Raw genomic sequence first — 53,023 nt, 5'->3', positions numbered from 1 at the left:
TCGATGTCGAACCGCTGGGAGAACCAGAGGCTCGATGTCGAACCGCTGGGAGAACCAGAGTGCCTCGATCGATCAACAGGTCGACGGCGTTTTTGCTGTTGCCAACGGCATCCGCGGTCGCGGGCAGGGCGATTCCCACCTTCATCGAGCACTTCCTTCGTTCGTCAGGACAGGGGCATCTGAGGTGGTCAAAGTCCGGCTCGGGCGACGTGCCGCCCGGCCGGCGAACAGGGCGACGATCAGACTCGCCGCGCGCGAGCGCGACACCGATCCAGACCGGCGCCACAAAGCCGTAACCAGCGTCAATCGCGAGACCACCGAGCCAGGGGCCGATCGCGATGCCGATATTGAAGGCTGACGTGTTGGCACTCGCGCCAAGCGGCGAGTCACCGGCGAGAGTCATGGCCCGGGAAGTCATGGCGGGATTGGCTCCAAAAGCGACAAAACCGAAGGCAAGAAACAGGATGACTGTCGCGACCTGACTGTGCAGGGCCAGCGCGAATCCGGCGAGCACCACCACCGACACGACCAAGGAGAGGTACAAGCTGGCATGAGGTCGACGGTCCGCGAACTTGCCGCCGACCGCTATTCCGGCGATGCACCCGAATCCGTAGAGGAACTGCAGGAACGGCACAGCGGCCGGCGAAAAGCCAGCCACATCGGTGAGCAGCGGCGAAATATAGCTGAAAATGCCGAGGAAAGCCGCCAACGCGAGCGCGTTGGCGGCCAGCGTCGCCCACAGCCGGCCGCTGCGGAAAACTCGCAGGCCGCCGCGTACGTCAAAGCCCGCACCGGTGCGCTGCGCGGGCACCAGTGTCGCCACCCCGATCAAGCTCAGAAGGCCAAAGATCGACACCATCCAGAAGCTGGCCCGCCACCCGAGGTGTTGCGCGACCAAGGTGGCGGCCGGCAGACCGATCACACTGGACACGGTGAGCCCGCCGACCAGGACGGCCAGCGCCCGGGCCCGGCGGTGTCCTCCGGCCAGGCCGACCACAACCGATGCCGCAACACCAAAAAAAAACGTGCCCATGGCCATCGCGCGGCGATCACTCGGGACACCATCAGCACCGCGTACGTCGGCGCCACCGCTCCGATGCTCTGCCCCACGACGAAGAGCGCGAGCAGGATGATCAGTATCCTTTTCGGTTCCAGGCGGGCAAAGAAGACGGTCAGCAGCGGGCCGCCAATGGCCATTCCCAACGCGAAGCCGGAAACCAGCAGCGCGGCGGTCGGGATCGAGACGCTGAGATCGGCGGACAGCAGTGGCAGCAGGCCGGAGAGCATCATCTCGGTCGTTCCCATGCTGAAGATCGCCATCCCCAAGACGTACACGGCAAAAGGCACGCCGGTTCCCTTCCTAGTATTTGAACCTTAGTTACAAAATAGGCGCAAAAAAAATCAGAGCACGGCCACCGCGGTGTCGACAATCTCGCGCAGCCGTTTCCGGTCGTCAAAAACGCTGTCGACGACGGTCATGCCGTACATCGCGCTCAACACCAACCGCGCCAAACAACACCGCCGACACGTCCTTGCGGATCTCCCCGCAGGCCTGACCGAACTCGATCGCGGCGACCAGCGCCTTTTCGGTCTGCGAGAAGCGTTTTCTGAGCAGCCGGTTCAGCTCCGCGTCATTGCCACCCAGCTGCACAGCCGTACTCACCGCCAGACATCCGGCCCGGCCAGCCAGGCCACCCTCGCCAAGAGTGATCATCAGCAGCGCGTGAATCCGGTCTTTCACCGGTGTCGGCTGGTCCAACACCGCCAACTGCGCGACCGCCCCTTTCGCGCGTTGTAACGCTCCAGGACACGGTCGAAAAGCTCGCGCTTGCCGACAAAGGCGTTGTAGAGACTCCCCCGACCAAGACCAGTCGCGTCACAGAGGTCTTGCGGGGTGGTGGCCGCATATCCCTTGTCCCAGAAGACAAGAGTAGCCGCGTCGAGCACTTCCTCGACGTCGAAACTACGCGGCCTCGCCATAAGTTCGACCCTACGCGGTTCTGTAACTGGAAGTCAAGAACGCTGACTCAGACCGAGAGGATCTCGCGCGTACGACGGACGTCCTCGTCGATAGCGGCGACAAGTGCTTTCCTGGACTCGAAACGCTCGGTGCCGCGCAGCCGGGCGACGAACTCGAAGCCGACGTGCTCGCCGTAGAGGTCCTCTTCGAAATCCAGTACGAAAGCCTCGACCGACAGCGCGTGCCCATCGAAGGTCGGGTTGGTGCCGATGCTGATGGCGGCCGGCGTCGTGACCGTCTTGGAGCCGCGGCCACGGACCAGCCGGCCGGCGTAGATACCGTCGTCCGGCACCGCGGAATGCGGCACCGGCTCCAGGTTGGCGGTCGGGTAACCCAGCTCGCGCCCGCGCCGGTCGCCTCGTACGACGACTCCCTCGACCCGGTGATCGCGGCCGAGTGCGGCCGCGGCCGCCGCCACGTCGCCGGCCGCGATGCAGGCCCGGATGTACGTCGACGAGAAGGTCGTGCCGTCCGAAGCGACCAGCGGCACGCCGCCGCGGTGAACCCGAACCGGTCGCCGTAATGCGCCAGCGAGGCTACGTCACCAGCGGCTTTGTGTCCGTACCTGAAGTTGGCGCCGACCACCACCTGGGCGGCGTGCAGGCCGTCGACGAGGATGTCGTGGACGAACTCGGACGGCTCCAGCCGGGACAGCTCGGGAGTGAACGGCAGCACACACATGCCATCCACCCCCAGCTCGGCGACCAGCTCGGCCTTGCGGGCCGGCGGGGTCAGTACGGCCGGGTGGCTGCCGGGGCGTACCAGCTCGGCCGGATGCGGGTCGAAGGTCAGCAGCACCGACGCCAGCCCAGCATCGCCGGCCCGCCGCACGGCGTCGTTGATGATCTGCTGATGGCCGCGGTGCACCCCGTCGAACACCCCGATGGTCACCACCGAGCGACCCCATCCGCGAGGCGTCGCCTCGATCCCGCGCCAGCGCTGCACCGGTCCGCCTCCGTACGCCCAAGGAATCCGCTCATCATGAGCGTAAACGAAGGCAGTTATGCCTGCTGGGTCGGCATGGCGACAATGCTGGGCAGGTTCAGCCGGCGAGCGCGACTAGTCGCGTACGCCACCACGTCGGCGATGTCCTGCGAGGTCAGCGCTTCGATCGCGTCGAACATGCCGTCGACCTGGCCCTGCAGCTCACCGGACGAGATGTGCTGGGTCAGCTCGCTGGCGGTCAGGCCCGGCTCGATGTTCGTGACCCGGACGTTCTTCGGGCCGAGGTCGGCGCGTACCTGCTGGGAGAAGGTGCTGACGGCGGCTTTGGTGGCGCCGTAGACCGAATACGCCGGGAAAGCCATCCAGGCGCCGATGGACGAAATGTTGACCACGTCGGCCGTACGACCGGCCTCGGCGGCGGCCAGCAGGTCCGGGGTGAAGGTCCGGAAAGCGGCCAGCAGACCGATCACGTTGAGGTCGATCATCCGCCGCCATTCGTCGATCCGGCCGTCCTGGATCGGCGCCGGCAGCATCACGCCGGCGTTGTTGACCAGCAGATCCACCGGCCCGTACGCCTCGTGGACGGTCGCGAGCGCACGGTCCAGCGTGTCCTGGTCGGTCACGTCGGCGCCCACCGCGATCGCCGTACCACCGTCGGCGGTGATCTTCGCCACCAGCTCGGTGAGCCGGTCCTCGCGGCGGGCCAGCAGTGCCACCTTGGCGCCCTCGGCCGCCAACCGCTGCGCGGTGGCCGCGCCGATGCCGCTGGAAGCGCCTGTCACCACGGCAACGCGGCGGCCGGTCAGGGAAGTGTCGATGCTCATCTTCGGAGTCCTTTCGGAGGTTCGATCTCGTACGAACGACACTGCCCCGGTTCGCCGCCGGTACCCAGATCGCGCTGTACCTGGGTTTGGCAGAACCAGGCAGGACGTGCCCGCGGCCCGCACAATCGAGGGCATGGACAAACGCACTGAGCTCGGCGAGTTCCTCCGCAGTCGCCGGGCGGCGCTGTCTCCGGAAGACATCGGACTGGCGTCCTTCGGCGGCCGGCCGCCGCCGGGTCGCCGGGCTGCGCCGCGAAGAGCTCGCGCAGGTGGCCGGCGTCAGCGCCGACTACTACACGCGGCTGGAGCAGGGGCGCGGTCGAAACGTGTCGGAGTCCGTCCTGGACGCGCTGGCCGAAGCGCTGCGACTTTCCGAGGCGGAACGCGCGCATTTACGTGACCTGGCCCGACCGGCCCGCGCCCGGCGGCACTCCCGGCCGCAGCGCGTACGACCGCAGGTGCAGCTGATGCTGGACTCCCTGCAGGGCGTGCCAGCCTTCGTCCTGGGTCGGCGGATGGACATCCTCGCCTGGAACGCGATGGCCTGCGCACTGATCACCGACTTCAGCCAGCTCCCGCCAGCCAGGCGGAACATGCTGCGGATCGCTTTCGGCCCGGACTCCACCGCCCGCGACCTCTACCCCGACTGGTCAGCGGTGGGCCGGGACACCGTCGGCTACCTCCGCCAGGACGCGGCCCGCTATCCCGACGACCCCGAGGTGCTCGAGCTGATCGGGGAACTTTCCCTGCACAGCGCCGATTTCCGCCGGTGGTGGGCCGCGCACCCGGTGCACAGCAAGACCCACGGCCAGAAGTTGTTCGACCACCCGCTCGTCGGCGAGATGGCGCTGTCGTACGAGTGCTTCTCCCCCAACGACGACCCGGACCAGGTCCTCATCACCTACACCGCCGAACCGGCCTCCGCGTCCGCGGTGGCTCTGGCCCACCTCGCCACTCTCGTGGCTTCCCCGGCCTCCGCCGCCGCGGTCAACTGGGTGGGGTGAAGCGGCCGTCGATGGCGGTCCAGCCGCCGTCGACCTGCAGGACGGAGCCGGTGACGAAGCTGGCCGCGTCGGAGGCGAGGAAGACCACCGCGCCGGCGAGAGCTCGGATGGGGCGGCCCAGCGGCCGAGGGCGCTTTTCGATGCGTACGCGTCGTACCAGGCCGCGTTTTCCTTGATTTGGGCGGTCAACGGCGTTTCCACCACGCCGGGGGCGATGGGCGTTGTTGGCGCGTACGCCCGAAGGCCCGAACTCGGCGGCCGCGGTTTTCAACAACTGCACCAAACCAGCCTTGGTCGCGGCGTAAACGCCTTGGCCCGGTTCCACCACAGTGCCCCGGATAGACGAAAACCCGATAATGGAGCCACGGCCGCGGGCGACCATGCCGGCGCCAAAAGCCCGGACCAGGTCGAAGGTGGCCCGCAGGTTCAGGTCCACCACCCGCTGGTATTCCTCGATCGAGTAGTCCAGCAGCCGCTTGCGGACGTTGGTGGCGGCGGTGAAAACCAGCACGTCGACGGGCGAGAGCGACACAGCGGCCGCGGCGACGGCGGCCGAATCCAGGACGTTCAGTTCGAAAACGTCGGCGGACACTGGACCGGCGGTTTCCCGGGCGGCGGCCAGGTCGCGGTCGGCGACGGTGACCTTCGCACCGAAGGCGGCCAACGCGCGGGCCGACTCGCGGCCGATGCCGCTGCCACCGCCAATCACGACGGCGTGTTTTCCGTCCAACCTAAAGAGATCGGTGTAATCCACTGTGGACTCCTACACTGCCGGGCGGATGACCGCCATCCGGGTGACGGTCAGTTCCTCGATCGCGAACCGCGGCCCTTCCCGGCCGATGCCGGAGTCCTTGACTCCGCCGTAGGGCATCGTGTCGGACCGAAAGCCTGGGACCTCGTTGACAATCACGCCGCCCACCTCAAGCGTCTCGATCGCCTCGAAGGCGGTGGCCAGCGAGCGGGTGAAAACCGCTGCGTGCAATCCATAGCGGGACGAGTTCACGGCCTTCCAAGCGGCTGGCAACGACGCGAACGTACGCACCGAAACGACCGGTCCGAAGATTTCCTCGTCCCAGGCCGAAACTCCGTCAGCGGTCCCGACAAGTACGGTCGGTTCAACGGATCGGCCGGCCTGGCCGCCACCGATCACCGAGGCCCCAGCGGCCGCGGCCTCGGAAACCCAGGAAAGGACCCGAGAAGTTGACTTCGGGTCGATCAACGCCGACACGCGGGTACGCGCGTCTCGCGGATCGCCGACCACCACCTCGGAAAGCCGCGAGGTCAACAGCGCGACAAAGTCAGCCGCGACCGAAGCATCCACCAGCACGCGTTGGACCGAAATGCACGCCTGGCCGGACGCGTAATAGCCGCCGCGCAACACCGCGCCAACGGCGGCATCCAGGTCGGCGTCGGCGGCGACCACCAAAGCGGCGTTAGATCCCAACTCCAGCACCACTTTTCGGGGCGCGGCGGCCCGCGCGATCTGGTGCCCGACGGCCGCCGAGCCGGTGAAAGACACCGCGCCCACCCGCGGATCGGTCACCAACGCCGAGCCGACAGCGGCGTCACCGGTCACCAGCTGGACAGCCGCGGCCGGCGCTCCGGCGGCGAGCAACGCTTCCCGAAAAAGGTGCACCAGCCACAAAGTCGCGAGCGGAGTCTGCGGCGCGGGTTTGCACACGACCGGGCAACCAGCGGCGATGGCCGGTGCGATTTTGTGGGCCGCCCACAGCAGCGGATAGTTGAAGCCGGCGATTCCCACCACCACCACCCGATGGGCTTGCGAGTCCAGAATCCGATCAGCCCGTCACCGGACGGCAACAAGTCCAGCGGCACGGTCTCGCCGTGCAACCTGGCCACCTCCTCGGCGGCCGCCTCCAAGGTGACTATCGTACGAGCGACCTCGGTCCGACAGTCGACCAGCGGCTTGCCCGATTCCAGTACCAGCAACGATTCGAAGTCCGTACGCGAACCAGCCAGAGCGTCTCTGACGCCCAGCAGAATCTCCCGGCGAGTACGCGAGGGCAGCGCCGCGACCTGCGCTCGTACCGCCACCGCCGCATCCACAGCAGCCGAGGCCAGCGCCGTGTCCCCCACCGGCGCGACCCCGATTTCACTACCATCGTACGGAAAGATCACCGGCTCAGTGGCCGCGACCGGCACCCAGCCAGCGCCGATCGGCAGGCCTGTCGGGTACGCGCTCACCGGGCCTCCAGGAACTTTCGCGCGGCCACGGCGTAAACCTGCGTTGCGGTCACGATGTCAGCGATATCCACAAACTCGTCCGCCTGGTGCGGGATCCACTTGCCACCCGGTCCATACACGACAGTCGGGATTCCCGCTCGTACGGTCAAAATCGTCCCATCCGTGGTGCCAGGGACACCGCCGAACACCGGCTCGGAACCGGTGACCAGCGAATGCGCGGCGGCCAGCGCCACCACCACCGGATCGTCCAGAGCGGTGTCCACTGGCGGGCGGTTGACGGGCACCGAGACTTGCGGCTGAAGGTCCAGTTCGGCGGCGATCCGCTCGGCATGATCGGTCAGCCGCGCGATCAGCACTTCGTGGTCAACACCGGGAATCGTACGAATATCCGCGCCAATCGTGGCGTGCGCGGGGATAACGTTGATCTGGTCCAGATCGCCGGCGGTCAGCACGGTCGGCGTCACATACGTTGGCCCGAGGTGCGGGTGCGACCCGTGCCGGTTGGTCAGGTCGGCCTGCAAAATGATCCAGCACCCGAAGGAAATCGGCGATCGCCGGGATCGGGTTGCGGCCGTGCTGTGGCATCGCGCCGTGGGCCATCGCGCCGGCGAAGGTGACGGTGAACCGGACGGCGCCCTTGGACACCGGGCAGATCTCGCCGCCCTCCGGCTCGCAGACAATCGCACCGTCCACATCGGACACCGCGCCGCTGTCCACCAGGTGGTGCACGCCGATCATCATTCCTTCTTCGTCGGCGAGCGCGCAAACCTTGATACACCCCGGAAATCCGCCGGCCAGCTGCAATGCCCGTACGGCGTAGACCATCGCGGCCAGGCCGGATTTCATGTCCGCGGCACCACGGCCATAAAGTCGCCCGTCCCGGATGATTCCTTCGTACGGGTCGACCGTCCACTCGTCCAGCGAGCCCTCGGTGACCACGTCGGTGTGACCTTCGAAAAGCAGCGTTGCCCCTGGCCCGTCGCCGACCACGGTGGCCACCACGTTGGGCCGGCCGGGCGCCGGGCTCGGTGATCACCGGGTCCCAACCGAACTCGCGCATCTTCGCGGCCACCAGCGCGGCGGCCGGCGCCTCACTGGCCCCGCCGGCCGGGTCGTTGACAGTCCGTAGCCGGACGAGCTCCCGGGTGAAGGCGACGACGCCGTCCGCGTCCACCGAGATCCGGGCGTCGAGCCGCTGGGGCGATGGCGGCGTCATGCAGAATCGCTCCTCTGGTTCACTGGTCAGACCAGTACACTGAGTCTTAGCGTGACATCAGCCACCTATCAGGGTCAAGGGATGCGATGCCAGCCCAGTTCCAGACGGTCCAGCCGGTACGGGCGTACCAGCGGGTCGTCGAGCAGGTCGAGGAAGCCGTGCTGACCGGCGCCCTCAAACCGGGCGAGCGGCTGCCCAGCGAGCGCGAGCTGATGGCGCAGTTCGGGGTGTCCCGCTCGACCGTGCGGGAGGCGCTGCGGGTGCTGGAAAGCGGCGGCATGGTGCGCTCCCCGCCAGGCGATCCGCACGGTCCGCTGGTGTTGCCCTACTCCCCCGCCGGCCTGGAGAAGTCGATGAGCCGGCTGGCGCACCTCGACCAGCTGAGCCTCGCCGAGCTGCTGCAGTTCCGGATGATGGTCGAGGGCGGCGCGTACTTGCTGGCGGCCCGACTACGTACGGACGCTCAGCTCGCCGAGATGCGCGGCGCTCTGGACGCGATGGAGCGCGCGGTCGACCGCGGCCCCACCGCGTTCAGCGAGGCTGACCTGGCGTTTCACGACACGGTCGCGCGGATGAGCGGCAACATGCTCATCATCATCTGCAGCCAGGTCGTACACGGCGTGGTGCTGGACATGATCGCCGGCAAGCTGCAAAAGGCGCCGGACCCGCGGGCGGTGATGGCCGAGACGCTGGACCATCACCAGCAGGCGCTCGCGGCGGTACGGGCCGGAAACGGCCAACTGGCGGCCGACCTGGCCCGCGCGAAGCTCTATGAGTACTACGCCGACCATTTGTCCAGCGAAGAGCGGACCGCACTGAAATGGCTGGTGGACGGCAGGTGAATCGGTACACGAACCATCGTTCAGGCCTGCCGGCGCGGCCAGATTTCGACGCCGATTTTTGTGGAACTCCGCTCCTGCGGCGGAACTGGCCACCCGGCTAGCGTCGACCATAAGATGAGCGACACAACCCAAATGGTGAGACACGCATCCCAGGGCCACAAGCCGTCGGGCCGCAGTCCCATCCCGGTAAGCGGCATCCACCCCCGCCGCGAGAGGAGCAGCCATGTCCAGTTCTCTTGACGTTGCCCCCACCACCGCGCACCCGATCGACGAGCTGAACGCGTGGATCGACCTCGGCCACGCCTCCCAGGCGCCGGCGATGGTCGCGCCAGACGGCACCCTCACCGGGGCAGCCGCTCATCTGCTCACCCCCGACCCGGCGCTGGCGCGGGCGCTCTACCGCGACATGGTGCTGGGCCGCCGGCTCGACCAGGAAGCGACCGCACTGCAGCGCCAAGGGGAGCTCTGCATGTGGATCCCCAGCCTCGGCCAGGAAGGCGCGCAGGCTGGCGCGATCCGGGCCGTACGCGACAGTGACATGGTCTTCCCGACCTACCGCGAACACACCGCGGCGATCGCCCGACAGGTGCCGGTGGGCGAGTTCCTGCACATGTTCCGCGGCGTTGGCCACGGCGGCTGGGACTCGCACAAACACCAGTTCCAGATCTACACGGTCGTGCTCGCCGCCCAACTGCTGCACGCCGTCGGCTACGGCATGGGCATCCAGCGAGATGGCGCCGATGAGGTCGTGCTGGCCTGCATCGGCGACGGCGCGACCAGCCAGGGCGACGCCAACGAGGCCTTCGGCTGGGCCGCCGCGCAGTCCGTGCCGGTGGTGTTTTTTTCGTGCAGAACAACCAATACGCGATCTCCGTGCCGGTACGGTCGCAGTCCACGCAGCCGCTGGCTCGGCGCGCCGACGGCTTCGGGTTCCCCGGACTTCGGGTCGACGGCAACGATCCGCTCTCGCGGTGCACGCTGCCGTACGCACCGCGGCCGCCTGCGCTCGTACGGGCGCCGGCCCGGTGTTGATCGAGGCCGTCACCTACCGCCTCGGCCCGCACACCACCGCGGACGACCCGCGCCGCTACCGCGACTCCACCGAGGAGTCTTACTGGGCCGCTCGCGACCCGCTGAGCCGGACCCGTACTTTCCTGCTGGGCCAGGAATGGGCGGACGACGCCTGGCTCTCCACAGTGGACAATGAGGCGGACGGCTTCGCGGCCGACATCCGGAAGGCCTGCCTCACCCTGCCCGACCCGGCCGCCGAGAGCATCTTCGCGCACGTGTATGTCGAAGAGACCGCGGAACTGGCCCGGCAGCGGCAGGAACTGACCACCTATCAGGCCTCTTTCGCGGACTGATACTGGTTAGTTCTGGTGCCCCACGGCGTCGCGGCCCTTCTTCTTGTTGTCCTCGGCGATCTGGGTGGCCAAGGTGAGCGGGATCCAGCGTATTTCCTTCGCTTGGTCCAAAAGGTCGAGCCGTCCGGTCCCGGCATTCCAGGCCCGGCGAGCGAAGGTGGCGCAGTTGTTCATCGCCATGCTGTAGCCCAGCGACTCGTACGCCTGGACGACGCCGGTCACCGCAAGGAACTGCTTGTGGTCGATGGTCGTCGTCTCGGCATGATCCTCGTCGCCTTCGTGCGGGTCCGGCGACGCCACCTTGCCGTCGTTGTAGAAGGCGTCCAAAACCGTGTCGAGGCCGCTCATGGATTCCGGCCAGAACCCGATCGAGATGGGCGCGCCCGGCGGCTTCGCATCCGTCGAGTGCTGGGACAGCTGGCGAAGCGTGATCCAGGCATGCCCCACCAGGTCCGGCACCTCAAGGCCGGCCAAGGCCACCGCGCGGTTCATCGTCTTGATCGTCATCTCGTACTGGTCAGCCGGCTGCGCATCCTGTTTCCAGCCGGACAGGGTGTCGCTCGCGGCCCGCTGGACGGCAGGCTTGCCAGCCGGCTCCGTACGACCGAGGCCGAGCGCGGCGACGACGACTGCCGCGTTTCCGGCGGTCCGCTGCAGGTCCAGCAGCCGCGGTCGCGGCGACTGGTCACGGATGGGCGCGGTGCCGCCGGGTGTTCGGCCGGCTCCAGCCTGAAGGTGATCCCGCATTCCTTCATACAACCCGATGCCGGGATATTCCGCTTGCCCGTTGGGGTGACCGTTCGGCTCGGCGGGCCCGCCCTATCAGGTGAAAACGGCGATGGGCCGGGCCCGCCCCTCGCGGTTTTTTTCACCAGGGCAAGGAAAGATCCATCCGGCCCAAAAACCGCGACCGGACTGGTCGCGCTTTCGGAGGGCACCAGCGTGCCGCCGTGTACGAGCCTTCCGGCCTCTTCCTCGTCCACGTCCCGGCGGACGAAGGTCGCCGCCGCCGCTGCCGAGAGCGGAATGGACACCGGATCTTCGCCGCTGGCCTGCAAATCCGCCAGCGGCACGGCCTGATCGACAGTGAACGAGCCGACAGCCGTAGACGAAGGGCGGTGAGGTGGCCGCCGACGCCCAGTGCCACACCCAGATCACGAGCGAGGGCACGAATGTACGTCCCCGACGTACATCGGACCGACACGGCCAGGTCGAGCCATCTGTCGATCTGGCGGAATTCGTTGACCTCGAAGGAAAAAATCGTCACCGGCCGGGCCGCCAGCTCGACCTGCTCGCCGGCCCGCACTCGCGCGTACGACCGCTGGCCGTTGATTTTGATGGCACTGACCGCTGACGGCACCTGCTCAATGTCACCGGTCAACGCGTCGATCGCGGTTTTGACCGCCGCCAGCGAAATTCCGCCCGCGTCGGCGGTCTGCACCGTCTCACCCTCGGCGTCATCGGTGATCGTGCTCTCGCCGAGCCGGACGGTCGCGTCGTACGCCTTCTGGGGGTCGCCGTCACGTAGCCGAGCAACCGGGTGGCCCGCTCGACCCCGATCACCAGCACCCCGGTCGCCATCGGATCCAACGTGCCCGCGTGCCCCACCCCGCGCGTACCAGCCAGCCGGCGCATCCGCGAGACCACGTCATGCGAGGTCATGCCACCAGGCTTGTCGACCACCACGAGCCCACCGGGCCGGATCGGTTTTTTGCTGCTTCGCCACAACTCGCAGTCAACCACAGCCGCTGCCGGCGAGTGTCGACGGCGGAAGTCCAGGGCGCTCCTGCGGCGCGCTCGTCGTCGACGGGCGAAGGTCAACGGCGAAGATCAAGAGCGAAGGTCAAGGTCAAGGGCGGCGGGACCTTTGTACCGCACTCGACCCTCGACCCGTGACAGCTGGGACGGGTGTGACTCCTGCGGCGAGCCCGTCCCATTTTCGGGACGATAGTTGTTGATCTTGGTTAGTTGGCCTACTCAAAACGGACATCGGTCTGAAATGTCTGGTTTGGGTAGGCAAACTAACCAAGATCAACAACGAATCTTGCGGATTCGTAGCCGGATCCGCACTCAGGAGCCGGTTTCGTCGGGGAGTTCGCTTTCCAGCCGGTCAGCGGTCGAGAGGAAATCCCCCATATCGCGACGACCACGCACGCGATCCCGAAGATTACGAATTCCAAACCGATGCCGCGTCCGTGCCCCACTCCGAGCAGCTGGCCAATCGAACCCGACAAACCGCCGCCGGATTTCATCAGCGGCTCAAAGACGAAGTCGGCCAACGGCCCGGCGGCGAGGAATCCGACCGGTGCGGTGGCGGTGGCGACCGTACGCCGTAGTGCGAAAATCCGGCCTTGTACGGCCGGGGCCACCTTCACTTGCCAGATAGCCTGGCTGCAACCGTTCAACACCGGTACGGCGAAAGAAAAACAGAAGAGAGCCACCGCGACCAGGACTGGTTCGGGTCGCAGGCCCGCGAGCACGGACGAAAGGCCGAGAGTCGCGCCGGCGCCAATGACGCCGTAGACCTTGATTTTCGGCCCGCCCCACACGCTCATCACGACCCCGCCGGCGATCAGGCCGGCGGCGCGCGGACATGATCGCGGCGGCCAACACCGCGCCCTTGGCGAAGGATGCCACCAGCGGCACCGCGAGCACCAGCGGAAAGACCACGAAAAGGTTGTTGACCAGGAAGAACATCAGCAGCCGGACCAGCCCGGGACGGGCCACCAAATAGCGCCAGCCTTCCCGGATGTCGGCACCAATCGAGGTGGACTTGCGACCCGCACTGGCCGGGCGCGGGATGCGTACGAGCAACAATGCGGCGATCGCGATCAGGAAGGACGAGAGGTCGCTCACCAACACGCCGGTCAGCATGAAAATCCCGACCAACAGGGTGGCCAACGAGGGTGCGATGGTTTTGGCTATCGCACTGGACAACTCGACCATTCCGGCGGCGCGGGCGAGGTGTGCTTTGGGGACGGTCAGCCGCGGGACAGTAGCGAAAGCGGGCCAGTGCAGGGCATTGGCGACCGCTACCAGGCCGATGGTCGGATAGATGAACCACAGCTGGAAATGTCCGGTGGCCACCAGCACGGCCAACGTCCCGACGGCCGCCGCGGCCAGTGCGTTCGCGCCGATCAACGTACGCCGACGATCCCAGCGGTCCACGTACGCACCGGCAATGGGCGCCAGCAGGACGATGGGCAGCTGCGCGAAAACCATGATCAGGGTAAAGGCGGTCGCCGACCCGGTGCGTTGGTACGCCCAAACGCCCAGCGCGTAAGCGGTCAGTTCGGATCCGATCAATGACACGAACTGACCGGCCCAGATGGTCACGAAAACGCTGAAGCGTTTCGTCTCGACCGGTGCCGGCGCTGGGCTCTGGCCGGCTGTGGTCTCAGTGGTCATCTGGTGCTTCCGATCCTCTCGGCGCCGGCGGCAGCCAGCCGCAGCGGGCGAAATACTGCAGGACAGTGCGGAAATAGCCGGCATCCAGCGCCGGCCGGGCAAGCCCGGCTGGCACACCCGCGGTGACGTTCTCGGTACCGAATACCGGCATTCGCCGGTCGCCGGTAGCTGCCGAGAGGTTGTCGGCAAGCGGTTCCAGCGCATTGCTGTCGCCGGCTTCCAACCGCCGCGCCAAAGCATCCCGCCACTGGTCGAAAGGGACGCTCTGGACCCGATAGCCAGCCGCCCGTACGTGCTCGAAAAGCTCGTTCCACGGCAGTGGCCGCGGGTCGAGCGGATGGAACACCCGGCCGTTCGCCGGAGTGTGCAACGAAAGCGCGACGATCACTCGGGCAACATCGTCCACGGTTGCTACGGACTGCGGATAGTGCCGCAGCGGCGCGAGGCCGAGCCGTACGCAGCCGGTCACCATCGCGGTCATGTAGTCGTCCACATTGGACACTCCAGTGCGACTGTCCCCCAGCACCACCCCGGGCCGATAGACCGACACCGGCAGTCCGCGAGCAGCGGCCAGGTGTACCAATTTTTCGGCTACCCACTTGCTTTCGCTGTAGGCGGTGTCGTGCCCCACCGGCGGCGGCAGTTCGCCGTCCTCCGGCAGCCGATCGGCACCACCGACAATCCCGCCAGCCAGCACCGCGAGCGTCGACACGTGATGCACCGGGATGCCGGATTTCGCGGCCAACCGGAGGATTTCCTTGGTGCCGCCGACATTCGCCGGCTTCAGCGCCGGGTACGGCCGGACGAAGTTCACCCACGCACCGCAGTGGTAGACAGCATCGATCCGGTGGGCCAACGCCTCGAACTCCGTTGTGGACAGTCCGAGCCGTGGCGCGGCCAGGTCGCCGGGCACCGCGACGATCCGGTCCGCGTCCCCAGGCAGCCCGGATTCGGCCATTCGAGCCAGGATCCGGTCCCGGCCGGCCTCGGGATCGGCCGCGCGTACGAGACAGTGCACCACCGCATCGGTCTGTGCGAGCAACTCCGCGCAAAGGAATGCGCCAAGAAATCCGGTAGCGCCGGTCAGCAACACCGCCTGCAGCGGGCCGGTACGACCGGTGGCCGTCGGCTGGATATCCGGATCCAGGATCGCTTCCGCCTCCAGGTCGACCGTGGCTCGCTCCACCACCACGCCGTCAGCACGACGAGCCAGCAGGCCGCCCAGCTCGGCGACCGTCGGATGCGCGAAGACTTCCCGTACGTTCACCGAAAAATCATGGTCCGCGCTGAGCCGCTTGACGAATTGCGCGGCCAGCAGGGAATGTCCGCCGAGCGCGGCGAAGTCATCGAACCGGTCGATCCGCGGCAGGCCCAGCAACTCCTGCCAGAGCCCGGCCACCGCGCTCTCGTACGCGCCGACCGCCGGCTCGAAGCCGTCGTCGTCCGGCTCCGAAGAAATCTCCTCCTCCGCAGGAGCCGACAGCTCCACCTTGCCGGGAGAGATCCAATGCCGCCGGCGCTGAAACGGATAGGTCGGCAACGGCAGCCGATGCGGCCGGGCGTCACCGTGCACGGCGTCCCAATCCGGCTCAACACCGGCCTGCCAGAGCCGGCCGAGCGCACCGAGCAGGAATTTCAGGTCCGGCTGCGGTTCTCTCGGGTGCGGCAGTGACGCAATCGCGAGCGGCGGCGGCGCGAGGCGCTGCGCACCAACCAACGAAGTGAGGGTGTGTCCCGGCCCCACCTCCAGCAGCACCGCGCCCGGTGTCGCGGTCGCTTCCCTTACACAGTCGGCAAACCGGACCGGTTGGCGCAGATGCCGGGCCCAGTACCCCGGATCGGTGGCCTCGGCGGCGGTCAGCCAGCGGCCAGTCACCCCGGACAACACCGGTCGATCTGGCGGACTGAGCTGATACTTTCCCACCGCCGCTTGGAAGTCCGGTAAGTACGGTTCGACCATCCAGGAATGGCTGGCCACCTCAATGTGTACGAGCCGGCATTCCACGTCATCGGTGGCCAGTCGAGCGGCCAACGCCTCGATATCGGTACGCGGCCCGGAAACCAGCGTCAGCTCTGGCGCGTTCAGCGCGGCGATCGACAGTCGATCACCCAGCAGCGGCCGGATATCGGACTCCCCCAGCGCGACCGACAGCATCCGGCCGGCCGGCATCTGAGCGAACAACTCGCCGCGCCGGACGGTCAGGTCGAGTGCGTCGGGAAGCTGGAAAACGCCGGCAAGACAGGCTGCCGCGTACTCGCCGAGGCTGTGCCCGAGCAGCGCGGACGGCTCCACGCCCCACGACATCCAGAGCCGCGCCAGCGCGTACTCGATGGCGAAAATCCCGGCCAGGACGACCGTTGGATGGTCCCGGTCAACGGCCGCAAACACCGACGGGAAAAGGAATCCACGCAAGTCCAGGCGCAGAAGTGGGCGCAGGATCTCGGCACACCGATCGACCTCAGCCGCGAAAACCGGCTCGTGCTGGTAAATCTCCAGCGCCATGTCCGGATGTTGGCTGCCACCACCGGGAAAACTGAAGACGACCCGGCCGCGGTCCGCCGGCACCGTCCGGCCGCGGCCGGCGACCAGCAGAGTTTGCGCCGCCTCACTGGGATGCCCGGCGACCACGTAGGTCCGCCGGTCGAACCGCCGACGGCCTTCCTGCAGCGTGTACGCCACATCAGCCAGCTCGACGTCGTCGGTCAGCCGCGCGGAAAGCAACCCAGCGGCAGCGGACAGGGCCGGCTGCGTACGAGCGGAAAGCGGCAGCAACTGCCACCGCCGAGCAGCGGCCGGCGAGCGTACGAGCGTCGGCGCCTCCTCCAGCACGACGTGCGCATTCGTCCCGCCCACGCCAAAAGAACTCACCCCGGCCCGCCGTGGTGAGTTTCCGGCCGCCCAGGCAGTCGCCGTGGTCGGCACATAGAAAGGCGAATCCTCCAGCTTGCACTGCGGATTCGGCGCTTGGAAGTTGCGCAGCGGCGGCAGCGTTTTGTGTTGCAAAGCAAGGGTTGCCCGTAACAGCCCGGCCGCGCCGGCAGCCGCGTCCAGGTGACCGATGTTCGCCTTGACCGAGCCCAACGCACAAAAACCGGTCTTGGCGGTGGACACCCGGAATGCTTCGGTCAGCGCGGCCACCTCGATCGGGTCGCCCATTGGGGTAGCGGTGCCGTGCGCCTCCAGATATCCGATCGTGTCGGCATCGACCCCGGCGACGGCCTGCGCGGTGGCGATCACCTGCGCCTGAGCCTTCACGCTCGGAGCGGTGAAACTGACCTTGTCGGAGCCGTCGTTGTTCACCGCGGTGCCCCGAATGACCGCGCGAATATCGTCTCGATCAGCGACCGCGTCGGACAGCCGACGCAACATGACGACGGCGGACCCGAAGCCTGGCACGGTCCCGCCAGCCCTCGCGTCGAACGGCCGGCAGTGCCCGTCGGGGGCCAACAGCCCGCCGTCGACCTTCGGATATCCGCTTTTCAGCGGCACATTCACCGCGACCCCACCGACCAAAGCCGCGTCGCAGTCGAAATTCAGCAAGGCCTGGCAGGCGAGATGGGTGGCGACCAACGAGGTCGAGCAGGCGGTCTGGACCGTCACCGCTGGCCCGCTCAAATTGAAAAGATACGCGGCCCGGCCGGCCAGGAAATCCTTGTCGTTGTAGTTGCGGGCAAAGTAGACCGCGCTGGAATTCATGAACCGCTCATTGGTGTAAAGGTTCAGCGGCAGGTATTTGTTCATGAAAGAGCCGGCATAGACGCCGATGGCCCCAGCGAACCGGTCCGGGTCGTGGCCGGCGTCCTCAAGCGCTTCCCAGGCACACTCGAGAAAGAGCCGGTGCTGCGGATCGAGCAACGCGGCTTCGCTCGGGCTGAAGCCGAAAAACTCGGCGTCGAACAGGTCCGCGCCGGCGATGCCACCGCTGACCGGCACGAAATCTGGGTCCGCCACCGACCGCGGGTCGACACCGGCGGCCAGCAACTCGGCCGGCTCGTACCGGGTCAGCGACTCGACACCGTCCCGCTGGTTCGCCCAGAACTCGCCGACCGTGGCCGCGCCCGGAAACCGGCCGGCCATTCCGACAATCGCGATCGGCTCCAGTGCGTCGTCCGCGGTCATCGACTGCCCCCAGCGCGGCGAGCGGCCGCGCGAACCGCGCCCACCCGGCTGGTACCAGCCAACCGCTGCGCCGCCCGGTCCGCGACCATCGGCGTCGACTCGGGATTCGCGGCGGCGAGGGTTCTTATCGTCGGATAGCGGAAAAGGTCGACCAGCGACACCGCGCGAGCCCGTGCCGCTCCACCAAATGCGCCCGTACCCGCACCGCGAGCAGCGAATTTCCGCCAATATCGAAGAAGTTGTCGGTGACGCCGACCTTCTGGACGCCGACAACCTCCTGCCACACGCCAGCGATCAGCCGTTCAAGGTCGCCTTCCGGGTCAGCACTTGCGAACGCTGGCAACGAAACGCTCGGCACGGCCAGGGCACGACGATCGAGTTTTCCATTCGGCGTACGAGGCAACCGCTCGACCGGCACATACCTGGACGGCACCATCCCGCCAGGCAGCAGCGCGGCCACATGAGAACGCAACACGGCGTCCTCGACCGGCCCGCCCTCGTACCAGGCGACCAGTTGCTCGCCGCGGACACCGACCGCGCAGTCGGCGATTTCCGCGCGCAGCCGCAGCACGGCCTCGACCTCGGCAAGTTCGATCCGATAGCCCTGCAGCTTCACCTGATCGTCCAGCCGGCCGAGAAACTCCAGCTCGGCGCCGCGCCAGCGGACCAGGTCGCCGGTCCGGTAGAGACGCGCGCCCGGGACGCCGGAGTACGGGTCGGGGACGAACCGGCCAGCGGACAGCGCCGGCCGGTCGCGGTAGCCGGCGGCCACGTAGTCGCCGCCCAGCAGCAGTTCGCCAGGCACCCCGGTCGGTACGAGCCGAAGCGCCGAATCGACGACATACGCGTACGCACCCGCCAGCGGCCGCCCGATCCGGTGGCCGTCGCCGGTGGTCGCCCAAATCGTCGCCTCGGTCGGGCCGTACATGTTGTGGACGGTCCCGTCGACCGCGGCGCCCAGCTCAGCGGCGAGGTCAGCCGGCAGCGCCTCGCCGCCGACCAGCAGCCGACGCAACGGCCGCAGCGCGGCGGCGGTTTCCGGGTCGGCGGCGAGCATCCGGGCCAGCGTCGGCGCGTGCACTGCAGGTGCGTGACGTGGTGCCGTCGTAGCTGGTCAGCGAGCGGTTCCTCGGCCCGCTGGGCGACCAGCGCGGGCACCTCGGCGAGGTGGTCGAGGCCAGCGAGTACGTCGTCAGCGCCGACGCCGAAGTCGATCAGGCAAGCCACCTCGTCGACGCCGATATCGGCCAGCCGCGCGACCGTGTCGGCGGCCTGCTCGGGCGTACCGATCAGCGCGGCGGTCTCGGCGAACCGGCCGACCGCGCGATCGACCAGCGCGTCCAGCTCGTCCGGCGGCAACGACCGCAGCTGGTCGCCCCGCATATCGGCTAGCCCGGCGAGCAGGTCCCAGGACGTCTTCAGGTAGTCGGCGAGCGGTTGGCGGGCCTTATGAGCAGACGGCCCAACGTACGTATGGACCATCACCGCGACCCGGCCTTCGCCTGGATGGCCGGCGTCCGCCCAGGCTTTGCGGTAGAGCGCGATCTTGCTGGCCAGCTCCTCGATATCGTGGCCGAGCAGGTGCGTGAGCAGCCCGGCGCCCACCTCCCCGGCGGCCCGGAAGGTGTCCGGGTGCCGCGCGCTGGTCAGCCACACCGGCAACTCCGGGCTCACCGGCCGCGGGAAGGTGCCCAGCTCGACCTCGGTGCCGTCGCCGCCCACCCCGCCGTACGGTCTCGCCGCGCCACAGCCGACGGACCTCGTCGATGCCGTCCAGCATCGCTTGTTTGCGCTGGTCGTACGCGTCAGGAGCAAGCGCGAAGTCGCGTGGATGCCAGCCCGAGGCGAAGGAGACACCGACCCGGCCGCCGCCGACAGGTTGTCCACCAGCGCCCATTCCTCGGCAACCCGCAGCGGGTCGTGCAACGGCAGGACGACACTGCCGGCCCGGATCGCGATCCGGTCGGTGATGCCGGCCAGCAACCCACCGATCACCGACGGATTCGGATAGAGCCCACCGAACCGGTGAAAGTGTCGCTCCGGCGTCCAGACCGCCGCGAAACCATGCTGGTCAGCGAACCGGGCGCCCTCTTTGAGCAGCTTGTACGGGTCGGGGTCGCCGCTCGCACCGTCCGCGACATTGCCGAAATAGAACAGGCTGAAGTCGACCGGCCGGACCGGTGACCGCCGGCCGCGGGTCGGTTCGGTCGCTCGTACGACCACCTCGTATCCGCGGGCCAGCGTCCACAGCAACTCCAACACGGAGATGTCGAAGGACATGCTGGTGACCGCCAGCCAGGTCCCCGACTCGTCGCCGAGCAGGTCGTCAACGCCGGCCGCGAAGGTGGCCAGGTTGCGGTGGCTGACCATCACGCCCTTGGGCTTGCCGGTCGAGCCGGACGTGTAGATCAGGTACGCGGTGTCGTCCAGCTCGCCCGCGACCGGCACCGGCTCGCCGCCCTGGTCGCCAACATCGACCACTTTTGCCAGGTGCGCGGCCCGATGCAGCAGCCGACCGCCGCTGACGACCAGCGGAACGGCCGCGTCGACGGCAATCAGGGCCAGCCCGCTCGGCCGGAAAGGCGGGGGTCCAGCGGCAAGTACGCGGCACCGGCCTTGAGGACGCCGAGCAGCGCCACCGGCAGGTCGACCGAGCGGTCCAGCAGGATGCCCACCACTGTGCCGGGGCCGGCGCCGAGCGCGGTCAGCCGGCCGGCCAGTCCTGAAGCGGCTTCATCGAGCTGCCCATAAGTGAGCGTCCGCCCGCCGGAGGTCACGGCCGTACGATCCGGTGTCCGAGCCGCCTGCCGAGCGATCTGCCGGTGCAGCGGCTCGCCCACCTCGACCGCGGTCCCGGCGCCGAGCGCCAGCAGGGCCGCCTCCTCGGTCGCCGGTAGGACCGGCAGCTCGTCCATGGGCAGGTCCGGATTCGCCATCGCCGCGGTCAGCAACGTCACGTACTGATCGGCCAGCCGCCGCACGGTTTCCGGCTCGAACAGATCCGAGCTGTATTCCAGCCGCCCGGTCCGTCCGGACACACTCAGACTCAGGTCGACTTTGGCCGTACCGGAGTCGCCGGCGGCCGCCCGCACCTGGCAGCCGGGCAATGTCCACCCCGTCGAGTCGTCCGCGCGGTCGCTGAAAAGCACCCCGAAAAGCGGGTTTCGGGCCAGGTCACGGCCCGGGTGCAGGCGCTCGACCAGCACCTCGAACGGTACGTCCGCGTGGGCCAGGCCCAACCGTACCGTCTCGCCGGTTTTCCGTACGAGATCAGCGAAAGTCCCGCCGGCGGCAGCCAGCCGCAGCACCACGGTGTTCGCGAAGAAGCCGATCAGCGGTTCCCATTCGACCCGGTCCCGCTGCGCCACCGGTGCTCCGACGACGACCTCCGAACCGCCGGTGTAGCGCCCCACCAATGCCCCGAAAGCGGCCAGCAGCACGGTGAAACGGGTGCTTGCGGTCCGGCGCGCCAACGCCTCGACGGCCTCGATCGCCGCTGCTGGCAACGAAAACGACAGCGCCGCGCCGCGATAGCTCGCGACCGGCGGCCGGGACTTGTCGGTCGGCATAGCCGGCAGGTCCGCGACGCCGTCCAACCGCTTCCGCCAGTAGTCGACGGACCCCTCTGGGACCCGTGCATTGGCCTGCCAGCGGGCAAAATCGCCGTACTGCAGGGCCAGTTCTGGCGGCTCGACACCAGCACAGTGCGCACTGACCTCAGCGGCGAGTCTCTGCAGGGATGGGCCATCGCAAGCGATGTGGTGGACAGTCAACAAAAATCGGTGCCGGTCCGGTGCCAGCCGCAGCAGCGTCGCACGCAGCACCGGTCCGGTCGCGAGGTCGAAGGGCCGAGCCGCCTCGGCAGCCGCGAGCCGGTCCGCCGAATCCGGGTCGTTGGTCAGGTCCATGACCGGGATGGTCACGGCGTCGGCCGGCCGTACGACCTGCTCCGGCACGCCGTCGCGAGCCCGATAAACGGTCCTTAGGACCTCGTGCCGGGCGACCACGGCGGTGAGCGCGTCAGCCAACAGTCGTACGTCCAACGGCCCGTCGATCCGATAGTCCAGCCGGCACGTTGTAGACGGCCGCGGCCGGCGCCAGCTGGTCGAGGAACCAGAGCCGCTGCTGCGGGTACGAGAGCGGGTGGGTGGGCTCGGCGAGCCGAGCCCGCAGCCGCTGCGCGAGCAGCTCCCGGCGGTTCAGGTCGGTCACCGCGATCCTCCGGTCTCGGGCTCGCTCAGCAGCGCCTCGATCTCGTCGTCGGAAAGGTCGTCGAGGTTCGCCAGCAGGTCGGTGAGCTCGCGCTGGTACGTCCTCACCGGGCCCGCGTCGATGGCTTTGTCGAGGGCGGCCGTGTCGGCAGCGGCATCGGCAGTGGCGGCATCGACCGCGGCGGCGAGGTCGGCGAGCCGTGGCCGGAGCAGGAACTCGGCGAGCCGCACTCGTACGCCGAAGGCCTCGTTGACCTGCGCCACCAGCCGGCTGGCCAGCAGCGAATGACCACCGGCCGCGTAGAAGTCGGACAGCACCCCGACCGCCGCCACCCCCAGCAGTGCGGCGCACAACTCGGCCACCTTGCGCTCGGTGTCGGTCCGCGGCCGAGTCAGCACCTCGGTTTCGGCCCGTGCGGCTGGCCGCAGCGCGGCCTTGTCGACCTTGCCGTGTGTGGTCAACGGCAACGCGTCCACAAGTACGATCGCCGCAGGTACGAGGTAGGCCGGCAGCCGGTCCACCAAGTGGTCGCGAAGGTCCGCGGCCGTCAGCTCCGCAGCGAGCGGCACCACGTACCCGACCAGCCGCTTGTCGATCCCCTCGCCGGTGACCACGACGGTCGCGTCGGCGACCTGGGGATGCTCGGTCAGCACCGCCGCCACCTCGCCCGGCTCGACCCGGAAGCCGCGGATCTTCACCTGCTCGTCCACCCGGCCGAGGAACTCCAGCTCACCGTCCGGCCGCCATCGGACCAGGTCACCGGTCTGATAGAGGCGACTGCCGGGCGGTCCGTACGGATCGGGGACGAACCGCTGAGCGGTCAGGCCGGGCCGCCCCACGTACCCGCGCGCGCCACCCGGGACCGCCGACATAAAGCTCCCCCGGCATCCCGATGCCGACCGGACGGCCGGCGACGTCGAGCACGTACGTGCTGGTGTTCGCGATTGGCGGACCGATTGGCACGGTCTGCGCAGCGGCCGGGACAGCATCGACGCGACCGGCGTTCGTGTGCAGGTCGTGGCCTCGGTCGGACCGAAGTAGTTGACCAGCCGGCCGGGCGCCGATCCGCCGGCTAGCAACGCCCGGAGCCGCTGCGGGCTGGCCGCCTCCCCGCCGAACAACACCGCGTCCAGCCCGGCGAACGCGTCCGGGATCATGGTCACGACCTCGTTGAACAGCGTGGTCGTCAGCAGGGTCGTGGTGACCCTCAGCCGGCGGATCTCGGCGGCGAACTCGACCGGGCTCTGCACCACTTCCGGGTCGATGACACAGAGCGTGCCGCCGTGCAGCAGCGGTGCCCAGAATTCGAACGTACTAGCGTCGAAAGACGGCTCCAGCGCCTGGGTAATCCGTTGCGCCGGACCGAAATTCAGGTAGTCCTGGCCGAAAACCAGCCGCAGCACCGAGCGGTGTTCGACCATCACGCCCTTCGGCCGACCGGTCGAGCCGGATGTGTAGATCACGTACGCGAGGCTGCGTGGCCCTGATTCCCGAGCAACCGATTCGGCGTTTTTGGCGTCAGGGAAGACAACCGGAAGGCCCTGGATGCTGCTGGCAAGTGCTGGCCAGGTGACCACCGCGCGGGCACCGGAGTCCGCCAGCATCCAGCGAATGCGCTCGTCAGGCAGCTGTGGGTTGATCGGCACGTACGCACCGCCGGCCTTGAGCGCGCCGAGCAGTCCGACCACCAGGTCGACACCTGGCGGCAGCAGAATCCCGACCGCAATGTCCCGGCCGACGCCGGCTTTTCGCAACTGGGCGGCCACCGCGTTGGCTCGTACGTCCAATTGCGCGTACGTGAGCTCGACATCGCGATGGCACAGCGCGACCGCGTCCGGCCGGGCCACCACCTGCCCGAACATTTCCGCAAGCGTGGCATCCGCCGGGTAGGGCTCTTCTTTTCCTTGGGCCGCCGCCAAAACTCGCCGCAGCTCGGTCTCGGGCAGCATCGGCAGCCGGTCCACCGGCTGGTCGGGGTCGGCCAGCGCCGCGTCGAGCAACGCGAAGTAGTGCGCGACCATCCGCTGTGCCGTCTCGGCATCGAAAAGATCGGTCGCGTATTCCCAGATCAGGGTGATCTCGTTGGCGCCAGCGGGAATCGCGACCACGTTCAGGTCCGTCTTGGCCGAGCCGTTGTGCCGGTACGTGAGCCGGCCGTCCAGTCCACCGAAGGCCAGGTCCGGGATCCGCGAGTCATGAAAGCTGAACATCACCCCGAAAAGCGGGTTCCGGGATGGGTCGCGGCGAACATCGAGCCGGTCCACCAGCCGGTCCAGCGGCACGTCCTGCCAGGCGTCCGCGGCCATCGTCGTCTCCTGCACCCGACCGGCCAACTCGGTCAACCCCGGCTGGCCAGCGAGATCCAACCGCAGCGGCAGCGTGTTCACCACCATCCCGAGCAGGTTCTCGGTTTCGGCGAGCCGGCGATTGGCTACCCCAGTCCCCACCACCAGGTCGTGCTGGTTCGTGTATCGCTGGAGCAACGCGGAAAACCCGGCCAACATCGCGCTGAAGAGCGTCACTCGGTGGTCACGGGCGAACCGGTGCAGGCGCTCGACGAGGTCCGTCGGCACCTGCGTTTGTACGGCGTCACCGCGAAAACTCTGCCGGGCCGGCCGCGGCCGGTCGGTCGGCAGGTCCAGCGCGGCCGGCGCGCGCCGGCCAGCTGATCGGCCCAGAAATCCAGGTGGCGGTCCAAAACCTCGCCGCGCATCCAGTCGCGCTGCCAGCGGGTGAAGTCACCGTACTGCCGCGTCGGCGCCGGCAGCGGGCTCGGCTCGCCTCCCACGAACGCCGGATAAATGCAGGTCAGCTCGGTGAGCAGCTGAGCCAGCGACCACCCGTCGTGGACGAAATGGTGCTCGACCTGGACCAGCGTGTGGTCTGTCGGGCCGTGCCGCAGCAGCGTCCAGCGCGCCAGCGGCGGCTGGGCCAGGTCGAAAGACTGCCGCACCTGCGCGGAAATCAGCTCGTCAGCCGGGTCGGCACAGTCCACCACCGGCAAGTCGACCGGCATCGGCGGGCGGACCTCAGCCGTACCAACCCCATCCACCGCACGAAAGACGGTCCGGAAAATCTCGTGCCGCCGGACGATCTCGGTGAGCGTCGCCCGCAACGCGTCCACGTCCAGATTGCCCTTCAACCGCAGGGTTATCTGGGCGTTGTACGCCAGGTTGCCGGGCACCAACTGCTCCAGGAACCACACTCGCTGCTGCGGCAACGACAGCGGCAGCAGGCCGCTGCGGTCCGTCGCGAGCAGCGGCGGCAACGCCGGCGCGCCCGCGGACTCGACCTCTCTCGCGAGGTTTTTCGACCGTACTGGCGCGGAAAACCGCGCGCGCGCCAGCAGCTCTCGACCCCAAAAGCGGCCCGTACCCGGGAAATCAGCCGGGCGACTGCCAGCGAGTTCCCACCGAGGTCGAAGAAATCATCCGCGATCCCCACCTTTTGCACTCCCAGGACCTGCGACCAGAGGTCGCACAGGGTGCGCTCGGTATCGGTCCGCGGCGGCTCGTACGCGGTCTCCCGGAGCGGCGCCGGCAGCCCGGCCCGGTCGAGTTTTCCGTTGGCAGCCAACGGAAGCCGGTCAAGCAGCAGCCAGGCCGTCGGCACCTCGTACGCGGGCAGCGTCCGCTCCAACGACTCCTTCACGTCCGCGAGCAGCTTCGTCGGGCTGTGCCAGCCTTTTTCCCTTGCTGGCCGTACGTTCCGGAAGCGGCTGGAGCCTGGTGGCGTAGACGTTGTAAAGATCGGTGCCGGCCAGCTGCGGGTCACGCTCGGCGGTGGTCCGATAACCGTGACTTTCCAGCAGCTTGGTGATTTGCGCCAGCCGGCCATCGTCGTCATGCACTTCCACGACAAGCTGGTCAATCATCGCGTAATGCTCATCACGCAGGCCCGCGAGCACCTCGGCCTCGCTCTTCTCCACGTCGATTTTCAGCAGGTCGATGTGCTCGATGCCCTGCTCAACGATCACGTCACTGAGCGTCCGGACCTCGCAGTCGTACGACTCGGTGCGCAGCCGCTCGGCCAGCAGCTCGTCGACGACCGCACCGGTTTCGCCCAGCTGGCGGGAAAACAGCGACCGGACGACCGCGGTCTCGGCGGCCGCGTCGGCGTACCGGCCGGACAGCACGGTCGCGTGCGGATAGTACGAGAAAGCCGCGGTGCCCGGCTGGGCTCCCAGCGCGTACGGCAGGACCTGCGCGTCGACGCCATGGATCCGCAGATTGCGCCGCAGCAGTTTCTGCAGCGGTGGCATCGGCTCGAAGGCGAAGACCTGTGCGTCGGCGGATTTCTGCGCTACAAAGAGCGAGAACAGGCCAACGTTCGCACCCACATCGAAAACGCACGCCCGGTCCGGCAGCTGGATCCCGCCACGCAGGTAGACCTGGTCGCCGAAGATCTCCTCGGCCATGAACTCGGCCTCGGACCTGTTGGCCACCCAGGCGGTCACGTCACCAGGCAGCTCAATCGTACGATCTTCGGTGTCCAGCGGCAGCATCCGGCGAACCGCGTCAGCGTCCACAGTGGACGGCACCAGGTAGCCGACCAGCCGCGGATGGCCGGGCTCGTCCTCCCGCATCAGCACGGCCGCCTCCCCGACGGCCGGATGCGCGGCCAACGCGGCCTCGACTTCGCCCAGCTCAATCCGAAAACCGTGCAGCTTCACCTGCTGGTCCGTACGACCGACATACCGCAAGGTGCCGTCCGGGCGCCACTGCGCGAGATCGCCGGTGGCATACATCCGTGCGCCAGGCGTAAACGGGTTGGGCCGGAACTTCTCGGCGGTGAGTCCGGGACGGCCGTGGTAGCCGCGAGCGAGTTGGTCACCAGCAAGGAAAAGCTCGCCGGTCTCCCGACCGGCAGCGGCGAAAGGTCCTCGTCGAGCACATACGCCTGGGTGTTCCACACCGGGCGGCCAATCGGGATTTCGGCGGCATCCGGCTCGTATGGCCACCACGTGACGTCAATGGCCGCTTCGGTCGGGCCGTAGAGATTGTGCGGTGATGCGGGCAGAATGCGGGCGCAGGTCGCGGCGAGCGACGCCGGCAGTGCCTCACCGCTGCACAGGATCCGGCGTAACCCCGTACATCGGCGAGCGGCCGGCTCCTCCAGGAATGCCCGCAACATCGAAGGCACGAAATGCACGGTCGTGATGCCGTGCGAGCTGATCAGGTCAGCGAGGTAGCGCGGCTCTCGATGCCCACCTGGGCGGGCCAGCACCAGGCCAGCGCCAACGGTCAGCGGCCAGAGGAATTCCCACACTGACACGTCAAAACTCGCCGATGTCTTCTGTAGCACCCGATCATCGGCGGTGAGCCGGAAAGTCTCCTGCATCCAGCGCAAATGTCCGGCGCGATCGCGGCATGCGAGACCACCACGCCCTTGGGCTGGCCGGTCGAACCTGACGTGTAAATCACGTAGGCGGCGTTTTCCGGCCGTACGAGCACAGTCGGCGGGTCCACGGGCTGAGCGCCGACGGCCAGATCATCCACGAAGACCGTCGTCAGGTCACCGTGGTTTGGCTGGGACCGGTCGGTGAGGAGCAGACGCGAACCGCTGTCCGCCAACACAAAGCGGATCCGCTCCGCCGGATACTCCGGGTCGATCGGCACGTACGCGGCGCCGGCCCGCAGCACCGCGAGAATCGCCACCACCAGGTCAATCGAGCGTGGCAGCATGATCGCCACATACGTTTCCGGCCCTGCCCCCAGGCCCCGCAAATACCGAGCCAGCCGGTTCACCCGGAGGTCCAACTGCTCGTACGTCAGTCGGCCGGCCTCCGACTCGACCGCAATTGCCGCGGGGTTTTCTTTTCCCAACAGGGAAAGAACCGTCAGACCCAGCGCATCCGGCCGTACGCCCCCCTGCGACATCGGCGTCATTCCGCCCATCGGTAGGGGGTGAAGGCCCAGCCGTCGGCGTCCAGCGCACAGCCGGCGCCGAACCGCTGGGTGCCGTGCTCCCAGGGCACCCGCAAGCTGTTCCGCATCGCCACCACGCCCTCCGGCGCGGTCTCGTCAACCACCAACGTGATCGTCACGTCCGGCCCGGCCAGCACGTTTTCCTCGCCAGTGCAGGAAAACCCGATCGCCTCCAGGGTGGCCGCCAGCCGTTTGGCCCGGTCGGCGCGCACTCGTACGGTCACCCCAACGATGTCCTTCAACGCCTTTTCCGACGTACCAGCGCCAAGAACCGCATCCAGGTAGCCGCTGCGACTGCGCCGGCCGTCCGGCGCGGCGACCGCGCCGAGATGCTCGTAATATTCCGGCGCCACCTGGACCACCATCAGCGTGACCGGTGTGCCCTCCCCCAAATCGGGGCGCAGCAAGCGATACCAGGGCAGGGTCACGTACCCTCGACGGTCCGCTCGACGCTGCGTTCCTCGATCGAAGTCGCACCGCGATCGAGCAGCCGCTGATGCACCTCGTCCAGCGCGCCCGGACGCTCGTACGACAGCACCACCCCGCCGCTGATGCCGGGCAACGGTGGGACGGCCGCGTCGAAGAACTCGAAAAGGGTGTTGTCGCCGGCCATGCAGACGCTGCCGTACGCGCCGCTGAGGTTGCTGCGCGCCTGCTTGACCATGAAACGCGCATAGTCGTCGTGCAGGAACGCCGAATCGCGCGCTTGCTGGTAGGTGTCACTGTCCACGGTCACGAAGACGTGGTCGAGCAGCGGGAGGTCCATCAGCGAGATTTCCTTCAGTACGTGACGGGAAGGGTGCGCAGCAGCCGGAGGGAGCCGGTCAGGTTCCACTCGGCGAGTCCGGCCGGCGCGAGGCCGGGCAGCCGCTCCAGCAGCCGGCCAATCGCCACCTCGCCTTCCAGCGCGGCCATCGGGCCACCGAAACAGGTGTGGATGCCGGCGCTGAAGGTCAGGTGCGGCTGGCGGCGACGGGCGATGTCGAGCCGGTCCGGGTCCGCGTACACCTGCGGGTCGCGGTTCGCCGAGGCGAGGATGGTGATCACCGAGTCCCCCGGGTGGATCTCGCGGTCACCGAGCCGTACGTGGGCAGCCGCCGTCCGGTTCGTCATCTGCAGCGGCGGCTCGAGCCGGAGGAACTCGTGCACCGCGGAGCCGATCAGCGCCGGGTCGCCGGCCAGTGCGGCCCGCTGGTCGGGGTGCGTGAGCAGCAGAGATTCGCCCCGGTAGAGACCAGCGCGGTGGTGGTGGTAGAGACCGGCCGAGGCGAAGACCAGGAACAGCGCGTTCGCCACCAGCTCGTCGTCATCCACGAACTCGCCGCCCTCCCGGGCGGTGATCAGGCTGCTCAGCAGGTCGTCGGCCGGCTCGGCCCGGCGCCGCTGGACCAGCTCGCCCAGGTAGCCGGCGAAGTCGGTGACCGCTCGCTGGCCAGTCGCCAGGTCTGCTCAGTGGTCAGCACGCCGACGTTGCGCATCGGGATCGACCAGTCGACCAACCGCGGCCAGTCGTCCTCGGGCACACCGAGCAGTCCCGCCACCACATGGAATGGCAGCACCGCGGCGTAATCGGCGACCACGTCCGACCGGCCTCCCTCGAACCGGTCGATCAGCTGGTCGGCGATCCCGAGGACGACCGGCCGCAGCCGCTGCACCGCCCCGGCCGCGAAAAATGCGGCCGGAGCAGATCCCGCAGCCGGGTGTGGTCCGGCGGATCCCGATGGGCGATCCAGGTCCGGGCCATCGCGAAATACGGCTTGGCCGCGTCCGGAATGGACGGCTTGACAGTGGTGGCCTCGTCAGAGGCAGCGGCGGCCCGGCGAGCCTTGCCGAACCGCTCGTCCTTGAGCACGGCCGAGGTGTCGGCGTGCCGGAACACATACCAGGCGCCCGGATAGCCGGCCAGCGCGGAAAAACGCCCCAGTGAACCGGATCCTGTTCGCGATATCGGGCGTACGCCGGATACGGATCGGTAACGATTTCGACGAGAGAGACGGGTCGAAAGCCGGCAGCGGCGCCGATAGTTCCACGTTTTCGATGCTCAACGAGTCAGTCATGGACGGCCTCGCTGGCCCGCCGGAGACTGGCCGGCCGCATATCGGTCCAGACTTTTTCGATATGCGCGAGGCATTCGTCGCGGTCGCCGCGGGTGCCCTCCAGATGCCACCCGGCTGGCACCGGGCGACCTTCCAACCAGATCGAATACTGCATTTCATCGTTGCACACCACGGCAAACATCTGCGCTAATTCCATCTCACGACCCGACAATCACACGTCCTGGTTGCCAACTGAAACACCCTCACCTCGGCGAGACGCCACTTGCTCCCGGCGTTTGCTAGCTAACAATCGATTTCTGGGCGCGACGGTCGCACTATGCGAGTACGCGATTATCTTGGCTATGGCGCAGGAGCCTAACCCCAATATCGTCGTCGCCAGTGAACAGCTTTTCGAAATTTTCCGAAAAACAACGACGGAAATCCGGGCACCGCCCGACGCGCTTTGTCGGATTTACGGTCCTGTACCGCTAAAGAATACGACCGACCGATTTACCCGGTGTGGACGGTTTCTAACGTTGGCAAAAGTAAAGTCGTCAATTACTTACGAGGGCCGGATCGGTCAGGACCGGGGGGCCACCATCAGGTCGCGGGTGATCGCCTGGTCGACGCGATGCGCGAAGCCGGCATAGCAGGGATCTGTCAGCGGCTCGAAGCCGGCGCCGGCCAGGATCTCAGCGACCTGGTCCCGGCTCCCGCCGAAGGTGTTCCAGGACAGCCCGAGCGCGCCGCCGGGGCGTACCAGCCGAGCCCACCGGCCGACCGCCTCGGCGAGCAGCTTGAGCGGGCTGCGGGACAGCGAGGTGTGCTGGCGGCTGCCGTGCTGGACGCCGTACGGAAGGTCGGTCACCACCACATCGAAAGCCGCTGGCTTGAAATTTCGGCGCTGTGCAACGTGTCCGCGTTCAGAAAACTGATCCGCTGGACATCACCGGCTTTGTACGCCTGCGCCGTCCCAGCGACCGTGACATCGAGCCGGCGACCCAGCCGGACCCGGTTGCGGCGCAGCGGCACCACCTCGGCGGTGTGCTTGTGTCGCTTGGTTTTCAACCACGTTCGGATAAAAGCCGAGTACGCGTCGAAATCCTTGCCGTCAATGTCCACTCCGGTGGCGTCGAAGCCGTAGGTCATCGCCTGGTTCAGCGTGGTGCCGCGCCCGCACATCGGGTCCAGCACTCGCAGCCGGGTGGTCAGGAATGCGGCCGGCACGTCGGTGGAGACGGCGGTGACATTGAGCAGCAGTTTGGTAAATTGCTCGTTCGTCTTGCCAGCGTACTTGGGAATGCTCACCAAATCGCTGGAAAACCGATCCAGCCCAGTTGCCTCGAGAGGACGCAGAAGGTCCTCTCGCACCTCGAAAAGCACGTACAGTGCGGAAAGATTGGCCAGCGCCGCGATGTCCTCATCGGACAGTGCGTCGGCGTGGAAACCCACGTATCTTACGCCGGCGATGGTCCGCTCAGCGATGTCAGCGAGGCGGCCGCCCAAAATCGTGTGATTGAAAACGGCCAGCTCACTGGTCAACAATGCCACCGACGCGTCGGCGTAAACCCGGTTCGCCGACGGGGCGATCAGAAGCGCGTACGTGGGCACTGCCTACTCGTCGTCCTCGTCGTCATGCTTGTACGGGTCGGCATCGCCGGCATAGGTGGCGCCAGCCGCGTTGGCCCGTACGGCCGCGTCGGACTCGCGCGCCTTCTCCAGCAACTCCTCCATCTGCCTGGCGCCCTCGGGGATCACATCGGCCACGAAGGTCAGCGTCGGCGTGTAGCGGACGCCGGTCTGGCGGCCCACCGCGCTGCGCAGCACACCGGTCGCGGACTCCAGCGCCATGCCGGACTCCTGCAGCTGGGTCGCGTCACCCAGGACCGTGTTAATAGACGGTGGCCTCGCGCAGGTCGCCGGTGATCTTCATCGGTCACCGTCACCATCCCCAGCCGCGGGTCCTTAACGTCACGACGCAGCATGTCGGCAACGATTTCCTTGATCCGCACCGAAAGCTTGCGCGCCCTCGCGGTGTCCACCATTTCCTTGCTTCCTTTGCTGTCGAATCACTCGTCGTCTTCGCCGTACCAGCGCCGACGCGCCGACAGCAGCTGCAACTCCGGTCGGGCCGCCACCATCCGCTCGCAGGCGTCGATCACGTCCCGGACTTGGGTCGCCTCACCGGACACCACCGCAACCCCGATCTCGGTCCGGCCATGCAGGTCGGTAGCGCCCACCTCGGCGACCGAAACCTCCAGCTTGCGCAACGCCGCGACCACCGGTCGCACGTACGAACGCTTCGCCTTCAAAGAACGAGAATCGGGCGGCAACAGCACATCAAAAACGCACACCCCCCCAGTGAACATAGAGCCATTATCTCAGTCAGCGAGACGGCACGCCCGCCCCGGGCCGGACGCCACCCCGCCAAGCCGGACACTCCTGACCTGACCACCACCGCGTCGGCCGGAGGCCGACCGACTTCCGGCGGCGGGATGCCCGGTCTTTTGGGCATCCCGCCGACGAGAAGTCGACGCGCGCGGCAGGCACTGCCGCCAGAAACTCAGCTCCGGGGCTTTTCGCGCATCTCGAAGGTCTCGATCACGTCATCCACGCGGATGTCGTTGAAGGAGCCGAGTCCGATACCGCACTCGTAACCCTCCCGGACCTCGGTCGCGTCGTCCTTGAACCGACGCAGCGACTCGATCGCCAGGTTGTCCGCCACCACCGCGCCGTCGCGGATGAGCCGCGCCTTGGCGTTGCGCCGGATGAGACCGGACCGCACCAGCGTGCCGGCGATGTTGCCGAACCGGCTGGACCGGTAGACCTCGCGGATTTCCGCGGTGCCCAGCTGCACTTCCTCGTACTCGGGCTTGAGCATGCCCCCTGAGTGCGGCCTCGACATCGTCGATCGCCTGGTAGATGACCGAGTAGTAGCGGATGTCGACGTTCTCCCGCTCGGCCAGGTCCCGGGCGTTGCGCTCGGCCCGCACGTTGAAGCCGATGATCACGGCGTCGGCCGTACGCGCCAGGTTGATGTCGTTCTCGGTGATGGCACCGACACCGCGCCCGATGATCTGCAGCTCGACCTCGTCGAGCACGTCGATCTTGAGCAGCGAGTCTTCCAGCGCTTCCACCGAACCGGACACGTCGCCCTTGAGGATAAGGGTGAGCTGAGTCTTCTCGCCCTCCTTGAGCCGCTCGAAGATCGACTCCAGGGTGGGCCTGGCCCGCGTCGCGGCCTGCTGGGCGTTGCGCTCGCGCGCGGCCCGCTGGTCGGCGATCTGCCGAGCCACCCGGTCCTCCGGCACGACCAGGAAGTTGTCGCCGGCGCCCGGCACCGCGGTGAGTCCGAGGACTCGTACGGGACTGGACTGGACGGACCGGCTTCCTTCACCGGCACCAGGTGCTCGTCGAGCATGGCCCGGACGCGACCGTGGGCTTCACCGGTCACCACCGAGTCACCGACCCGCAGGATGCCGCGCTGCACCAGCACCGTGGCCACCGGACCGCGACCGCGGTCCAGCCGAGCCTCGATGACGGTGCCCTGCGCCGGTACGTCGATCGGAGCGGTCAGCTCCAACGCGGCGTCCGCGGTCAGCAGGACCGCGTTCAGCAGCCCGTCGATGTTGATGTCGGCCCGGGCGGACACGTCGACGAACATGGTGTCGCCACCATATTCCTCCGGAACCAGGCCGTATTCGGTGAGCTGTCCGCGCACCTTGGCCGGGTCGGCGCCTTCCTTGTCGATCTTGTTGACGGCCACCACGATCGGCACCTTCGCCGCCTGCGCGTGGTTCAACGCCTCGATCGTCTGCGGCTTGACACCGTCGTCGGCCGCTACCACCAGCACCACGATGTCCGTGGTCTCGGCGCCACGGGCACGCATGGCGGTGAACGCCTCGTGGCCCGGGGTGTCGATGAAGGTGATCGCGCGGTCGTGGCCGTCGTGCTCGACATGCACCTGGTACGCACCGATGTGCTGGGTGATGCCACCGGCCTCGCCGGCCTGCACGTTGGCCTTACGGATCGTGTCCAACAGCCGCGTCTTACCGTGGTCGACGTGACCCATGACGGTCACCACCGGCGGCCGCGCGACGTACTCGTTGGACTCGTACTCGCCGTCGAACTCCAGGTCGAAGCGCGCGAGCAGCTCGCGGTCCTCGTCCTCCGGACTGACGATCGTCACCTCGTAGTTGAGGTGCTCTCCCATCAGCATCAACGTCTCGTCCGAGCACGACTGCGTCGCGGTCACCATCTCGCCCAGGTTGAAAGCCTCCTGGACGAGCGAGCCCGGGTTCGCGTTGATCTTGTCCGCGAAGTCCGCCAGGGACGCGCCGCGTACGAGCTTGATCGTTGAACCGTCACCCCGCGGAGCGCGGACGGACTGCATCGTCGGCGCGGACAGGTTGTCGAACTCTTGGCGCCGCTGCTTCTTGGACTTGCGGCCACGGGTCGGCCGGCCACCGGGACGCCCGAAGGCACCCGCCGTACCGCCACGGCCACGACCGCCGCCACCTGGGCGACCGCCGCCACCACCGGGACGGAAGCCGCCGCCGGCCGGGGCGCCACCGCCGCCACCAGCACCGCCACCACCGCCGGGACCGCCGCGGTATCCGCCGCCACCGCCACCACCGGGACGACCAGCACCGCCGCCACCGCCACCGGGACGACCAGCACCGCCGCCGCCACCACCGGGACGACCAGCACCGGCACCGCCACCACCTGGGCCACCACGGCCGCCGCCACCTGGGCCACCGGGACCGCCGCCACCGGGGCGCGGGCCACGGGCCGGCATGCTGCCCGGGCTCGGCCGGGGCGGCATCATGCCCGGGTTCGGACGCGGACCGCCGGGGCCACCCTGACCGCCACCGGGACGCGGCGGCGGCATGCCTGAGGCCGGACCCGGGCGCGGGCCGCCGCGGGTGGGTGCGCCACCGGGAGCCGGGCTGCCGGCGTGGTCACCGCCACCGCCCTGGGCTGGGCCGGGACGCGGGTTGGCGCGCGGCGCCGGAGTGCCGGCACCCACCCCAAAGGGATTGTTGCCCGGACGCGCCGGACCGCCACGACCGCCACCCGTGCGGCCACCGCCGCCGGAGTTCGGGCCTGGACGCGGCGACGCCGCCGGCGGCCGCGGACCGGGCCGCGGACCGGGAGAAGCTGGTCGCGGGCCACCGGACTGCGGGCCGGCCGGAGCCGCCGGAGCGTCGGTGCCACTTGCCGCGGCAGCCGGCTCGGCCGGTGCCGCGCTCTCTCGCGCGCGCGCCGCCGCCGAAGCTGCCTGAGCGGCTTCCTGAGCTGCGCGAATCTCCGCGACACGGGTCTCGGCGGCCTTGGCCTCGACGCTCTGCGCGCTCGGCGCGGGGCCGGCCGGCGGCCGGGGGGGACCGGCTTGGGACCGGGGCCCGGACGTGCGGTAGGCCGCGCTGAGGGCGCGGCGGAAGACTTGGGTTTGCCGGCACTCTTGGCCGGCGCTGAACCGCCGGACGCTGCCGGCTGTGGGTCGACGAACGACTCCCGGAGCCGCCTCGCCACGGGTGCTTCCACCGTCGACGACGCGGACTTCACGAACTCGCCCAGATCTTTCAACTTGGCGAGAACGGTCTTGCTTTCCACCCCGAGCTCTTTGGCGAGCTCATGGACGCGGGCCTTGCCTGCCACTGGTCTCCTTACCGGGACCGGCGGCTGACCCGCTCGATCCCACGGTTAGTGCTGAAGCCTGTTCATGCTGGCGACTTCATCGCGTGCTCATACCGGATCGACTCACTTCTGTTCTCTGGCGCGGATCTGGTGATCCACACTCTTGCGTTACCGCTGCGCCACATGCGTACGAACGGTCGCCGTGTCGGGCGCGAACCCGGACACACGCAATGCGCGCCCGAAGGCGCGCCGCCGTTCCGCCAATGCGAGACAACCCTCGACGGGGTGCAACCATGCCCCTCGTCCCGGCAGCCTGTGTGCCGGGTCGGCCACTACCTCGTGTCCGACCAGGACCACACGCAGAAGATCTGTGGCCACTGCCCGCTCCCGGCAACCCACGCACGTGCGAACCGGACCGTCAGAGATGTCAACGCTCCAGATCGTACGAAAGTCACGTGAAAAATACGCCGTAAAACCAGACCCGGGCACCGAGCCGTAGTTAGTCTACCCCGCCGTCGTACGAGGAGCATGACCGGACGTGGAGTCCGGAAGACTTTTCGGCCGGCGACCCGGCGGCGGCCCACCGGCCGCCCGGTTCTGCGGCCGTGGGTCTTGCGTCCCAGCGCCGTCGGCGGCGTCGCTGCGGATGTCGATCCGCCAGCCGGTCAGCCGGGCCGCGAGCCGGGCGTTCTGGCCTTCCTTGCCGATCGCCAGCGACAGCTGGTAGTCCGGCACAGTCACCCGGGCGGACTTCTCGGCGGCGCTGACCACCTCGACCTTCAGCGCCTTCGCTGGCGACAGCGCGTTGCCGACGAACTCGGCCGGGTCCTCGGAGTAGTCGACGATGTCGATCTTCTCGCCGTGCAGCTCGCTGGTCACCGCTCGTACGCGCGAACCCATCGGCCCGATGCAGGCGCCCTTCGCGTTGACGCCCTCGGCCTTCGTACTCACCGCGATCTTGGACCGGTGACCGGCCTCCCGGGCCACCGCGGAGATGAGCACGGTGCCGTCGTCGATCTCCGGGACCTCCAGCGCGAACAACTTCCGGACCAGGTTCGGGTGACTGCGGGACAGCGTGACCTGCGGGCCGCGCATACCCTTCGTGACGCCGATCACCAGGCACTTGAGCCGGGAGCCGTGGGTGTACTGCTCGCCGGGCACCTGCTCGGCCGGCGGCAGGGTGGCCTCGATCTTGCCGAGCGACACCTGCACCAGACCACGCTCGGCCCGGGCGTTGTCGCGCGCTGCACGATGCCGGCGACGACTTCGCCCTCCTTGCCGACGAACTCGCCGAAGGTCACGTCGTCGGTGGCCTCCCGGAGCCGCTGCAGGATGACCTGCTTCGCGGTCATGGTGGCGATCCGGCCGAAGTCGGCCGGAGTGTCGTCGTACTCCCGGAGCACCTCGCCCTCCGGCCCGGTCTCGGTGGCCCACACCCGGGCCTGCCCGGTCTTGCGGTCCACTTCCACCCGGGCGTGCGAGTGGGCGTCGTCGGTGTGTCGGTACGCGGTGAGAAGCGCGCTCTCGATGGCCGCGATGATGGTGTCGAACGAGATCTCCCGTTCGCGCTCCACCGCCCGCAGTGCGGCGATGTCGATATTCACGGCGACTCCTCTTCGTCACGCTGCTGGCCGCTGGGCTGCTCAGCGGTTTTCTGGGTGGTAGCCGCGCCGAACTCCACTTTCACCCGGCCGGGCCCAAGCTGCGCGTACTCCCAGTCCCGCGCGCCGTCGTCGGTGTTCAACCGGACGCCGGACTCGTCAGCGGCCGCGATCCGGGGCGGTCAGCCCGGTGCCGGCGGCGGTCACCGCGACCAGCCGACCGACGTTACGCCGCCAGTGCCGTGGCTGCGTCAGCGGCCGGTCGACTCCCGGTGAAGTGACCTCAAGGGTGTACGGCGGGCTGTCGAAACCGTCGTCGTGCCGGTCCAGCTCGCGGGAGATCTCCCGCGACACCTCGGCGACCGCGTCCAGGTCAACGCCGCCGTCGCGGTCCACGACCACCCGCAACACGTCCCGCCTGCCGGCCCGACTGACCGTCAGGTCCTCCAGGTCATACCCGGCCGTCTCGACCACCTGCCGGACCGCCGGCCGCAACTCGGCCGCCGTTCGCCGGTTCTTTTCCGGTGTCTGCACGGCTTTGGGTCGGCCGGCGCGCTCCCGCGCCGCCGGTGACTGCTTCGATGTCCTACCCGCCACGGGCACCTCCCCCAACCGACGCGACGGCCCCGGCCGGACAACTCCCCCCAGCCGGCGCCCTGTGCAGTTATGGCCGCTCAAACCACTTGCCGCGAGGATATCCGCTCCGGGGACGGTCGGCTCACATGGAGATCTCGCGGCGGTCGTGGACCGGTTTGGTATGGGACCCGATAGCGGCTCCCCGATCCGCCCGCCGTCGTACCCGGCTGGAACAATGACGTACTAGTCGCCGGGCCGATTTCCGGTGGCCGGCAGCGAAAGGCGGACAGGTGGGGCAAAGCCGGCGAGCGATGCTGACTGCCGTCGCGTCCCTCACCGTTGCTGGCGGTACGGGTCTGGTCGCTGGCTGTACGGGTGAGCCCGCCGCGCCGGCCGCGCCGGATCCGGTCACCACCGCGCTGACCAGCCTGCTGAAGGCGGAGCAGGCATTGCTGGCCGGCTACGACTCGGCAATCGGCGGCCACAGCTCGCTGGCCGACCAGCTCGCCGGCGTACGAGCGGACCACGCCGCCCCCACGTCAAGGCGCTGGCCGCGCTGCTGGCCCGGCGCGATCCCGATCCCGATCCATCTCCGTCGCCATCGGGACAACACGGATCGGTGACCCCGGACGGCTCGCTCGCCGGCGGATCGTCCAGCAGTGCGCGGCAGACGTTGGCGGGCCTGGAAAAGCAGCAGACCACGGCCGCGGTGGCCGGCTGCCTCATCGCCGCGGACGCCGAGGCCGCCCTGCTGGCCAGCCTCGCGGCGGCCGAGGCCAGCCATCTCGAGGTGCTGACATGAGCCTGACCGGCGCCGCCGCGCTCCAAGCCGCGCTCGCCGGCGAACACGCGGCCAACTACGCCTACGGCGTGATCGGCGCGCATCTGACCGGCAACGACCTGGCGCTGGCACAGGACTCGCAAACCGCCCACCAGCACCGCCGGGACAGTCTCGTCACTCAGCTGACCGCCGCCGGGGTCATCCCGCAAGCCGCGAGCGCCGCGTACAAACTGCCCTTCGCGGTCACCACCGGCGCGGACGGCCGCCGGCTCGCGGTCACCCTGGAGGAGGAGCGGCTCGCCGGGCTCTGGCGGGCCGCGGTCCCGGCCACCCAGGGAGCCGACCGGCAGGCCGCCGTACAAGCGCTCACCGAGACGGCCGTGAGAGCCACCCAGTGGCGACAGCGCGCCACGCCGAACAGCCCCGCCACGGTCGCTTTCCCAGGCAGTTGACCGACTCACGTCAAGGCATTTCAACCCGACGAAAACCTTGATCGGGTTACAATCCGGACATCTTCCGATTCAGTGGGTAGGCCCCTGATCACAGGGTGAAAAGCGGTCGTTGCAAACTAACTCCGATGCCTCTTCATTCGATGGTGACCGAATCGGTCGTCGGCTATCTGGAAGCCGTCGACGCGCTGGCCCCTGGCCTGGTCGAGGGGTTCTACCTGGAAGGATCCGCCGCGCTCGGCGACTTCCAGCCGCACAGCAGCGATATCGACTTCGTCGCCGTCACGGCCGACCGGCCGGACACGACCGCGCTCGGCACGTTGGCCGAGGTGCACGCGAAGCTCCGTAACCGCCGCCGCCCGTTCCTGGACGGTGTGTACGTGACGTGGGAGGACCTTCCGCGCGGGGGCGCCGACGACCGCCGCCGCCCCCGCCAGCCACGGCGGCCGCTTCACCCCAGACGGCAGCCCGCCCAACCCGGTCACCTGGCACACGCTGGCCCGCTATGGCGTGCCCCTTCGCGGCCCACAGCCCGCCGACCTGGAGATCTGGACGGATCCGGAGCTGCTCACCCGGTGGACCACCGGCAACCTCGACCACTACTGGCGGCGCCGGCTGGACCGCTCGACGCGACTGGCCAGCCGGGCCGGCGTGGTGTCACTCAGCGACTTCGAGACGTCGTGGACTGTGCCAGGGGTGACACGGTTGCACTACACGCTCGCGACCGGCAACATCGCGTCCAAACAGGGCGCGTGCCATTACGCACTGGGAACGTTCGCAGCGCGATGGCACCGGATCGCCAAAGAGGCGTTGCGGCTGCGTACCGGCGCGGGTGGCCGGTCGCTCTCTACCACCCCACCCACCTGTCCCGCCGCCGGGACGTACGCGACTATGCCGCGATGGTCATCGAGTCAGCCCAGGCGCTGGTCAACCGCTAACGGCGCCTTTGTTACTCCACTGGTCGATGGCGGGCAGCAGCTCGGACAGGCGGTGCAGGACGGCGTCGGGCTCACCTTCGGTGTGACCGCGCTGCCATGCCGGAATCTCCGAATGCGGCACCCAGGCCGCCTTCATCCCGACCGCCTGGGAGCCGTAGACGTCGTCAAAGAGCCGGTCACCGACGAAGACACAACGGCTCGCGTCCGTCGCACCGACAGCGGCCATCGCGGCTTGGAAGGCTTTCGGATGCGGCTTGGTCCACGGCAGCTCCGACGTATACGCGGCGCCGTCGATCAGGTCGAGGATGCCGTCCCGAGCGAAAACCTCCTCATGTGCCGCACGCGGCCAGATCGTGTTCGACAGGACGCCGACCTTGAGGCCGCGCTCGGCGAGGGCGGCGAACAGCGGCGGCACGTCCGGATCGATGAAGGTGTGCGGCGCGAACCACTCCTGGTATGCCGCGAAAGCGCGGTCATGCGCCTCCCCAAGGGGCTCCAGGCCCGCCGAGCGAACGATGTCGGCATACGTCGTGCTGCGATGCTCGTCCCGGCTGCGCAACCACGCGTTTTCCTCGGCCGCCGCAAGCGCCCTGGTCACCGAGTCCGCGTCGACAGACCCATACGCCCGGGCATAAACCGCCCAGGAATCGGCCACGTCGATAACGTGCCAAGGTGTCAGGGTGCCGCCCCAGTCGAAGATCACCGCATCGAGAGTCATGCCCTCATAATGCCGGCCCCCAACGACAAAACCTGCCTCTTCGTGTGGCCGGCGTCACCGAACACCGATGTCAGCCCGCCGCATGATGGACATGGCATGGTTCTGCCCGTACGTTCATGCCCAGCCCACCCATCCCGACGCACCAGGACCGCGCCCAAGACCTCATGACATACCCAGCGAACAAGCTCATCATCCGGCACGGGGTCGAGCACCCGACCAGTGCCGGCACCATCACCGGCGTCAGCGCCTCCCGCGAGGACGACGGCACGCCCAGCGTGGTGCTGGCGGTGAAGGCGACCGACGCGGCGCCGGCGAACAGGGACCTGCGGCCCGGCGAAACCTTCGTCATCGGCCGGGAGAAGTGGCAGATGGCGGACCTACGCCGAGTCGACACGCCCGACTGGTACGCGGTTCTCACCCGGGTTCGCTAGTGTCCTGCGTTCTAGCGACCAAGGAGACTAGGGCACCGTCAGGATCTCGCAGCCGTCGTCGGTGACCACCAGGGTGTGCTCGAACTGAGCGGTCCAGCTGCGGTCCTTGGTGACCACGGTCCAGCCGTCCTCCCAGGTGTCGTGCCGGTAGTCGCCGATGGTGATCATCGGCTCGATGGTGAAGGTCATCCCGGTCTCGATGACCGTCTGCAGCTCAGGATTGTCGTAATGCGGCACGTATAGCCCGCTGTGGAACGTCTCACCACCGACACCGTGGCCGGTGAAGTCCCTCACCACTCCGTAGCCGAAGCGTTTGGCGTACGACGAGATGACCCGGCCGATCACGTTGATCTTGCGGCCGGGCGCCACCGCCTTGATGCCCCGCAAGGTGGCCTCGTGCGTACGCTCCACCAGCAGCCGGGCCTCCTCGCTCACCTCGCCGGCCAGGAAGGTCGCGTTGGTGTCGCCGTGCACGCCGCCGATGAACGCGGTCACGTCGATGTTGCAGATATCGCCGTCCTGGATGACGGTCGAGTCCGGGATGCCGTGGCAGATCACCTCGTTGAGGCTCGTGCAGCACGACTTCGGGAAACCGCGGTAGCCCAGCGTCGACGGATACGCGTGGTGGTCGCAGAGGAACTCGTGGATCACCTCGTCGATCCGGTCGGTGGTCGCCCCGGGCTGGACCTGCTTGCCGCCCTCCTGCAGCGCCTGCGCGGCGATCCGGCTGGCGATCCGCATCCGCTCGATCACGTCCGCCGACTTCACCTCGCTGCCTCGGAACGGCGTGGGCGCCTTGCGCCCGACATACTCCGGCCGCGGGATGTCCGCTGGCACCTTGCGGGCCGGCGCCAGCTGACCTGGTACGAGTGGAGCGCGCGTCTTCATCGGCATGGACGTCAGCGTACGACGAGACGCGCGCTCCTTTAGAACAGGCTCATTGCCGCATGGATTTGCGGTCCAGCCCCAGCTGAGCCGCGTCCGCGGCGGCCCGGCCGGCACCCCAGCCGGCCTCGTTGCGGACCTTGATCGGCTTGCTCTCCAAGGCTGGGTAGTCCTGCGCGATCAGGTTCTCGACGGCGAGCGCCTTGCTGGCCAGCACCGGCAGCAGATCGCCTGCGCTGGACACGTCCGCCGCGGTCGCCTCGTTGGCGGCGGTCAGCCGCTCGCCGATCCGGTTCGCATACGACAGCAGGAAGGCCTGCCGGAACGAGCGGGTCCGCGACTGGCCCGTACGCGTGACGTGCCGGCCGGCGGACACCAGCGCGCGGGTCGCCTGAACCAGCAGCGAGGTGGCCAGCAGCACGGTCGAGTCCACGTCCACCGGGTCGCCCAGCACCGCCACGAACCCGAGGTTGCTGTGCAGCACCGTACGACATCGGTTGGCGGTCGCCACCTCGTTGACCAGCACGGACTTGGCTGTCGCGTAGGGATCGTCGAGCCAGAACCGATGCGTGGTCGCCCTCGGGTCGGCGCCACGCTGGAACTCCAGCATCGCCTCGGTCAGCGCGTACCGGCTCATCAGCTCCTGCGCCTTGGCCGACAGCGCCTCGGCCTCCTCGTCGAACTCGGTCGACTCGGCCTTGGCCAGCAGCGCCCGCACCTTGCCGAGCACCTTCGCGTCGGCCGCGTGATGCCGGCCACCGCCAGCCACTCCGCTGCCCGGCGGCGGCACGATCACCGGCAGCGCCGGCAGCCCGCCGAGCAGGGCCAGCAGCTCGATCACCATCAGCAGGGTCTTGAGCAGCCCGAGCCCCTCGCGCCGTATCCACTGGCCGAGATGCGGCTCGTCCGGCTCCCACCAGAGCGTCGCCTCCAGCTGCGCCAACTGGTCCTTCCAGCGGTCGTCCAGGGTGCTCTGCGCATATCCCTGGCAGAACGCGGCCAGCTGGTCGGTAAGGAAGGACGCCGGCGGCCCGGAGCCGAGCCGCCGGTTGCTGATCTGCACGAGATCCTCCGGTAGCCAGCCGCCAACAGCCAGATTGCGCAGATAGATCCCAGTGACCTCGGCCACTGCCCGCTGCACCGCCGGCCGCTCGTGCGCTGGCCGATCGGCCAGCACCCCAGCCGTCAGGTACGGCGCGTCCTCATTGCCGGCGCGCAGATCCTGCGCCGCCGACACCAGCGAGGAGATAACCACCTGCGACAGCGTCGGCTGCCCTCCCGGCGCGCTCGTCCGATCTTCCTGAACGCGCCGCCGCCTGCCCTGCTTGCTCACCCGAATCTCCCCCTCGGCGCCCGCGGCCCAGGTCCGATGCTGCCTGGTGCCTCCCCACCACCTTCAGGCGCCCCACCGACAGTTTCGGGCCGGACCGCCGAGTTGAAGGCCGCAGTGCTGAATTGAAGGCCGCAGTTCCTGCGGCGGCGCATCCGGTTCGCATCGCCGGGGCACCCAAAAAACCGGGCACCCCACCACCACGAACCTGGGCGGCCTCCGGCCGCCGCGGGCATGGCTGAGTTGAAGGCCGCAGTTCCTCCGGCGGCACATCCGGTTCGCATCGCCGGGGCACCCAAAAACCGGGCACCCCACCACCACGAACCTGGGCGGCCTCCGGCCGCCGCGCGGGCGTGGCTGGGGCCGCCAGGCCCGCGGTGCGGCCGCGGCGCATCCGCGGGTTACTTCGGTGCGGGGTCCCGCCACATCGGGTACATTCGCTCACCTTCGTATGGCAGCGGCAGTGGCTCCGCGCAGTCGACGAATCCGACCCGCTCGTAGAACCGTCGGCTGTTCGAGTTGCTCGCCTCCAAGTACGCCGGCGTACCAGTGGAGTCCATGGCCTCGCACCACGCGTTCAACAGTGCGGATCCGAGGCCCTTGTTCTGGTATTGCGGCATCACCCCGAAGAGCGCGCAGTAGTCATGCGCGCCGCGCGCCGGTCGGGTGCGCGCCGTGCATCGCCTCGTCGAGGGTTTGCATGCGATCGACCCACGGACCGCAGGCCTCGGCCAGCCGCTCGTCGTAGTCCTCCGGGTCTGGACCAGGCACCGCCAGGTTCACCACCACGCCGGAATAGTCCGGTGCTACCAGGACCGTCCCGTGCGCCAAGGCAAGATCGACGACTATCCGGAAATAGGAAGGGAAAATCCGGGCCCGGTCGGCCGGATCGGGCACCAGCCACTGGGACACGTCGAGGTCGTGGAACGAAGTGGCGATGACCTGCGCTACCGCCGCGCCTTCGGTAGCGTCGGCCCGCCGAATGGAGACTTCGCCCGTCATGACCGCCCACCTGGGGTACGGCCACGCAGCGGTGGGGGACCCGGGTGGTGAACGGCGTCGCGCTGCTGGCCGCCGCGCCCAGGCCGATCGCCGCGTAAACGCCCGGCCGGGTGCTCCGCAGGAACAACGCCCAAATAACCCCACCAACACCAAGAAGCGTGTAGATGGCTGGGAAGACAAATCGCAGCGGAGATGCCGGATCACCCAGCAGCGCACCGAAGTTGGACAGGATCAGGTAAATGATCAGCAACAGACCACAGCATGCGATCACCGGCGCGATCAGCCGTTGCCACAGCGTTTCGCCTTCTGGATTGCGGGCCAGGAAACCAATCACCGAGAACGACGTTCCGGTAATCAGCAGCAGGACTCCGAAAGCGCCGGCGGTGCCAAAAGTGAAGAAGAAGTTGACCAGCGGGTCGGCGTGGGAGATCGCGAACGCGATGACGAGCAGGAAACCTACCGCGCTCTGCGCAATCGAGGCATATTTCGGGGCGTTGCTACGAATGCCGGTCCGGCCGAGGAAGGCCGGCAGCACCCTTTCGCGCGGCCCAGCGCGAAAGTGTAGCGGGAGCAGGTGCCGTGGTACGACAGCGCCGCGGCAATCAGCGAGGTCGCGAACAGGATCTGGCCGATGTCGATGACGATGTTGCCGCCCACCTTGGTCGCCACCACGGCGGCCGGCAGGGTGCTGCTGAACTGCGTCGCGGCCTTGTGCAGGTTGTCCGCACCGATGGTGACGGCCATGGCCCACGCCGAGCCGGCATAGAGCACCGCCATCAGGGCCAGCGAGAGAAAGGTCGCGGCCGGCACCGTACGGTCGGATTCTTTGGACTCCTCCGAGAAAACCGCGGCTGCCTCGAACCCGATGAAGCCGGTCACCGCGATCGCCAGCGCGATGCCGAGCCCGGCACCGGACAGGCTGGCCGGCGACAGGGTGGTGAAGCTGACGCTGCCGCCGAATGGATGCGCCACGTCGATGATGTCGAAAATCACCACGACGACGACCTCGGCGACCAGCGCGACCGCCAACACCCGGCTGTTCAGATCGACTCTCAGCAGGCCCATGATCGCCACCAACGCCCAGGCCGCGAGGCCGAAGACGTACCACGGCACGGTGGCACCGGTCTTGTCATGCACCAACGTCGACAGGGTGAAACCGATCGCGCCGTACGTCGACCACTGCATCAGGCCGTACGCGAACAAGGCGATGAACGAGCCGCCAACTCCGAGCGGTTTGCCTAGCCCTTTCGCGATGTACGTATAGAAAGCGCCGGCATTGCGGATCCGCCGCGCGACCGCGACGTATCCCACGCAGAACAGCGCTAATACGACCGCCACCAGCAGGAAGGCAAGCGGCAGGCCCTTGATTTCGGTGACCTGCCAGCCGGTGGAAACGATACCGGCGATCACCGTCAGCGGCGCGGCCGCGGTGATGACGAAAAAGACCACGTGCATGATGCCGAGCCGGTTCGCCGCGAGCGTCGACGACACGACGCTCGGGCGGCTCGCGACAGTGGGGGATTGGGCCATCGTCCAAAGCTCCAGAATTGTGGGGGTAGTGGGCCAAAACTAGTGCCGGATTTTGAGTACCGCCTCGCCGATGAGGCTGTGCACCGTAGTGGTGATTTCGCGCAGGGAGGGATCGGCCTTGGCTATCACGCCGGCGACGAAAGCAGCTATCGCGGCCGCGTCATCCCACAGGTCGACCTGCAACAGACCGATCGCCTCCAGCAGCCCACCAAGATAGATCTCCCCCCAGGTGGTCTGGCCACGCGAACCGGCCAGAGCCGCTTCCAGTCGACCAGATCGCCAGAAAGCGCCTTCCTGGTCAGACGGCCGGTGCACGATGACTGTCTTGAAAAAACGCCGCGTTTCCTGTGGTTCCAGCATGCCGGCACGTACCAGCCGCTCGGTGACCACCGCCGCCGCGGTCTGGCTCAGATAACTCAGCCAAGTCCGCAGGTCGTGGTGTGGCTCGGCGAGAATGTTCTCCAGAATCTCCAGAGTGGTCTGGTCGTCCGGGAGTTTTCCTGTCAGAACATGGATCCGGCCCTCTCGGACCTGAATGTTGCGGGACAGCACCAACTCCCCGAGCAGGGCACCCGCCATTCCGCAGTCCAACGCGACCTGACTCACCCGTGGCCGGCCAGTGCGGTCCTCGTGGGCGATAAACCACAGGTCGTCGCCCACCCGTAGATGCTCGGCCCACAGCCGCTGATCGCGTCTCAGCGTCATGAGCTCCCCGACATCCCGCGCGTTCCGCCCTCTCCGAGTGCCGACACGCCCACGGCGCGACGACTCATCCCGACAGATCGGCGACCTGGCCCGCAAACCCATCTGCCGGGTCGGATGAGGACAACTGACCAAGATCGCTCGCCGCGACGATACCGGTCACGGGTTCGATGGACAATATCGCTGTGCGATTAACCAGGGCGCGAACACCGATCCTTGTCCGTGCGTACGGCCAAAACTGGCCATCGACACTATTTCTCGAACTAATGTTCGAATTCCACAGACGAATGACCCGCGGCCGGAGCCGCGGGCATTCGAGCGTTCGTTACTAACCGCGACCAGACGGGAACTGCACCACCTGCTGGTAAGTGGGCCGGTTCTGCCAGCTGATCTTGCCGTCGGTGATGCCGCCCAGCGGGTGCTGGATGATCGTGTCGGCACACCACTGGTCGCCCGCCGAGCAGTCCGCGTCGGCCGCGTAGACCTGCGTCGCTGGCATCGCGGCAGCCTGTTTGAGGCTGCTGACCAGCGCTTGCTGGCAGCTCGCGAGGTTGCCGCCGCCGCAGTACGTGGTGCCGAGCTGGCTGGCTAGCGGGTGGCCGAGCACCTGGTGCAGGTCCGCGTTCACGTAACTCCACCAGCCGTTCTGGAACGACGAACCCTTGTGCGGCTGCGTGTCGTTCAGGCTGGAACCGCCACCGACATCGCCGTTTTGTTGCCCGGAGGGCGATTCGTTGATCGGCAGAGCGGACGCGAGGGCCTGGTAGAGAGAGTCGCCCATGCCGGCCGAGAATTCCGCCTTGACCAGCAGCGGCCACCAGGCGTCCAGGATCCGGATCGCGTCGGCGGAGGCGTACTGCTGGCTGCCGTAGCTGGTCTCCTGCCGCTTGCCACCAGCCTGCTGCCAGGCCCGCAGCTTGGCGACCGCGGCGCTCACGTCCGGATCGGTGATCGGCGCGCTGTCCAGCACCTGCAACAGCACCGGCAACACGTCCTCGGCGCGTAGGTCGGTCAGCGCCGCATCCTCCATCGCTTTCGCCAGCGACGCGCGGGAAACCTTCTGCCCGCTGGTCACCATCGCCTTGATTCGACTGTCCAGCAAATCGACCCGGTGCACCGAACCCTGGCCGTAGTCACTGGCCGCGAATCCGGCCGCCTGCTTGTTGTTCCAGCTGACGTAGTAATCCTGGTCGATCGACTGCGGGTGCTGGGAGGCCGGCGTGTACTGCGCGGTGTTCGTGGCTGGATTCCAGCCCTGCCACTGATAGGCGGCCTGCGCTTGGACGGGGAAATTGGGATCGACGTTCGCGGCTCGGAGCGGATTGGCTCCGGAGTTGAAATAAGCGGTGTGCTTGGAGTCGACGTAGAACCAGTTGAAGGTGAAGTTGATGTCCGCGGCCGCGCGCTGGAAAGCCTGCGGCGAGGTGATCACCGACGGGTCGTTGAATTCACCGAAGCCCAGGATGGAGTCCGCCTCGTGCATATAACTCGACCGCAGGCTGGTGAACGCCACGAACTGCCCGCCGACCTTGCCCCGATAGGAAACCAGGCCGTACTTCGTCCGATAGCGCACCAGGTCGTACGACCCGGCCGCGGTCGAGTCCGCTGTGTTCGGGGCCCACGCGTCGTGTACGGCGAGCCGCTCCATTGGCACGCATTGTCCGTTGTAGAGATAGGAAAGCGAGTTCTGGGTGACTGGCGCGCCAGTGGGCTCGCACAGCGTGACCGCGTACGAATCGGTCACATCCTGGCCCGCCGAGGTCGCGCTCCACGAGTAGTCCTGCCCGCGGCCGATCAGCACATAGAGGCTGATGCCGGCGAAGGCGATGCCACGAGCGCTGATACCAGGCCCCTGCAGCTCCTCGAGCATCAGCAGCTGTGGCGCGAAATAGCCAGTCTGTGGACCGAAAACGGCGACCGGGTTACCGGTGTCGGTGTACGGCCCGGAAACCACCATCGCGTTGGACATACTGTGCTTGACGCCCTGGGCGAACCCAGGACCGAAGACGCCGTCGTTGAAAATGCCTTTGACCGACGAAAGATCGCGTACGTTCGGCTTCTTTCCACTGGTTTGCTGCGCGGCTTTGGCCGGCGCCTTGGCCGTCTTGGCGTTGGTCGCCGAGCCGGTCGGGTTTTCCACCAGTCCCTGCGCGGTCACCGATCCCGGGTCCGGCATCGCCGTACCCACCGGGTGCGCCGGCGACTGGCCGTACGGGAACGACTGTCCATTGTGGACAGTCTGGACCGCGCTCGGGTCCTCGGCCATCCGCAGCGACTGCCAGATCGCATCGCCCTGCGCCACTCCGTAGCGGGCCTCAGCGGCCCTCCTTCACCTGCGCCGAGGCGATCTCGTTTCCGCCGCCACTGCCGAACAACGCCCCGATGACCGCCGCGATCGCGATCAGGTCGGTCGGCTTGAACGGATCAATGCTGCCCGCATTGGTGATCGCGTTCATGTGGCCGGTCAGCACGTACTCACCGGGGAAGTTGCGGTTCGAGACGGCCTGCGTGATGTACGCGTTGACGCCGGCGACATAGTCGTTCACGTCCGCGAGCGCCTGCTGACCGCGCGACGACGAGCTGGCCAGCCGGTCGATCTGGGCCTGCAGGTCCTGCTCGGTGTAGGGCGCACCGGCCCACAGGCTCTGCTCGAACGACCGGTTCGACGGCGCCCCGCCGGCGAAGCCGGTCAGCGTCGCACGGCCGACATGGCGGAGCAGGTCCATCGTCCACAGCCGGTCAGCGGCACCGGCGTACCCGGCGCCGAACTCCGTCCCGGACCGGGTGGTGCCGGTGATGTGCGGTACGCCGGTGGCCTTGTCCCGGACGATCGTCACGTCGCTGCGCGGTGAGATCGTGCTGGCCACCTGGTCGGCCGGCACGCCGAAGGAGGAGTTGTCGAAGAAAGTGTTCAGCTGGCCGTTGGTGAGCCCGGTGTACTGACTGGCCAGTTTCGCGTACGGACCGAGCTGGTCATCGGTGTGCGCCGGCCGCGTCCCAATGGTCCGGTTGCCGAGAATGTCCAGCAGCGTCGCGTTGCCGTTCTCCCCCGGCGGCAGGATGTCGTTGCACTGCCCCTGGCAGTAGTCCGTCGCCGCCGCCGGTTTCGGCGGCGCGGCGCTGGCCGGTAACCCGGCCACCACGCAGGCGACGGCGAGCGCCGCAGTCATCAGGATCCGCAGTCGACCGAACATAACGTCAGCCCTCTCGCCGGCGTGGCGGTTACTTTGCGGTAACCCTGCCACTCACTGTGACACAAGACACACACGTGCGGAGTTTGTCACTCTTGCCCACGAAGGGTAGACAAAGCCCCCACTTGGTCGGCATGCGTGTCCAAGACGAAACGGCCCTTTTCCACTGATCATCTTCGCCAACCGAGAGCAGATCTGCCAAAACCCGAATATTTAGCGACGTTTCGGGGAAAATAACGGCAGGGCGCACTGACTCGTACGGGGGGCACTGGAGGCAACCGTGACCAGCGCGACGCCAGTCATCGACATCCACGGAGAGGTGATCCCGGCACCACCGGTGCGTGCGGCCGCTCACGCCGGACCAGGATCGGCGCGTCGTCCAGCGAACCGACGCGGCACCGACCGTACGGCTCGGCGGTCGGCAGGGACGAGACGTGTCCAGTTATGACAGCAGTGTGGACTACCACGCGTACGACTTCGTCCTCAACAAGGTCACCGAGGGATCCGGCTACGTCTCCCCCGGCTGGCAGAACCGCAGGTCCGCGACCCGCGCCGCCGGCAAGGTCTACGGCGGCTACCACTTCGCCCGGCCCGGCGACGGCGCGCAGCAAGCCGACCGACTTCTACCTGTCCCAGGCCGGCCTGCCGGCGGACGGCGACCTGCCGGTCTTCCTGGACTACGAGGTGTCCGGCCTCGGCGCCGGCTTCCGGGACGCCTTCTGCCGCCAGTACCAACACCGCGTCGGCGTCGCGCCGGGTCTATACACCGGCGAGTCGATGTGGTCCAGCGACCTCGGACGGGTGCGGGGCGCGGCGCGCTGGCTGTGGCTCGCGCATTACGGCGTCCAGGCTCCGACCTACACCTGTGACATCTGGCAGTGGCAGGGCGATCCGGACCTCGACACCGCTTACACCGACCTGCGGTCCATGACCGTCGGCAGCAACCGCGGCTCGTCGTCGATTTGGCATCCGATCTACAACGTCGACAACACCGTCTGGATCCAGGGTCGCGCACCCGTACTGGCGCTGGAAAAACGGCCGTACCCGTCGGCCACCCAACCGACCACAGTGGACATGCGCAAGGTGCCGGCGGACCGGTGCGCGAACGACCGGACCGGCATCACGCACGACTGGGCCGACTACGTCCACGACCTTTTCGCCGCTATTCCGTGGGATTCCCGCCCTGGCGCGACCTGGGCCGCGCATTTCGGAATAGTTCGCAACGGGTCGTACGGGAGCACGCATTTCTACGCGTTGCTGGAATGGGGACACCTGCACGGCGGCCTTCGTCCAGGCGGCGACAGCGGCGACTGGGCCCTGCTCTGGGGATCCCTTCAGGGCCAATACCACACCTAGAAATAACGGTACGTGGTGATTAACTGATCGACTGGGGCGCGGTCGTCGGTCAGTGGTCGCGCGTTGCCCACCAAGGCGGCGAGTTGGGCCGGACTGGCCACGCCACCAGGCTCGCCGCGGTGGGCGGCCGCGGCGAGCAGCGTGTCACGGTCCGGGATACGGTCGCCAGCGACGATGACGAAATTGCCGCCCTCCTTGCCCTCCAGCGCCGCCTTGGTCCCCATCACCGTGACAGCACCGAAAACAGACCGTACGGTAGCGAGCGATTTCCGCTGCCAACAAGGCAAGTGGCGGGAAGTCGATGACGTTGAGGACATACAAACCACCAGGGCGCAGCACTCGGCGAAGTTCGGCGGCGAACTCCTGGGTGGCCAGGTGCCACGGCACCGCGCTGGAACTGAACGCGTCGCCGATCACCAGGTCATAGCCAGCGGCCGGCTCGGAACGGATGCTGACACGGGCGTCGCCCACCCTGACCTGCAGGGCGTCGGACGTACGCAGCCCCAGCCGCTCCCGGCCGAGCCGCACGACCACCGGGGTCGACTTCCAGCACTCGGCTGGTCGACCCGGGCCGGGTAGCGGTCAACCAACGCGGCATGGTGAAACCGCCACCACCGATATATGCAGAGCCCGCACCGGCTTTCTCGCCGGCCACATCGCGTTGATGACATCGCCGTACCGCTGGGTGTAGGCAAATTTGAGATAGCCATAGTCTTCGGTGTCCACGTACGAATGTTCGGCATCGTCGAGCCACAGCGTCCGACCGCCGGGCCGGTCCGAATCGTCGGTGACACGGGCGCAGTAATACGCGGTTTCGTAGTCACACGGCACCGGCAGCGCGACCGCTCCACCCGTGGCGAGCACCAGCACCGCGACCATCCCGATCACGGTCCGCCGACCGGTGAGCCATCGCGAGCCCACCAACTGCCAGCCACCCAACGCGACCAGCACCGCGCCCGTACCGACCAGGATCGCCGACACCGGCAAGGTCGCCAGCAACACGTACCCGGTCAGGAACGTGCCGGCCAGCCCGCCGACCGTGCCGAAAGCGCTGAACCGACCCACCACGGTTCCGCTGTCGGCCAGCCGACGCAGCTGCGTTTTCACCACCACCGGACTGATCGCCGACAGCACCGCCACCGGAGCCGCCGCCGCGACACCGACCAGGATGATGCTGCCGGCCGGACCGCTGTCCCGCACCAGCGGACCAACGGCCAGCACAATCGGCTTGCTGGCCAACACCAACAGGCCACCGACGGCCAACAGCGGACCGATCAGCACCTTCGGCGGCAGGAAATCCGCCGCCCACCCACCCCCGGTTCGCACCCAGCGCGATCGCCGCCAAGGTCACCGCGATCGAGGCCGTATACGTCTGGAATGTGTTGCCCACATAAGGAGCCGCCAGGCGTACGGACGTCAGCTCCAAAATCAGCACAGCGGCGGCAGACACCATCACCAACGTGATCGCCCACCACCGCACCATCACCGCCGGCCCCGGCTGCTCAGCCGTACCGCTGGCCACCTCTGTCACATCCATGCCCAGCATCCTGCCGGCCACCGGTCGTGACCCGTACGGCCGGGATGCGGCGACCCGCTCCCCGTCTGTCGGCGAGCGCGTCAGGCAGGACTGTCAGCCGGCGAAGACATCCAAACTCTCAGCACTATTAATCGCCGCCGTCGCCGCCTCAGCATCACCAGCGGCAAGCCGACGAGCAATCCCCTCAATCCGCGAATCAGACACAAACATCATACGCAACAAAATCGCAAAAA

The 53,023-nt window shown here is 67.9% G+C and carries 50 protein-coding genes and 13 pseudogenes; 12 read left to right on the top strand and 51 right to left on the bottom strand.

Annotated features, from left to right (window positions below):
* From GNX96_RS40045 to GNX96_RS40020, 6 genes and pseudogenes are all read right to left on the bottom strand, one after another.
* On the bottom strand, window positions 1-997 hold a 997-nt coding region (locus GNX96_RS40045), incomplete at its 3' end, for an MFS transporter (protein ID WP_163572865.1).
* A complete protein-coding gene (locus GNX96_RS40040) occupies window positions 919-1,347 on the bottom strand; it encodes an MFS transporter (protein ID WP_163572864.1) in 429 nt (142 codons plus the stop codon). The genes GNX96_RS40045 and GNX96_RS40040, both read right to left, overlap by 79 nt.
* A gap of 106 nt (window positions 1,348-1,453) precedes the next feature.
* Window positions 1,454-1,762, bottom strand: a complete 309-nt coding sequence (locus tag GNX96_RS40035; RefSeq protein ID WP_279582742.1) for a hypothetical protein — start codon at window positions 1,760-1,762, stop codon at window positions 1,454-1,456.
* Complete coding sequence (locus tag GNX96_RS40030) at window positions 1,738-1,980, bottom strand: TetR/AcrR family transcriptional regulator (protein WP_163572862.1); 243 nt, start codon at window positions 1,978-1,980, stop codon at window positions 1,738-1,740. The genes GNX96_RS40035 and GNX96_RS40030 overlap by 25 nt, the downstream gene beginning before the upstream one ends.
* A 47-nt stretch (window positions 1,981-2,027) precedes the next feature.
* Window positions 2,028-2,965 (bottom strand): annotated as a pseudogene (locus GNX96_RS40025) (bifunctional riboflavin kinase/FAD synthetase).
* A 56-nt stretch (window positions 2,966-3,021) separates the two neighbouring features.
* Window positions 3,022-3,789 carry an SDR family oxidoreductase gene (locus GNX96_RS40020; protein WP_163572861.1) on the bottom strand — a complete coding sequence of 256 codons (768 nt, stop codon included), beginning with the start codon at window positions 3,787-3,789 and terminating at the stop codon, window positions 3,022-3,024.
* Window positions 3,790-4,058: 269 nt separating this feature from the next.
* Between GNX96_RS40020 and GNX96_RS40015 the strand changes: the two genes are divergently transcribed.
* Window positions 4,059-4,793 carry a helix-turn-helix transcriptional regulator gene (locus GNX96_RS40015; protein ID WP_279582741.1) on the top strand — a complete coding sequence of 245 codons (735 nt, stop codon included), beginning with the start codon at window positions 4,059-4,061 and terminating at the stop codon, window positions 4,791-4,793.
* Here the strand turns inward: GNX96_RS40015 and GNX96_RS40010 are convergent.
* From GNX96_RS40010 to GNX96_RS58860, 5 genes and pseudogenes are all read right to left on the bottom strand, one after another.
* Window positions 4,777-5,547: an SDR family NAD(P)-dependent oxidoreductase gene (locus GNX96_RS40010; RefSeq protein ID WP_279582740.1), complete on the bottom strand. Its 771-nt coding sequence runs from the start codon at window positions 5,545-5,547 to the stop codon at window positions 4,777-4,779. The two genes, GNX96_RS40015 and GNX96_RS40010, sit on opposite strands and share 17 nt — an antisense overlap.
* 9 nt (window positions 5,548-5,556) lie before the next feature.
* A complete protein-coding gene (locus tag GNX96_RS40005) occupies window positions 5,557-6,555 on the bottom strand; it encodes an aldehyde dehydrogenase family protein (protein WP_279582739.1) in 999 nt (332 codons plus the stop codon).
* 20 nt (window positions 6,556-6,575) lie between these two features.
* Window positions 6,576-6,956, bottom strand: a pseudogene (locus tag GNX96_RS58870) (aldehyde dehydrogenase family protein); the annotation flags it as partial.
* Between the two features lie 38 nt (window positions 6,957-6,994).
* The gene (locus tag GNX96_RS58865) at window positions 6,995-7,450 is read right to left on the bottom strand and encodes a M20/M25/M40 family metallo-hydrolase (RefSeq protein WP_390624270.1); all 456 of its coding nucleotides are present in this window, start codon (window positions 7,448-7,450) and stop codon (window positions 6,995-6,997) included.
* Window positions 7,362-7,997, bottom strand: a complete 636-nt coding sequence (locus GNX96_RS58860; RefSeq protein ID WP_279582737.1) for a M20 family metallopeptidase — start codon at window positions 7,995-7,997, stop codon at window positions 7,362-7,364. Before GNX96_RS58860 ends, GNX96_RS58865 begins: the two co-directional genes overlap by 89 nt.
* Before the next feature lie 303 nt (window positions 7,998-8,300).
* Between GNX96_RS58860 and GNX96_RS39995 the strand changes: the two genes are divergently transcribed.
* From GNX96_RS39995 to GNX96_RS58855, 4 genes and pseudogenes are all read left to right on the top strand, one after another.
* Window positions 8,301-9,056, top strand: coding sequence for a FadR/GntR family transcriptional regulator (locus GNX96_RS39995; protein ID WP_163572860.1), 756 nt, complete (start codon window positions 8,301-8,303; stop codon window positions 9,054-9,056).
* A gap of 223 nt (window positions 9,057-9,279) precedes the next feature.
* Window positions 9,280-9,840 (top strand): annotated as a pseudogene (locus tag GNX96_RS66110) (thiamine pyrophosphate-dependent enzyme); the annotation flags it as partial.
* Window positions 9,788-10,210 (top strand): annotated as a pseudogene (locus GNX96_RS67470) (thiamine pyrophosphate-dependent enzyme); the annotation flags it as partial. The pseudogenes GNX96_RS66110 and GNX96_RS67470, both read left to right, overlap by 53 nt.
* 42 nt (window positions 10,211-10,252) lie before the next feature.
* Complete coding sequence (locus GNX96_RS58855; protein ID WP_279582735.1) at window positions 10,253-10,420, top strand: hypothetical protein; 168 nt, start codon at window positions 10,253-10,255, stop codon at window positions 10,418-10,420.
* Window positions 10,421-10,426: 6 nt separating this feature from the next.
* Here the strand turns inward: GNX96_RS58855 and GNX96_RS39985 are convergent, their stop codons facing one another.
* From GNX96_RS39985 to GNX96_RS39845, 30 genes and pseudogenes are all read right to left on the bottom strand, one after another.
* Complete coding sequence (locus GNX96_RS39985; RefSeq protein ID WP_279582747.1) at window positions 10,427-11,167, bottom strand: hypothetical protein; 741 nt, start codon at window positions 11,165-11,167, stop codon at window positions 10,427-10,429.
* A gap of 119 nt (window positions 11,168-11,286) precedes the next feature.
* A pseudogene (truB, locus tag GNX96_RS39980) lies at window positions 11,287-12,082 on the bottom strand (tRNA pseudouridine(55) synthase TruB); the annotation flags it as partial.
* Window positions 12,083-12,441: 359 nt separating this feature from the next.
* A complete protein-coding gene (locus tag GNX96_RS39975) occupies window positions 12,442-12,699 on the bottom strand; it encodes a hypothetical protein (protein ID WP_163572858.1) in 258 nt (85 codons plus the stop codon).
* The gene (locus tag GNX96_RS39970) at window positions 12,680-13,828 is read right to left on the bottom strand and encodes an MFS transporter (protein ID WP_163572857.1); all 1,149 of its coding nucleotides are present in this window, start codon (window positions 13,826-13,828) and stop codon (window positions 12,680-12,682) included. The genes GNX96_RS39975 and GNX96_RS39970 overlap by 20 nt, the downstream gene beginning before the upstream one ends.
* Window positions 13,818-17,948, bottom strand: a complete 4,131-nt coding sequence (locus GNX96_RS39965) for a type I polyketide synthase (RefSeq protein WP_163572856.1) — start codon at window positions 17,946-17,948, stop codon at window positions 13,818-13,820. The genes GNX96_RS39970 and GNX96_RS39965 overlap by 11 nt, the downstream gene beginning before the upstream one ends.
* A gap of 124 nt (window positions 17,949-18,072) precedes the next feature.
* Window positions 18,073-18,564, bottom strand: a complete 492-nt coding sequence (locus GNX96_RS58850; protein WP_279582734.1) for a phosphopantetheine-binding protein — start codon at window positions 18,562-18,564, stop codon at window positions 18,073-18,075.
* Window positions 18,565-18,765: 201 nt separating this feature from the next.
* A pseudogene (locus tag GNX96_RS66095) lies at window positions 18,766-19,005 on the bottom strand (AMP-binding protein); the annotation flags it as partial.
* A gap of 110 nt (window positions 19,006-19,115) precedes the next feature.
* Window positions 19,116-20,396, bottom strand: a pseudogene (locus GNX96_RS39955) (MupA/Atu3671 family FMN-dependent luciferase-like monooxygenase); the annotation flags it as partial.
* 107 nt (window positions 20,397-20,503) lie between these two features.
* Entirely contained in the window at window positions 20,504-21,991 is a 1,488-nt protein-coding gene (locus GNX96_RS39950) for a condensation domain-containing protein (protein WP_163572853.1), read from the bottom strand.
* Window positions 21,969-22,160, bottom strand: coding sequence for a hypothetical protein (locus tag GNX96_RS39945; protein ID WP_163572852.1), 192 nt, complete (start codon window positions 22,158-22,160; stop codon window positions 21,969-21,971). The genes GNX96_RS39950 and GNX96_RS39945 overlap by 23 nt, the downstream gene beginning before the upstream one ends.
* Window positions 22,157-24,796 carry a non-ribosomal peptide synthetase gene (locus GNX96_RS39940; protein WP_279582746.1) on the bottom strand — a complete coding sequence of 880 codons (2,640 nt, stop codon included), beginning with the start codon at window positions 24,794-24,796 and terminating at the stop codon, window positions 22,157-22,159. Before GNX96_RS39940 ends, GNX96_RS39945 begins: the two co-directional genes overlap by 4 nt.
* Entirely contained in the window at window positions 24,679-25,428 is a 750-nt protein-coding gene (locus GNX96_RS39935) for a condensation domain-containing protein (protein WP_163572850.1), read from the bottom strand. The genes GNX96_RS39940 and GNX96_RS39935 overlap by 118 nt, the downstream gene beginning before the upstream one ends.
* Window positions 25,311-25,811 carry a phosphopantetheine-binding protein gene (locus GNX96_RS39930; protein WP_279582733.1) on the bottom strand — a complete coding sequence of 167 codons (501 nt, stop codon included), beginning with the start codon at window positions 25,809-25,811 and terminating at the stop codon, window positions 25,311-25,313. The genes GNX96_RS39935 and GNX96_RS39930 overlap by 118 nt, the downstream gene beginning before the upstream one ends.
* Window positions 25,747-26,907, bottom strand: a complete 1,161-nt coding sequence (locus GNX96_RS39925; RefSeq protein ID WP_390624268.1) for an FkbM family methyltransferase — start codon at window positions 26,905-26,907, stop codon at window positions 25,747-25,749. The genes GNX96_RS39930 and GNX96_RS39925 overlap by 65 nt, the downstream gene beginning before the upstream one ends.
* Window positions 26,829-28,039 (bottom strand): annotated as a pseudogene (locus GNX96_RS66090) (AMP-binding protein). Before GNX96_RS66090 ends, GNX96_RS39925 begins: the two are co-directional and overlap by 79 nt.
* 5 nt (window positions 28,040-28,044) lie before the next feature.
* Window positions 28,045-28,515, bottom strand: a complete 471-nt coding sequence (locus tag GNX96_RS39915) for a hypothetical protein (protein ID WP_163572848.1) — start codon at window positions 28,513-28,515, stop codon at window positions 28,045-28,047.
* Window positions 28,512-28,853: a DUF5829 family protein gene (locus GNX96_RS39910; RefSeq protein ID WP_163572847.1), complete on the bottom strand. Its 342-nt coding sequence runs from the start codon at window positions 28,851-28,853 to the stop codon at window positions 28,512-28,514. The genes GNX96_RS39915 and GNX96_RS39910 overlap by 4 nt, the downstream gene beginning before the upstream one ends.
* A gap of 14 nt (window positions 28,854-28,867) precedes the next feature.
* Window positions 28,868-29,401: a cytochrome P450 gene (locus GNX96_RS39905; RefSeq protein WP_163572846.1), complete on the bottom strand. Its 534-nt coding sequence runs from the start codon at window positions 29,399-29,401 to the stop codon at window positions 28,868-28,870.
* Between the two features lie 35 nt (window positions 29,402-29,436).
* Complete coding sequence (locus GNX96_RS39900; protein ID WP_163572845.1) at window positions 29,437-29,742, bottom strand: hypothetical protein; 306 nt, start codon at window positions 29,740-29,742, stop codon at window positions 29,437-29,439.
* Window positions 29,697-29,966, bottom strand: a complete 270-nt coding sequence (locus tag GNX96_RS39895) for a hypothetical protein (RefSeq protein WP_163572844.1) — start codon at window positions 29,964-29,966, stop codon at window positions 29,697-29,699. The genes GNX96_RS39900 and GNX96_RS39895 overlap by 46 nt, the downstream gene beginning before the upstream one ends.
* 170 nt (window positions 29,967-30,136) lie before the next feature.
* Window positions 30,137-30,325, bottom strand: coding sequence for an MbtH family protein (locus GNX96_RS39890; protein WP_279582744.1), 189 nt, complete (start codon window positions 30,323-30,325; stop codon window positions 30,137-30,139).
* A gap of 378 nt (window positions 30,326-30,703) precedes the next feature.
* Window positions 30,704-30,991: a TRM11 family methyltransferase gene (locus tag GNX96_RS58840; RefSeq protein WP_279582731.1), complete on the bottom strand. Its 288-nt coding sequence runs from the start codon at window positions 30,989-30,991 to the stop codon at window positions 30,704-30,706.
* The gene (locus GNX96_RS39885) at window positions 30,988-31,734 is read right to left on the bottom strand and encodes a TRM11 family methyltransferase (RefSeq protein ID WP_279582730.1); all 747 of its coding nucleotides are present in this window, start codon (window positions 31,732-31,734) and stop codon (window positions 30,988-30,990) included. The genes GNX96_RS58840 and GNX96_RS39885 overlap by 4 nt, the downstream gene beginning before the upstream one ends.
* A gap of 3 nt (window positions 31,735-31,737) precedes the next feature.
* Window positions 31,738-32,168: pseudogene (gene rbfA, locus GNX96_RS39880) on the bottom strand (30S ribosome-binding factor RbfA).
* Between the two features lie 24 nt (window positions 32,169-32,192).
* Window positions 32,193-32,477 carry a DUF503 domain-containing protein gene (locus GNX96_RS39875; protein WP_390624267.1) on the bottom strand — a complete coding sequence of 95 codons (285 nt, stop codon included), beginning with the start codon at window positions 32,475-32,477 and terminating at the stop codon, window positions 32,193-32,195.
* Between the two features lie 209 nt (window positions 32,478-32,686).
* Window positions 32,687-35,784 (bottom strand): annotated as a pseudogene (gene infB, locus GNX96_RS39870) (translation initiation factor IF-2).
* A 147-nt stretch (window positions 35,785-35,931) separates the two neighbouring features.
* Window positions 35,932-36,204: a YlxR family protein gene (locus tag GNX96_RS39860; RefSeq protein WP_163572866.1), complete on the bottom strand. Its 273-nt coding sequence runs from the start codon at window positions 36,202-36,204 to the stop codon at window positions 35,932-35,934.
* A gap of 63 nt (window positions 36,205-36,267) precedes the next feature.
* Window positions 36,268-37,367, bottom strand: a pseudogene (nusA, locus tag GNX96_RS39855) (transcription termination factor NusA).
* A complete protein-coding gene (locus tag GNX96_RS39850; RefSeq protein ID WP_163572840.1) occupies window positions 37,364-37,507 on the bottom strand; it encodes a hypothetical protein in 144 nt (47 codons plus the stop codon). The pseudogene nusA and the gene GNX96_RS39850 overlap by 4 nt, the downstream one beginning before the upstream one ends.
* Window positions 37,508-37,523: 16 nt before the next feature.
* Window positions 37,524-37,961, bottom strand: coding sequence for a ribosome maturation factor RimP (locus GNX96_RS39845; protein ID WP_313885908.1), 438 nt, complete (start codon window positions 37,959-37,961; stop codon window positions 37,524-37,526).
* Window positions 37,962-38,251: 290 nt separating this feature from the next.
* Between GNX96_RS39845 and GNX96_RS39840 the strand changes: the two genes are divergently transcribed.
* From GNX96_RS39840 to GNX96_RS39825, 4 genes are all read left to right on the top strand, one after another.
* Complete coding sequence (locus GNX96_RS39840; RefSeq protein ID WP_163572838.1) at window positions 38,252-38,563, top strand: hypothetical protein; 312 nt, start codon at window positions 38,252-38,254, stop codon at window positions 38,561-38,563.
* Window positions 38,560-38,742 carry a hypothetical protein gene (locus tag GNX96_RS39835; RefSeq protein ID WP_163572837.1) on the top strand — a complete coding sequence of 61 codons (183 nt, stop codon included), beginning with the start codon at window positions 38,560-38,562 and terminating at the stop codon, window positions 38,740-38,742. The genes GNX96_RS39840 and GNX96_RS39835 overlap by 4 nt, the downstream gene beginning before the upstream one ends.
* Window positions 38,739-39,173 carry a ferritin-like domain-containing protein gene (locus GNX96_RS39830; RefSeq protein WP_163572836.1) on the top strand — a complete coding sequence of 145 codons (435 nt, stop codon included), beginning with the start codon at window positions 38,739-38,741 and terminating at the stop codon, window positions 39,171-39,173. Before GNX96_RS39835 ends, GNX96_RS39830 begins: the two co-directional genes overlap by 4 nt.
* Before the next feature lie 143 nt (window positions 39,174-39,316).
* Complete coding sequence (locus tag GNX96_RS39825) at window positions 39,317-40,108, top strand: nucleotidyltransferase domain-containing protein (protein WP_279582729.1); 792 nt, start codon at window positions 39,317-39,319, stop codon at window positions 40,106-40,108.
* On the opposite strand, the gene GNX96_RS39820 is transcribed toward GNX96_RS39825, so the two are convergent.
* Window positions 40,098-40,826 (bottom strand): HAD family hydrolase, encoded by a 729-nt coding sequence (locus tag GNX96_RS39820; protein ID WP_163572834.1) that lies wholly within the window; start codon window positions 40,824-40,826, stop codon window positions 40,098-40,100. The genes GNX96_RS39825 and GNX96_RS39820 overlap by 11 nt on opposite strands.
* 164 nt (window positions 40,827-40,990) lie before the next feature.
* On the opposite strand from GNX96_RS39820, the gene GNX96_RS39815 reads away from it, so the two are divergent.
* Window positions 40,991-41,257 carry a DUF6406 domain-containing protein gene (locus GNX96_RS39815; RefSeq protein WP_279582728.1) on the top strand — a complete coding sequence of 89 codons (267 nt, stop codon included), beginning with the start codon at window positions 40,991-40,993 and terminating at the stop codon, window positions 41,255-41,257.
* A gap of 27 nt (window positions 41,258-41,284) precedes the next feature.
* On the opposite strand, the gene map is transcribed toward GNX96_RS39815, so the two are convergent.
* From map to GNX96_RS58825, 8 genes are all read right to left on the bottom strand, one after another.
* Window positions 41,285-42,145: a type I methionyl aminopeptidase gene (map, locus tag GNX96_RS39810; RefSeq protein ID WP_163572832.1), complete on the bottom strand. Its 861-nt coding sequence runs from the start codon at window positions 42,143-42,145 to the stop codon at window positions 41,285-41,287.
* A gap of 49 nt (window positions 42,146-42,194) precedes the next feature.
* Window positions 42,195-43,475 carry a DUF2786 domain-containing protein gene (locus GNX96_RS39805; protein ID WP_163572831.1) on the bottom strand — a complete coding sequence of 427 codons (1,281 nt, stop codon included), beginning with the start codon at window positions 43,473-43,475 and terminating at the stop codon, window positions 42,195-42,197.
* Between the two features lie 398 nt (window positions 43,476-43,873).
* Window positions 43,874-44,179 carry a GNAT family N-acetyltransferase gene (locus GNX96_RS39800; RefSeq protein WP_279582743.1) on the bottom strand — a complete coding sequence of 102 codons (306 nt, stop codon included), beginning with the start codon at window positions 44,177-44,179 and terminating at the stop codon, window positions 43,874-43,876.
* Complete coding sequence (locus tag GNX96_RS58835; RefSeq protein ID WP_279582727.1) at window positions 44,115-44,474, bottom strand: hypothetical protein; 360 nt, start codon at window positions 44,472-44,474, stop codon at window positions 44,115-44,117. The genes GNX96_RS39800 and GNX96_RS58835 overlap by 65 nt, the downstream gene beginning before the upstream one ends.
* 456 nt (window positions 44,475-44,930) lie before the next feature.
* Window positions 44,931-46,004, bottom strand: coding sequence for an APC family permease (locus tag GNX96_RS58830; RefSeq protein ID WP_279582726.1), 1,074 nt, complete (start codon window positions 46,002-46,004; stop codon window positions 44,931-44,933).
* Between the two features lie 39 nt (window positions 46,005-46,043).
* Window positions 46,044-46,709, bottom strand: coding sequence for a GOLPH3/VPS74 family protein (locus GNX96_RS39790; protein WP_163572829.1), 666 nt, complete (start codon window positions 46,707-46,709; stop codon window positions 46,044-46,046).
* A 325-nt stretch (window positions 46,710-47,034) separates the two neighbouring features.
* Entirely contained in the window at window positions 47,035-49,008 is a 1,974-nt protein-coding gene (locus tag GNX96_RS39785) for a penicillin acylase family protein (RefSeq protein WP_279582725.1), read from the bottom strand.
* A 13-nt stretch (window positions 49,009-49,021) separates the two neighbouring features.
* Window positions 49,022-49,900 (bottom strand): penicillin acylase family protein, encoded by an 879-nt coding sequence (locus GNX96_RS58825; protein ID WP_279582724.1) that lies wholly within the window; start codon window positions 49,898-49,900, stop codon window positions 49,022-49,024.
* A 338-nt stretch (window positions 49,901-50,238) separates the two neighbouring features.
* Between GNX96_RS58825 and GNX96_RS66085 the strand changes: the two are divergent.
* Window positions 50,239-50,454, top strand: a pseudogene (locus GNX96_RS66085) (hypothetical protein); the annotation flags it as partial.
* A complete protein-coding gene (locus GNX96_RS39780) occupies window positions 50,351-51,253 on the top strand; it encodes a GH25 family lysozyme (protein ID WP_390624266.1) in 903 nt (300 codons plus the stop codon). The pseudogene GNX96_RS66085 and the gene GNX96_RS39780, both read left to right, overlap by 104 nt.
* A gap of 144 nt (window positions 51,254-51,397) precedes the next feature.
* Here GNX96_RS39780 and GNX96_RS39775 read toward each other — a convergent pair.
* Window positions 51,398-52,534, bottom strand: a pseudogene (locus tag GNX96_RS39775) (fused MFS/spermidine synthase).
* Between the last annotated feature and the right edge of the window lie 489 nt (window positions 52,535-53,023).

Source organism: Fodinicola feengrottensis (assembly GCF_010993775.1).
GTDB lineage: Bacteria > Actinomycetota > Actinomycetes > Mycobacteriales > HKI-0501 > Fodinicola > Fodinicola feengrottensis.
The sequence above is the reverse complement of the archived record's forward strand: the minus strand, read 5'-3'. Positions and strand labels throughout refer to the sequence as shown.

Bases quoted from the DNA above. Each gene is read 5' to 3' on its own strand.
- GNX96_RS39970 (WP_163572857.1), bottom strand. From the start codon at position 13,828: ATGACCACTGAGACCACAGCCGGCCAGAGCCCAGCGCCGGCACCGGTC.
- GNX96_RS39840 (WP_163572838.1), top strand. From the start codon at position 38,252: ATGCTGACTGCCGTCGCGTCCCTCACCGTTGCTGGCGGTACGGGTCTG.
- GNX96_RS39985 (WP_279582747.1), bottom strand. From the start codon at position 11,167: ATGCGGGATCACCTTCAGGCTGGAGCCGGCCGAACACCCGGCGGCACC.
- map (WP_163572832.1), bottom strand. From the start codon at position 42,145: ATGAAGACGCGCGCTCCACTCGTACCAGGTCAGCTGGCGCCGGCCCGC.
- GNX96_RS39995 (WP_163572860.1), top strand. From the start codon at position 8,301: ATGCCAGCCCAGTTCCAGACGGTCCAGCCGGTACGGGCGTACCAGCGG.
- GNX96_RS58830 (WP_279582726.1), bottom strand. From the start codon at position 46,004: ATGGCCCAATCCCCCACTGTCGCGAGCCGCCCGAGCGTCGTGTCGTCG.
- GNX96_RS39890 (WP_279582744.1), bottom strand. From the start codon at position 30,325: ATGTTTGCCGTGGTGTGCAACGATGAAATGCAGTATTCGATCTGGTTG.
- GNX96_RS39910 (WP_163572847.1), bottom strand. From the start codon at position 28,853: ATGGACCTCCCGCTGCTCGACCACGTCTTCGTGACCGTGGACAGTGAC.
- GNX96_RS39830 (WP_163572836.1), top strand. From the start codon at position 38,739: ATGAGCCTGACCGGCGCCGCCGCGCTCCAAGCCGCGCTCGCCGGCGAA.
- GNX96_RS39925 (WP_390624268.1), bottom strand. From the start codon at position 26,907: ATGTATGCCACCGGCGATCTCGCGCAGTGGCGCCCGGACGGCACCTTG.
- GNX96_RS58835 (WP_279582727.1), bottom strand. From the start codon at position 44,474: ATGACGGGCGAAGTCTCCATTCGGCGGGCCGACGCTACCGAAGGCGCG.
- GNX96_RS39790 (WP_163572829.1), bottom strand. From the start codon at position 46,709: ATGACGCTGAGACGCGATCAGCGGCTGTGGGCCGAGCATCTACGGGTG.
- GNX96_RS39820 (WP_163572834.1), bottom strand. From the start codon at position 40,826: ATGACTCTCGATGCGGTGATCTTCGACTGGGGCGGCACCCTGACACCT.
- GNX96_RS58825 (WP_279582724.1), bottom strand. From the start codon at position 49,900: ATGTTCGGTCGACTGCGGATCCTGATGACTGCGGCGCTCGCCGTCGCC.
- GNX96_RS39815 (WP_279582728.1), top strand. From the start codon at position 40,991: ATGACATACCCAGCGAACAAGCTCATCATCCGGCACGGGGTCGAGCAC.
- GNX96_RS40020 (WP_163572861.1), bottom strand. From the start codon at position 3,789: ATGAGCATCGACACTTCCCTGACCGGCCGCCGCGTTGCCGTGGTGACA.
- GNX96_RS40030 (WP_163572862.1), bottom strand. From the start codon at position 1,980: ATGGCGAGGCCGCGTAGTTTCGACGTCGAGGAAGTGCTCGACGCGGCT.
- GNX96_RS39965 (WP_163572856.1), bottom strand. From the start codon at position 17,948: ATGACCGCGGACGACGCACTGGAGCCGATCGCGATTGTCGGAATGGCC.